Origin of the sequence: Streptomyces sp. NPDC051662, from assembly GCF_040681655.1 — a bacterium.
Taxonomy (GTDB): Bacteria; Actinomycetota; Actinomycetes; order Streptomycetales; family Streptomycetaceae; genus Streptomyces.
Map to the genome: position 1 here is coordinate 402983 of NZ_JBFAZD010000001.1, position 56657 is coordinate 459639.

The window sequence follows — 56657 nt, forward strand, 5'->3', positions numbered from 1 at the left end:
GAGTCTTCACTCCGGATCCTGGCCAGTCAAGACCGGCCCGAGCTTGATTGTTTCCACAGAGTGAAAACTTGATTTCGCCAGATAGAATGAATGAATCGCACACACGTGACCGCGGACAGCCGGACAGAAACGTCCTGACCGGCAGATACGCTCCACGATTGATCAGGTACCCGGTCGCACGGCCCGGTAGGCTGCTTGCCTGCCCCGCCCGCCTCGAAAGGACCGTTGACGTGCCGTCGTCCAGCGCCAGCACCACCGACGCCACCAAATCCGCCCCCGCCAGCGGTGGCGTCCAGTCCCTTGAGCGCGCCTTCGACCTGCTCGAACGAATGGCGGACGCGGGCGGCGAGGTCGGGCTCAGCGAGCTCTCGGCGAGCAGCGGGCTGCCGCTGCCGACCATCCACCGGCTCATGCGCACGCTGGTGGCCTGCGGCTATGTGCGTCAGCAGACCAATCGCCGGTACGCGCTCGGCCCCCGGCTGATCCGGCTCGGTGAGTCGGCGTCACGGCTGCTCGGCACCTGGGCGAGGCCCTATCTGGCCCGGCTGGTCGAGGAGACCGGCGAGACGGCGAACATGGCGCTGCTCGACGGCGACGAGATCGTGTATGTCGCGCAGGTCCCCTCGAAGCACTCGATGCGGATGTTCACCGAGGTCGGCAGACGGGTGCTGCCGCACTCCACGGGCGTGGGCAAGGCGCTGCTCGCGCACACCTCGCCGGAGGAGGTCCGCGCGCTGCTGTCCCGTACGGGGATGCCGGCCGCCACCGAGAAGACGATCACGACACCCGACGGCTTCCTGGACGCCCTGGAGCTGGTGCGCCGAGCGGGGTACGCGGTCGACGACAACGAGCAGGAGATCGGCGTCCGCTGTCTGGCGGTTCCGGTCCCCGACTCCCCCACGGCCGCGGCCATCTCCATCTCGGGTCCGGCGGGCCGGGTGACGGAGGAGGCCACACAGCGGATCGTGCCGGTGCTCCAGGAGGTCGCGCGCGATCTCTCCGAGGCGCTGGCGAACACGGCACAGACGCAGCCACACGCCTGAGCCCGTCAAGGGCGGGGCGCGTCAGGGCGGGGCGTCAGGGGCGGGGCGCGTCCCCGAAGAGGTCGACCGCGGCCCGTACCCCCAGCAGCGCCTGGCCCAGCGCGCTGACCGAACCGATCGAGCCCACGATCAGCAGCAGCGAACGGCGCATACGGGACGCCTCGGGGGCGCCGCTCGCCACCATCTCGGCGAGGGCGGCCAGCTCGTCCTCCGCGATGGCGCGGTCCCTGAACTCGGCCTGATACCCGGCCAGTTCACGCCTGAGCCGGGACACCGCGGCACGCAGCTCCGCGATCCTCGGGTCCTCGCCCTTCTCTGCCACCGGCGTCTGCTCCACGCTCCGCAACAAAGCTGTCCCCCTTGCACCTCGCCCGCACACACCGTTGTGCCGGGCCCATTCCTGTACCGGTATACGCCAAAAGGCCGACTCCTCGGACGGTGGTCAAGCGCCAAGGTTCGCGGGCAAGTTAACGCCATTACGCGCGGTACGCGCCACTCCACGGACCGAAGTGCGACGGAATGAGGTACGCAGTACCCATGCCAGGCACACCGAACGACATGAACCCGCCCGCCCCGCCCCCTCCCGTGATCGCCGGACTGCTGCTCGCCGCGGGTGGCGGGCGCAGACTCGGCGGGCGGCCCAAGGCGTTGCTGACACATCGGGGGCGGCCCCTGGTCGAGCACGGCGCGCGGGCGCTGCGCGAGGGGGGCTGCGGGCCGGTGCGGGTGGTGCTGGGGGCGGCGGCCGGGGAGGTACGGAGCCGGGCCGAGTTGCCGGGCTGTGTGCTGGTCGACAATCCGCGGTGGGCCGAGGGCATGGGGTCCTCGCTGCGCGCGGGGCTCGCCTCGCTGGCGGACACGGACGCGGACGCGGTGGCCGTACTACTGGTGGATCAGCCGGGAATCGGTGCGGCGGCGGTGGCCCGGGTGGTGGGCGCGTACCGCACCCCGGATTCGCTGGTGGCGGCCTCGTACGACGGGACGCGCGGCCATCCCGTGCTGTTCGGCGCCCGCCGATGGGCGGAGATCGCGGCGGACGCGGAGGGCGATCGCGGGGCACGCGCCTATCTGCGGGCACATGAGAGCGAGATCGTGCGGGTGGAGTGCGGGGATGTCGCGCGGGCGTATGACATCGACACGGAGGAAGATCTGTCGCACCTTGAGTGAGGGCGGTGGCACTCGGAGCCACGGTCCCTCGACCCGGAGAATCTCGATATCAACAAACCATTGAACTTCCACCATGAGGAAACTACTATCCACAGGTCAGAAGCGCCCGACCCCCCGAACGGCGCCCGCGACCGTACCCCCTGCCACGGCACTCCGTGCCGTCCCGGGCCGGCCGGCGGTCCCGGGCACCGCCCGTGAAGGAGTGACAGCTCATGTCCGCACCAGCGCCCTCCCCGCTGGCCGTCGTCGACGCCGAACCGCTGCCCCGGCAGGACGAAGTGCTCACCGACGCGGCCCTCACCTTCGTGGCGGAGCTGCACCGGCGCTTCACCCCCCGCCGTGACGAGCTCCTCGCCCGCCGCGCCGAGCGCCGCGCCGAGATCGCCCGTACCTCCAGCCTGGACTTCCTGCCGGAGACCGCGGCGATCCGCGAGGACGACAGCTGGCGGGTCGCGCCGTCGCCGGTCGCGCTGGACGACCGCCGGGTGGAGATCACCGGTCCGACCGACCGGAAGATGACCATCAACGCGCTCAACTCCGGTGCGCGGATCTGGCTCGCCGACTTCGAGGACGCCTCCGCCCCCACCTGGGAGAATGTGATCCTCGGCCAGCTCAATCTGAGCGACGCGTACCAGCGCCGTATCGACTTCACCGACCCGCGCTCCGGCAAGTCGTACGCCCTCAAGGACGCCGGTGAACTCGCGACCGTCGTGATGCGCCCCCGTGGCTGGCATCTGGCGGAGCGTCATCTCCAGCTGAACGGCGAGCAGGTGCCCGGCGCGCTGGTCGACTTCGGGCTGTACTTCTTCCACAACGCCAAGCGCCTGATCGAGCTGGGCAAGGGCCCCTACTTCTACCTCCCGAAGACGGAATCGCATCTGGAGGCCCGCCTCTGGAACGATGTCTTCGTCTTCGCCCAGGACTATCTGGGCATCGAGCAGGGGACCGTCCGCGCGACGGTGCTGATCGAGACGATCACCGCCGCGTACGAGATGGAGGAGATCCTCTACGAGCTGCGCGACCACGCCTCCGGGCTGAACGCGGGCCGCTGGGACTATCTCTTCTCGATCGTCAAGAACTTCCGTGACGGTGGCGCCAAGTTCGTCCTGCCGGACCGCAACGCGGTCACGATGACGGCGCCGTTCATGCGCGCGTACACCGAACTGCTCGTCCGCACCTGCCACAAGCGCGGCGCCCACGCGATCGGTGGCATGGCCGCCTTCATCCCGTCCCGGCACGACGCCGAGGTCAACAAGGTCGCCTTCGAGAAGGTCAAGGCGGACAAGGACCGCGAGGCGCACGACGGCTTCGACGGCTCCTGGGTCGCCCACCCCGACCTGGTCCCGATCGCGATGGCCTCCTTCGACGCGGTCCTCGGCGACCGCCCGAACCAGAAGGACCGGCTGCGCGAGGACGTCTCCGTCGCCGCGGGCGATCTGATCGCCGTCGACTCGCTCGACGCACGGCCCACCTACGAGGGCCTGCGCAACGCCGTCCAGGTCGGCATCCGCTATATCGAGGCGTGGCTGCGCGGGATGGGCGCAGTCGCGATCTTCAATCTGATGGAGGACGCGGCGACCGCGGAGATCTCGCGTTCGCAGATCTGGCAGTGGATCAACGCGGGCGTCGAGTTCGACCACGACGGCCGCACCGTACGCGCCACCCCGGAACTGGCCCGCGGCCTCGCCGCCGACGAACTCGCCGCGATCCGCGCCGAGATCGGCGAGGAGGCCTTCACCGCCGGCCGCTGGCAGCAGGCCCACGATCTGCTGCTGACGGTCGCGCTGGACGACGACTACGCGGACTTCCTCACGCTCCCGGCGTACGAGCAGCTGCGGGGCTGACACCTCCCCGGGCGGGAACCGCCCCCGGCGCCCCGCACGGCGCCGGGGGCTTTCGCGTGCCCGGCGCCCCCGGTCCCGATCGCGGTCTCAGCGGTCCCTGGGTGACGGAAGCCTCGGTACGCTCGCGATCAGCCGTCGTGAGTAGGGGTGCGAGGGCGAGCCCAGGACCGACGCGGTGTCGCCCTGCTCCACGACCCTCCCGTGTTCCAGCACCGCCGTCCGCTCGCACAGCGCCGCCACCACCGACAGGTCGTGCGAGACCATCGCGATGGTCAGCCCCCGCGTCTCCTTCAGCTCGATGAGCAGGTCGACGATCCTGACCCGGGTGGTGACATCGAGCGCGCTGACCGGCTCGTCGGCGAGCAGCACGCGGGGCTCGCACACCGTGGCCCTGGCGATGGCGATGCGCTGGCGCTGGCCGCCGGAGAACTCGTGCGGGTAACGGCGGGCCGCGTCGGCGGGAAGGCCGACCGCCTCCAGCGCGGCGGCGACCCGGGGGTCCTCCTCCCCACGGGCCACCGGCCGGCTCAGACCGAGCGAGCGCAGCGGCTCCGCGACGATGCCGCTGACCCGCTGCCGGGGGTCGAGCGAGGAGTACGGGTCCTGGAACACGCTCTGCACGCCACGCCGGAAGCGGCGCATCAGCGCGCGGTCGCGGAGCCTGAGCTCGTCCCCGTCGAACAGGATCCGCCCGCTGGTGGGGCGGGCGAGGCCGAGCAGCAGCCGCAGCACCGTGGTTTTGCCGGCGCCGGACTCGCCGACCAGCCCGAGGCTGTGGCCCGCGGTGATGTCGAGGGAGACACCGTGCAGTACGGGAGGCGCGCCCCGGTAGGCGAACCCCGCGTCCCGCGCGGCCAGGATCGAGGGGCCCGCGGCCCGGTGGTCCGGGGCGGGTGCCGGGGTGGCCGGGCTCTGAGTGGTCATCGGACGATCCGTTCCAGAGCGCTTTCGAGGTGCCTGGCACTGTCCACCAGGTCCCGGGTGTACGGGTGCCGGGGGCGCCGCACGATGTCGTCCACACTGCCGGACTCGACGGCCGACCCGTCCTTGAGCACCAGGACATGATCGGTCACGGACGAGACCACCGCCAGGTCATGACTGACGAACAGCAGCGCCATGCCGCGCTCGGCGACCAGCCCGTCCAGCAGCGCGAGCACATCGGACTGGACCGTGACATCGAGGGCGGTGGTCGGCTCGTCCGCGATCAGCAGGGCCGGTTCGCAGGCCAGCGCCATGGCTAGGGCGACCCGCTGACGCTGTCCGCCGGAGATCTCGTGCGGATAGGCGCGGGTGATCCGCTCGGGGTCGGGGAGCCGTACCTGATCGAGGGCTTCCGCCACCGCGCGGCGCAGCGCCGGTCCGCGCAGCCCGCGCCACCGGCGCAGCGGTTCGGCGATCTGGCGGCCGACGCGCATCAGCGGGTCGAGTGCGGTGAGGGGTTCCTGGAAGACGACGGTGGCGGCCCGGCCGCGCAGACCGGTCAGCCGCCGCTCGCTCGCGCCGACGACTTCGGTGCCCGGTGCGTCCGGGGCCGTCCTCAGAACGATGCTGCCCGAGGCGTTCATACCGGGCGGCAGCAGGCCGAGCACGGCGAGCGCGGTGAGGGACTTGCCCGAGCCGGACTCGCCGACCAGCCCGAGCCGGGAGCCCGCGTCGATCGAGAAGGACAGGCCGGAGACCAGGGTCCGGCCCTGGTCGGTGCGGATCGTCAGTCCGTTGACATCGAGCACCCGGGGATCGTGCGCGTTCATCGGGTCCTCCGCCGGGTGGGGTCGAGGGTGTCGCGCAGTCCGTCGGCGATCAGATTGACGCCCACGACCAGCATGACCAGCAGTACTCCGGGGGCGATGACCCCGGTGGGTGCGGTGAACACGGTCGCCTGCGCCTCCTGGAGCATGCGCCCCCAGGACGCGTTCGGCGGCGGGGCGCCGAGCCCGAGGAACGACAGACTCGCCTCGGCCATGACGGCGAGGCCGAACTGCTGGGCGAGGTTCACCACCAGGGTGGGCCAGATATTGGGCAGCACATGGCCGGTGATCACCCGGGGCCAGGAGGTGCCCGAGGTGCGCGCCGCCGTGATGTAGTCCTGCGCCAGCACCCGTTTGACCAGGATCCGGGTCAGCCGGGCCACCACGGCCGTCATCGCGAGACCGATGGCGAGGATCGCGGAGCTGAGCGAGGCGGAGCGGGCCGCCACCATCAGCATCGCCAGCAGAAGGGTGGGGAAGGCGATCAGAACGTCCAGCAGGGTGGAGAGGGTGTCGTCGAGCCAGCGGGTGGCGAAGCCCGCGGCGAGACCGAAGCAGACTCCGAGCACCGCCCCGATCGTGATCGCGCCGAGGCCGGCCTCCAGCGCGATGCGCGCGCCCGCCATGAGCTGGGTCAGCAGATCGCGGCCGAGCTTGTCGGTGCCGAGCAGATGCGGCAGTCCGGGCGGCGTGAGCCGGCCGCCCGTGGTGTCCTCGGGGGCGTACGGGACCCAGAACAGCGAGACCAGCGCGGTGACGACGATCAGTCCGAGCAGAACGCAGCCGCTCACCAGGGCCGGGGAGCGACGTCGCCGGGTGGCCGGGGACGACTTCGCGCTCTCGGCGGCGGGGGTGGCCGCCGGGACGGGGTCGGCCGCCTCGCCCGCGCCGGGGTTCAGGTCGGTTCGCTCGCTCATCGTGTGCCTCCCGACAGCCGGCCGCGCAGCCGGGGATCGATCAGCCGCTGCGCGAGGTCACTGAGGAACCCGATGACCAGCACCGCGAAGGTGCTCACGAAGAGGACGCCCTGGACCGTGGGGTAGTCGTGCTGGGCGACGGCCTGGGCGAGCAGGCTGCCGAGGCCCGGCAGCGCGAACACCGTCTCGACCACCACCGCGCCCAGCAGGGTGGTGGCGAGTTCGATTCCGAGGACGGAGACGACCGGTACGGCGCCGTTCCGCATGCCGTGCCGCCACATCGCCCGGTTGAACGACGACCCCAGGGCCCTCGCGGTACGGAGATAGTCGCTGCCGAGGACATCCAGCGCGGCGGACCGTACGTACCGGATGAGGGAGGCGGACATCACCAGCGCCACGGTGATCACCGGCAGGGCCAGTGAGGTGAGCGCCTCCCCCGGCCGCGCCCAGCCGTCCTGCGGAAACCCTCCGGCGGGCAGTACTCCGAGGCGCAGCGCGAAGACGGTGATGAGGATCATCCCGATCCAGAAGACCGGTACGGCGATCCCCAGTTGGGAGATCCCGCTGATCAGCGTCCCGTACCAGGTGGCCGACCGGTGGGCGGCGACAAAGCCGACGGGGACGGCGATCACCACGGCCAGCAGGAAGGAGAGCAGCGTCAGCGGGACGGTGACATCGAGCCGGGAGGTGATCTCCGGGCCGACGGGGAGTGTGCTGACGAACGAGTTCCCCAGATCGAAGGTGGCCAGTTGCTGGAGCCACTGGATGAATTGTTCCGGTACGGGACGGTCCGAGCCGATCTCATGGCGGGCGGCGGCGATCTGCTCCGGGCTCGCGCCGACCGAGAGCAGGGAGTTCGCGGGGTCGCCCGGGAGCAGCCGCAGCAGCAGGAAGAGCACCACGCTGGCCAGGAACAGTGAGCCGGCCAGAAAGGCCAGCCGTCGCAGCAGGTAGGAGATCATCAGGCAGGGGGACCGATCGACGGAAGCGGGGACTGGCCGTGCGGGTCCGGCGAGGATGTGGAGACCGGGCCCGCACGGCGGGGTGAGGCGTCAGCTCGGCTGGAGCTTCGGCCCGGGGTGGGGCGTCAGCTCTTCTTGATGCCGTAGGCGTGGAACTGCGAGTTGAGACCGTTGAGCGGGTAGCCCGACAGCTTGGTGTTGGCCACCACGATCTGCGGGTAGAGGTAGAGCCAGTCGCTCGCCGCGTCCTCGGCGATCTGCCGGTTGACCTTCTTCAGCAGGTCCGTCTGCTGGTCGGTGGTGTCCGACTGCTCGGCCTGCTTCACCCACGCGGTGACCTGCTTGTTGTCATAGCCCCAGTAGAAGTCCGGGTCGCCGTACCAGACGATGTCGCGGTCGTTGACATGCTCCTGGAGCGTCGCTCTGAAGTCGTGGTTCTTGTAGACCTTGGTGTACCACTCGTCCGGCGTGATGACATTGATGTCGACCTTGATTCCGACCTTGGCCAGCTCCGACTTGATGAAGGTGGCGGCCGTCGGGTGCGGGTCGTAGTTGGGGGTGTCGAGCGTGAAGCTGAAGCCCTTGGGGTAGCCGGCCTCGGCGAGCTGCTTCTTGGCGAGCGTCACATCGTACGGATTGACCTTGGTGAGGTCCTCGTACCAGGGATCGGTGGGCGGGACCATCGAGCCGATCAGTGTGCCGTGGTCGCCCCAGACCGACTGGAGCAGCTTCTTGTTGTCGATCGCGGAGCTGACGGCCTTGCGCACCTTGACGTTGTCGAACGGCTTGACCCGGTCGTTGAAGGCCAGCAGCAGCTTGGTGGTCGAGTTCCCGTCGTTGACCTTGTAGTTCGGGTTGTTCTTGAACTGGTCGAGGGCGTCCGGGCTCTGCTCGCTGGTCACCACGTCCACGGCGTTGGTGAGCAGCGCGTTGTTGAGGGCGGTCGCGTCCTTGTAGTAGTGGAAGACGACCTTCGCGTTGGTCGCCGCCGTACCCCAGTACCCGGGGAAGCGTGCCAGGCTGAGCGCGGAGCCCCGGGTCCACTTGTCCAGGGTGTAGGGGCCGGTGCCGTCCTCCGAGGTCTTGAGGTCCTTGGCCGCGGAGTTGACCACCCACACATAACTGAGGTTGTAGACGAACGAGATCGACTTGGACGACAGGGTCACCTTGACGGTGGCCGGGTCCGGGGTCGTGATCGACTTGACCATGTCGAAGCTGCTCTTGCGCGCCGACTGGGAGTTCTCGGCCCGGACCTTCTCGATGCTGTGCTTCACATCCGCGGAGGTGAGCGCCTTGCCCGAGTGGAACGTCACACCGTCGCGCAGGGTGAAGGTGTAGGTGAGGCCGTCCGGGCTGACGGTGTAGTCCTTGGCGAGCTGCTTCTCGACCTTGCCGCTGTCGGTGAGCTTGAACAGCCCCTCGTAGACATTGCCGTTGAGCGCCTCGGTCACGCCCTGCCCGCCGCCTCCGGTGTTGTCCAGATTCTGCGGTTCGTAGAGCGAGCCGATCCCGACGGTCGCGTTCTTGTCGTACGGGCCGGTGGGCGATTTGCTGTTGGTGCCGGTCCCGGAGCCGCAGGCGGTGAGGGCGAGGGACAGGGTGACCACCAGGGTGCCGCCGAGCAGCGGTACGGACTTTCTCATCACTTCTACTCCTGATCGACTGCCGGACGGGCCGCGGGGAGGGGCGGCGGGATCCGGCTGTGGTGCCTTGGGTGTGCTCAGTTGACCGGGTAGCCGTCGCGGAAGACCGGAAGCTTCTCGCCCGCCTCGACGGGGAGGTGCAGCCGGTTCTGCCGCGGCGGCAGTGGACAGTTGTACTGAGCGGAGAATCCGCACGGCGGCACGAACGCGCGGTTGAAGTCCAGTACGACCGTTTCGCCGTCGGCCTCGCGCGGGACGAACAGGAAGCGGCCGGCGCCGTAGGTGTCGCCGCCGTTCGTCGGGTCACCGAAGACCAGGAGGAGTGTCCCGTCGTCGTCGAAGGCCGACAGTGTGTAGTCCACGCCGTCCAGTGTGACGTGAATATCGCCGGGGACAACCAGTTCGCGGCTGCCTCCGCTGTCGCGAATGTGCTCGAACGGCACCCGGCGGTCGGTGGATACCGGCGTGAAGGTGGCCTCGACCACCCAGTCCGGATGGAACGGATATGAAGCGATATGCGAGAAATGCCGGATGGCCGGAGCGTCCGCGTCCCAGAAGCGCAGCGCCTCTTCCGGCTCGCCGGTATGGAGGTTGGTGCGCCGCACGGTGGTGAGGGTCACACCGTCAGGGACCGCGATTCCGGCCTGCTCCTCGGCGGCGTCCACCCCGGGATCCAGCCACCGGGTCTCCACCAGCGCCAAGTTGCCGACGGGGCCGGTCACGGCGGCGTGCCGCGCGGCGTGCCAGGACTCCAGCGCCGCCCGGGCCTCCTCGGCCGGCTGTGTGGTGGCCGCGATCGGCCCGGAAGAACGGGTATGCACGGACATGCGGGACTCGCTCCGGTCTGAGGGAATGGTTCGATCCCGCGCGGCGTCGCAGTGGGGTCTGGAACGACTGGATCGTACATACGTAGGGTTATTTCCAGCCATGATTGACCATCCTTCGAGACAGGTTGTCTCTCGCCCGGGACAACGGGGTGTAACCGCGCGCCCGGTCGATGTGTTCCGGAGCGATGAGTTTTGGTGGCGGGGCCGGTCTCCCCGGTATGGACACAGAGACCGAGACCGAACTCTTCGACCTGGGCCCCGCTTGCCACGAGGTGGCGCGGTTGCTGGACGGAATCAAGGATGATCAGCTCGCCGGCCCGACGCCCTGTCCCGACTACGCGGTACGGGAGGTGCTGGCGCATCTCGTCGGGCTGACGGTGGCGTTCCGCGACGCCGCGGCGAAGAAGTCCGGGCCGACGACGGACACATCACCGGACGCGACCCTCCCCGTACTGCCCGACGACTGGCGTGAGGTGCTCCCCCGGCAGTTGGACGAACTGGCCGAATCCTGGCGCTCGCCCGCCGCCTGGGAGGGCGGCACCCGGGTCGGCGGTATCGATCTGCCGGGCGCGGTGGCCGGGCTGGTGGCTCTCAATGAAGTGCAGATCCACGGCTGGGACCTGGCGCGCGCCACGGGCCAGGCGTACGCCCCCGCCGAGGCGTCGCTCCGGGCGTCGCTCGCGGTGCTGGCACCGCCCCCGGCGGCCGGATCCGGCGGGTCCGGTGATTCTGGCGACTCCGGCCCGGCTCCGGACAGCGTGTTCGGGCCACCGGTCGACGTCCCCGAGGATGCCCCGCTGCTTGACCGGGTCATCGGCCTGAGCGGTCGCCGCCCCGACTGGCGGCCCGGGGAGTGAGCGGGGCCGGCCGCCCGAGGGTCCGGGGGGCTCTGCGGTCGGCCGGCCCGGAACCGACGCCCGGGTCGTCCGCGGGCCTGACCGCACGCGGTCGGTCGGCGGCGGCCGGGGCGTCGGTGCGCGGGGGGGGGCGGTGCGCGGGGCATCGGCGCGCGGGGGGTCGGTGCGCGGGGCGTCGGTGGCCGTACGGCCCGCGGGAGCGGATCCGGGAGACCGCGGGCGGACCCCGTAACCTCTTCCTGTGCCAGCCTCCCGCCCGCATCGCGTCGCCGTCCTTGTGCTTGAGGGTGCGAAACCGCTCGATGTCGGCATTCCCGCGCAGGTCTTCACGACCCGCGCGAGCATGCCGTACGAGGTGCGGGTGTGCGGGGCGACACCCGGTCTCGTGACCGGCGGCGATGGCCTCGCGTACTACGTCGCCCACGGCCTCGACACGCTCGCGTGGGCCGACATCGTCTTCGTCCCCGGCTACCGGTTCCCGGACCGCGACGACCCGCCGCAGGCCGTCGTCGACGCACTGATCGCCGCCCATGCCAGGGGCGCGCGGCTCGCCGCCATCTCGACGGGTGCCTTCGCGCTCGCCGCCACGGGCCTGCTCGACGGCAGGCGCGCCACGACACACTGGCACTACACGCGGGCACTCATGGCCAGGCATCCGCTCGTCCAGGTCGACGAGAACGTGCTGTTCGTCGACGAGGGCAGTGTGCTCACCTCGGCAGGCGCCGCCTCCGGCATCGACCTGTGCCTGCACATCCTGCGCGGCGACCTCGGGGTGGCCGCGTCCAACCACGCGGCGCGGCGTCTCGTTGCCGCCCCCTACCGCAGCGGCGGCCAGGCCCAGTACGTGCCGCGCAGCGTCCCCGAGCCGCTCGGCGAGCGGTTCGCCGCCACCCGCGAGTGGGCGCTGTACCGGCTGGGCGAGCCCCTCACCCTCGACGTACTGGCGCGGCAGGCCGGGGTCTCGCCGCGCACGTTCTCCCGGCGCTTTGTCGAGGAGACCGGTTACACGCCGATGCAATGGGTGATGCGCGCCCGTATCGACCTGGCCCGCGAACTGCTTGAGCGCTCTCAGCGCGGCATCGAACAGATCGCCGCCGACGTCGGGCTCGGCACCGGCGCGAACCTGCGCCTGCACTTCCAGCGCATCCTCGGCACCACACCGAGCGAGTACCGGCGCACCTTCACCCGGGGCGAGTGACCCGCCCCGCGCCGCCTGGCGGGATCTGGCGGGATCCTTTTGAACCATGGCGATCCCGCCACTGTCAGCGGCGGGAGCCACGGGCGAGCCTGGTGCCGAAGGAAAGGGACATTCACTCATGACTCGCATCGCCATCAACGGATTCGGCCGCATCGGACGCAATGTGCTGCGCGCACTGCTGGAGCGCGACAGCGCCCTGGAGATCGTCGCTGTCAACGACCTGACGGAGCCCGCCACTCTCGCCCGGCTGCTCGCCTACGACAGCACGGCCGGCCGGCTCGGGCGCCCGGTGACCGTAGACGGGGACGTCCTCGTCGTCGACGGCCATCGGATCACGGTGCTGGCCGAGCGCGAACCGGCGCGGCTGCCGTGGGCCGAGCTCGGCGTCGACATCGTCCTGGAAGCCACCGGCCGCTTCACCTCGGCCGAGGCAGCCCGCGCCCACCTCGACGCGGGCGCGAGGAAGGTACTCGTCAGCGCGCCGTCGGACGGCGCCGACGTCACGCTCGCGTTCGGGGTCAACACCGACGCCTACGACCCGGCCGCGCACACGATCGTCTCGAACGCCTCCTGCACCACCAACGCGCTCGCGCCGCTGGCCGCGGTCCTCGACGAACTCGCCGGTATCGAGCACGGGTTCATGACGACGGTGCACGCCTACACCCAGGAGCAGAACCTTCAGGACGGTCCGCACCGCGACGCCCGTCGCGCCCGGGCCGCCGGCGTCAATATCGTGCCGACCACGACCGGCGCCGCCAAGGCGATCGGCCTGGTGCTGCCGAACCTCGACGGCAAGCTGTCGGGCGACTCGATCCGGGTACCGGTGCCGGTGGGCTCGATCGTCGAACTCAACACGACCGTCGCCCGCGATGTGACACGCGACGATGTGCTGGCGGCGTACCGCACCGCGGCGGAGGGGCCGCTCGCCGGTGTCCTGGAGTACTCGGAGGACCCGCTCGTGTCGTCCGACATCACGGGCAATCCCGCCTCGTCGATCTTCGACTCGGCCCTCACCCGCGTCGAGGGCCGCCATGTCAAGGTGGTCGCGTGGTACGACAACGAGTGGGGCTTCTCGAACCGCGTGATCGACACGCTTGAGCTCCTCGCCACCGGCTGACCGGACGCCGGGGTGGTACCCCGTCCAAGGAGGCGGGTACGGAACCGGACGTGCCGGCTCCGTACCCGCCGTCCATGTCCGTCCATGTCTATGTCACGGTCCGCGCCGACGCCACCGGCGCCACCGGCTCCGCCTCCGCCCGCCTCTCCTCCGAACTCCGGCTCGCGCCCAGGTGGTTGAAGGCCAGGTTGAGGACGATCGCCACCACACACCCCGTGCTGATGCCCGAGTCGAGCACCACCAGCAGGTCCTTGGGGAAGGCGTGGTAGAAGTCCGGCGCGGCGATCGGAATCAGCCCGACGCCCACGGCCGCCGCGACGATCAGCGCGTTCTCGCCCCTCTCCAGCGCGGCCGTGGCCAGGGTCTGGATTCCGCTCGCGGCGACGGAGCCGAACAGGACGATCCCCGCGCCGCCGAGCACGGGCAGCGGTACGAGCGCGATCACGGACGCCAGCACGGGACAGAGCCCCAGCAGCACCAGAATCCCACCGCCCGTGGCGACGACGAAGCGGCTGCGGACCTTGGTCATCGCGACGAGACCGATGTTCTGCGCGAAGGCGCTGCACATGAAGCCGTTGAAGAGCGGGCTGAGCGCGCTGCCGAGGGTGTCGGCGCGCAGCCCGCCCTCGATGGTCCGCTCGTCCGCGGGCCGGCCCACGATCCTGCCCAGCGCGAGCATGTCGGCCGTGGACTCGGTCATACACACGAGCATCACGAGGCACATGGAGATGATGGCCGCGATCTCGAACTGCGGGGCGCCGAAGTGGAACGGGGTCGGGAAGCCGACGAGACCGGCGCCTTTGATCGCGTCGAAGCCGGTCATGCCCATCGGGACGGCGATGGCCGTACCGATGACCAGACCGATGAGGATCGCGATCTGCTGGAGGAACCCGCGCAGCAGCTTCCGCAGCACCAGCACGATGACCAGGGTGAGGGCGGCCATCCCGATGTTGCGCGTCGAACCGTAGTCGCCGGCCGTGGTGTCGCCGCCCTGGGACCAGGTGAAGGCGACCGGCAGCAGCGAGACACCGATCAGGGTGATGACGGTGCCGGTGACGACGGGCGGGAAGAAGCGGACGAGTTTCGAGAAGTACGGGGTGAGGAGAAAGCCCAGCACACTGGCGACGAGGATCGCGCCGAAGATGACGGCGAGTCCGTCGGCGCCCCGGTCCTTGCCGATGGCGATCATCGGGGTCACACCGGCGAAGGAGACGCCGTTGACGAAGGGGAGCCGGGCGCCGATCCGCCAGAAGCCGAGGGTCTGGAGCAGGGTGGCGATTCCGGCGGTGAAGAGGCTCGCGCCCATCAGGAAGGCGGTCTCTTCGGGGGCGAGGCCCAGCGCGGGCCCCACGATCATGGGCGGGGCCACCACACCCGCGTACATCGCGGCCACATGCTGGAGGCCGCTGGTGAACATCCTGGCGGGCGGGAGCTTTTCGTCGACCGGGTGCTTCCGGTGGGGATCGACGTCAACTTCCCTATCGGGTATGGACGTTGGCGGTGACTCGGGCTCTATGTCGGGTTCGGTCGGCACGGCGGTTCCTCCGGTCGGTTACGCGCCGACGGCGGCGCGGGTGTCAGGGAGGTGTTACGAGGTGGGTACACCTGTCTGCGCGTGCGGGCACGAGACACATGTCGCCGTCCCGGGAGGTGCGGTACCGGCAGCGTGCGGTACGGCACCTCCCGGGCACGGCTGCCACGGACCCGCTCGGGTCCCTGGCCTCCGGTCGTGGGCCGTCCCCCGCGACCGGATGTCCTGGAGTGTGTTCCGGCGGGATCAGCCCTGTTCGGCGATCCGCGCGAGACGCTGGGCCTCGCTCCGTGTGTGGCGGGCGATGGCGTCCTCGTCCACCGTGGTCAGATGGCCGTCCTCCACCACGGGCCGGCCGTTGACGAGGGAGAGTGTGACGGGGGCGGCGGCGCCGAAGATCAGCGCGGTCACCGGGTCCGCGATGGAGGCGTGGGCGAGGGTGTCCAGCTTCCAGAGGACGAGGTCGGCGAGCTTCCCCGGCTCGATGGAGCCGATCTGGTCGGCGCGGCCGAGGACTTGGGCACCGCCGTACGTACCGAGCCGCAGCGCCTGGCGGGCGTTGAGCGCGGACTCGCGGTGTGCGCTCAGACGGTTGATGAGCAGCGCGTTGCGCAGTTCGGTGTGGAGTTCGCCGGACTCGTTGGAGGCGGTGCCGTCGACACCGAGGCCGACCGGTACACCGGCCCTGAGCATGTCCGGGACCCGGGCGATCCCGGCGGCGAGCCGGGCGTTGGACGAGGGGCAGTGGGCGACGCCCGTGCCGGTACGTCCGAAGGCCTCGATGTCGGAGTCGTTCATATGGACGCAGTGGGCCATCCACACATCGGAGCCGAGCCAGCCCGTCGACTCGAAGTAGTCGGTGGGACCCATCCCGAACAGCTCCTTGCAGAACTGTGCCTCCTCCACCGTCTCGCTGCCGTGGGTGTGCAGCCTGACGCCCGTGCGGCGCGCCAACTCGGCGCCCTGCCTGAGCAGTTCGGTGGTGACGGAGAAGGGCGAGCACGGCGCCACGGCGATCTGGGTCATCGCGTCGAAGGAGGCGTCGTGGTGGTTCTCGATGGTTTTCTCGGTGGCGGCGAGGGCGCTGTCGAGGGACTCGACGGCGAAGTCCGGGGGCAGCCCGCCGTCCGATGTGCCGCGGTCCATGGAGCCGCGGGCGAGGGTGAACCGTACGCCCATCTCCGCCGCGGCCCCGATGATCGCACCGGACAGGTCGCCCGTGCCGTGCGGATAGACGTAGTGGTGGTCCATCGCGGTGGTGACACCGCCCCGGACCATCATCGCCAGGGAACCCTGCGCGGCGGCGCGGACCATCGGCTCGTCGAGCCGTGCCCAGGTCGGATAGAGCGCGACCAGCCAGTTGAACAGGTTGTGGTCGGTGGCGAGTCCGCGGGTGAGCCACTGGTAGAAGTGGTGGTGCGTGTTGACCAGGCCGGGGGTGACGAGATGCCCGGTGCCGTCGATACGGCGGACCACGTTCCCGGGCGCCTGGCGGGCCGGGGCCGGGCCCGCGCCGACCGACTCGATCCGGTTGTCCGCGACCACGACATGTCCCGAGGCGTACTCGGTGTCGTGCGCGTCCACCGTCGCGATGGCGCAGTTCTCGATGACGATGCGCGAAGCAGCCATGGCGGTTCCTCTTCCTGGGTTCGGGCCGGCGACGGGTCGGAGGTTGGTCAGAGGTTGGTCAGATCGACCGGGATCTGCGGCTCGGTTCCGTCCCGCAGGACGGTCGCCTCGATCAGCCCGTAGGGGCGGTCCGCCGCGAAGTAGACCTCGTTGTCGTTCTTCAGTCCGAACGGCTCCAGATCCACCAGGAAATGGTGCTTGTTCGGCAGCGAGAACCGGATCTCGTCGATCTCGTCACGGCTGTCGATGATCCTCGAACCCATCTGGTACAGGGTCTGCTGGAGGGAGAGCGAGTGGGTCTCGGCGAAGGCCTGGAGCAGATGCTTCCTGGCCTGCTCATAGGACTGGTCCCAGTCCGGCATCCGGGTGTCGTCGCCCGACCAGCGGTAACGCCACTTGGCGGACACCTCGGTGGCGAGAACACGGTCGTACGCCTCTTTGAGCGTCGTGTACTTGTCCTTGGCGTAACCCCAGAATTCGGAGTCCGTCGAGTTCAGCACGGTCAGATCCGTCAGACCGGAGATGACCTGCCAGCGCTCACCGTCGAAGGTGATCTGGGTGAGCCGGGTCTCCTGGCCCTTGCGGACGAAGGAGTGCTTGACCTCGTCCGCGCCGGTGAACCGGGAGTCGCCGTCCGAGGTCTCGATACGCTCCCAGGCGTACTCCTCGATCCGGATACGCGCCTGCCGGATCGGCTCCTGGCTGGTGACGAAGTGCCGGGCGAGATGGATACCGAACTGCTCGGCCGATTCGACGCCGTGTTCCTTGGCGAACGCGTAGACCGTGTTCTTGGTGGTGTCGGTCGGCAGTACATGTGCGTTGGAGCCCGAGTAGTGGACGTCCTCCATCTCGCCGGAGAGCGCGATGGAGACATTGAGGTCCTTGATGTGGTGGGTGTCGCCGTCCCGCGTGATCCTGACAACGCGGTTCTCCGCCTTGCCGTACTGGTTCTGTCCGAGAATCACAGGGCGGCCCGGGCGGGGCTGATCGGTCATGTCTGCTAGCTCCCTCGGTATACGGAGTAGCCGAACGGGTTGAGCAGCAGCGGTACGTGATAGTGCTCGCCCGGGGTGACGGCGAAGGTGATCGCCACCTCCGGGAAGAACACACCGCTGTCCCTCGCGCGGGGGGCGTCCTGCTGCGCCTCGGCTTCTCGCCTGCTGTTGAAGTACGCCTCTGTCTCGAAGTCGAGACGTACCTGTGTGGTGCCCTCCGGCAGGTCCGGCAGGTCCTCGCAGCGTCCGTCTCCGTCGGTACGCGAACCGCCGAGCGCCGCCCACCGCGCGCCGGGGCCGCCGCGGGCCGCGAGCGAGATGGCGACGCCCTTCGCGGGGCGTCCGATGCTGGTGTCCAGGATGTGCGTGGACACCGAGGCCGTGGTGGCGGTGCTCATGAGTCGTCGTCCTCCGCTACGAGACGGGTCAGCCGGATCCGGTTGATCTTGCCGAGTTCGGTGCGCACGATCGCACGCTCCCGTTCCGGTGTGTGGCCCATCCGGGTCTTCAGCGCGTCGCGCATCCGCTCACCGGTGGCTCCGGTGGCGCAGATCAGGAAGACATGTCCGAACCGCTCCTGGTAGGCCAGATTCAGTTCGAGCAGCTCGGCCTTCAGCTCCTCCGGGGCACCGGCCATCCCCCGCTGTTCACGGGCGGAGACCGGGTCCCCCGGCTTCGGCCGGCCGATCGGCGGGTGTCCCGCCAGCGCCTCGGCCAGCTCCGCGCCGTCCAGCTCGGATGTCGCGGTGTCGCTGGCGGCGAGGAGAGCGTTCAGGTCGGCGTACGGGCGCCGGGCGAGGAGCTTGGTCCCCCACGCCCGGCCGGCGCACACCTCGTGCAGTGCGGCCAGCGCCACACTGTCGGGTGAGGTGTTGAACCGGGTGAGACCCGGTCGCGGTGTCGACGTCACGGGAGCCTCCGTGGCTGTGCTGGGCGGGCTTCGCATAGCTAACGCCCTCGACAACACCGCGTCAACAGTTTGTTGAAATCTCGTATACGGAAACCCGCGGCAGGGGCCTACTCGCCCTTGGCCGCGCTTCCCCGCGTGCTTTCGCGCGCGTTTTCCCTGTTGAGGTAGTTGTAGACGGTGAAGCGGCTGACGCCGAGGGCGCTCGCCACCGTCTCGACGCCGTGCCGCACGGAGAAGGCACCGCGTGCCTCCAGTATCCGGACGACCGACTGCTTGGTCTTGCGGTCCAGTTCGGCGAGCGGCATACCGTGCCGGCGTTCCAGCGCGGCCAGGATGTGGTCCAGCGAGTCGGACAACTGGGGCAGCCGCACGGCGAGCAGCTCCTCACCCTCCCAGGCGAGCACGACATCGTCGGGCTGGGCCTCGCCGGGGGCCATCAGCTCACCGCCCATGGCGTCGACCAGCGGCTTGACCGCCGCGACGAACGGGTGGTCCAGCGGCTCGGCCATCAGCCGTTCCCCCCGTCCCCGGCCGCCCGGCCACCCTCGGTCACAGGACCGTCCTCGACCACATTGACCTGGAGGGAGACCCGGGTCGCCCCGGCGGCCAGCGACCGGCGCAGCAGTATGCCGACCGCGCTCAGCACCGCGTCCGCGCCGCCTTCCGCCGTATTGCCGAACGGGCCGACGTCCACGGCGTCCAGGTCGGCGCCCTGGACGACCTCGCGGGCCACCAGCGCGTGGGCGGGCGCCTTGTCCAGGTCGAAGGGCTCGGTCGTGAACTCCACTCGCAATCGCACTGCGCCCCCACAAAACATCGGCTCCGACCCGCACGTTCCCTCAGACCTCCGGCCGAGAGGGCACATCCGGGGCACACCTGGGGCAGATTCTGCGCGCCGGTGTGCTCCAGTCGACACGACCTTAACGGACCCGCTCCCGCCCACGGAGCCACACGGACACGCCGCCGAAACGAAGCGCGCGGGTGACGAATTACGGGAGCCCCCCTTGACAGCCCCCGAGCCATCCAGGCAGTCTTCCATCAAGCAGAATATGACTTCCGCGATACGGAAGGAGCGCCTGACTCCTCATGGCCCCTCACTTCACGAACGGGCGCGGCACCGAGCAGCGCTTCGATGTGAACCTGTCCATCCTCTTCACCGAGCTCCCGCTGCTGGAGCGCCCCGCCGCCGCGGCCACGGCCGGTTTCGACGCGGTCGAGCTGTGGTGGCCCTGGACCGACACCCCCACCCCGCCACAGGCCGAGCTCGACGCCCTGGGGCAGGCGCTCGACGACGCGGGCACCCAGCTGGTGGGGCTGAACTTCTACGCCGGACAGCTGCCGGGGCCGGACCGCGGGGCGCTCTCCGTGCCCGGTGAGGAGTCCGACCGGTTCGTCGCCAATATCGAGGTCGCGGCCGACTTCGCCGCCGCCACCGGGTGCAAGGCCCTCAACGCGCTGTACGGCAACCGCGTCGAGGGCGTCGATCCCCGGGCACAGGACGAACTGGCCCTGGAGAACCTCGTACAGGCGGCCCACGCGGCCGACCGGATCGGGGCCGTCCTGCTGATCGAGGCGCTCAACAAGCCGGAGTCCCCTCTCTACCCCCTGGTGAGCGCTCCGTCCGCGATCGAGGTCGTGAACAAGGTCAACTCCGCCACCGGTCTCGGCAACGCCTCGTTCCTGCTCGATCTCTACCACCTGTCGATGAACGGCGAGGACCTGAACGAGGTCATCGACCGGTACGCCGACAGGACCGGCCACGTACAGATCGCCGACAACCCGGGCCGTGGCGCGCCGGGTACCGGATCGCTGCCGCTCGAAGACCTCCTCGGCAGGCTGCGGAAGGCCGGCTACACCGGCTGGGTCGGCCTGGAGTACAAGCCGGGCGACCGGCCGAGCGCCGAGTCCTTCGACTGGCTCGCGGGGGCCTGACCGGCCCGACAGGGCCTGGGTCCCCCGACCACCGGCCCGCCAACCGACCGTATTCACGCGCGTGTTGCGATGTGCGCGGGTAGTGAAAGAGGCACCCTGATGAGTAATCTCCCCACGATCGCGTGGATCGGTCTCGGCATCATGGGTTCCCCCATGTCCGAGAATCTGATCAAGGCCGGCTACTCCGTGACCGGCTTCACGCTGGAGCGGGACAAGCTGGACCGGCTGGCCGCGGCCGGTGGTACGGCCGCGGGCTCGATCGCCGAGGCCGTACGGGACGCCGATGTGATCGTCACGATGGTGCCCGCCTCCCCGCAGGTCGAGGCCATCGCGTACGGAGAGAACGGCATCCTCGCGAACGCCCGGTCCGGCGCGCTGCTGATCGATATGTCGTCCATCACCCCGCAGACGTCGGTGGAGCTGGCGAAGAACGCGGCCGAGAAGGGCATCCGCGTCCTGGACGCCCCGGTCTCCGGCGGCGAGGCCGGCGCCATCGAGGCGGTCCTCTCCATCATGGTCGGCGGTGAACAGGCCGACTTCGACGCGGCCAAGCCGCTGCTGGACGCACTCGGCAAGACCATCGTGCTGTGCGGGCCGCACGGCTCGGGGCAGACGGTGAAGGCCGCCAACCAGCTGATCGTGGCGGTGAACATCCAGGCGTGCGCCGAGGCCGTGGTCTTCCTGGAGAAGTCGGGCGTGGACCTCGCCGCGGCGCTGGACGTCCTCAACGGCGGGCTGGCCGGGTCGACCGTGCTGACCCGTAAGAAGGACAACTTCCTCAACCGCGACTTCAAGCCCGGCTTCCGGATCGATCTGCACCACAAGGACATGGGCATCGTCACCGACGCCGCCCGCAATGTGGGCGCCGCGCTCCCCGTGGGCGCCGTTGTCGCCCAACTCGTCGCCTCCCTGCGCGCGCAGGGCGACGGCGGGCTCGACCACTCCGCGCTGCTGCGCTCGGTCGAGCGTCTGTCCGGCAGCGAGGTCTGAGTCCGGCTCCCCCCTGATCTCCGGGCAGCGGTGGCGCTGACACCTGTCCTGTCGCGCCCAGGCGTCGCCGCCGCCCGGAACCCACCAGTGAACCACCCGGCCACGCACGGGAGATGACGGGAGGTCAGCTCCCGTGCGTCGTCCCGCACCACCGGTCCCGTATGAGGGGTGGCCGGCGGTACGGGCAGCGAGAGGACCGCGGCGGCGAGCGCGCCAGTGCGGTGGTGAAGGGAACGGCGGCCTTCCCGACCCGAGGGAAGGCTCCTGTCTCCCGACGCCGCCGCCGCGGTCCCCTCTGCCCCAACACCCCGCGCACGGCGTGGAGTACGGATCATTCCCGTGCTCCACGCTTTTTCGCGTGCCCGGTACCGGGGCAGGCGGTCACCGCTGGTGGGCCGGGGGAGAAGCCGGGGCCGGACCCCGGCGGCCACGGCTGAGGGCCCCGCCCCGGATCGCTCCGGGACGGGGCCCTCGCTGCCGCCGGGTCAGGGTCAGGTCAGCGGCAGGATCTCCGTGGGCGCGTGCCACGGCTCGGTGGCGAGGTCCTCGAACTCGTTCACGCTCGCGATGTCGGTGCCGCTCATCGCGATATTGGTGACACGTTCGAGGATCGCCTCGACGATCACGGGGACACGGAACTCGGCCGCCAGCTTCTTGGCCTGCTCGAAGGCCGGCAGCAGCTGGTCGGGCTCGGTGACCCGGATCGCCTTGCAGCCCAGCCCCTCGGCGACCTTCACATGGTCGACGCCGTAGACGCCCAGCTCGGGTGAGTTGAGGTTCTCGAACTCCAGGTTGACCTGGAAGTCGATGTCGAAATTGCGCTGTGCCTGGCGGATCAGGCCCAGATACGAGTTGTTCACCAGCACATGCACATACGGGATGCGGTGCTGTGCGCCGACCGCCAGCTCTTCGAGCATGAACTGGAAGTCGTAGTCGCCGGAGAGCGCGACGACCGTGGCCTCGGGGTCGGCGGTGGCCACCCCCAGCGCGGCCGGGATGGTCCAGCCGAGCGGGCCCGCCTGGCCGCAGTTGATCCAGTGGCGCGGCTTGTAGACGTGCAGCATCTGCGCACCGGCGATCTGGGAGAGGCCGATGGTGGTGACATACCGGGTCTCGGGACCGAAGGCGCGGTTCATCTCCTCGTAGACGCGTTGCGGCTTGAGCGGTACGTCGTCGAAGTGGGTACGCCGGTGCAGTGTGGCCTTGCGCTCCTGTGCCGAGGCGGCCCAGGCCGCGCGGTCGGGCAGCTCACCCGCGACCTTCAGCTCCTTCGCCACCTCGACGAAGAGCGCGAGCGCGGCTTTGGCGTCCGAGGCGATGCCATAGTCCGGGGGGAAGATCTTGCCGATCTGGGTGGGCTCGATGTCGACATGGACGAAGGTGCGTCCGCGCCGGTAGACATCGAGCTTGCCGGTGTGGCGGTTGGCCCAGCGGTTGCCGATGCCGAGGACGAAGTCGGACTCCAGGAACGTGGCGTTGCCGTAGCGGTGCGAGGTCTGGAGCCCCACCATCCCGGCGTTCAGGGCGTGGTCGTCGGCGATGGCGCCCCAGCCCATCAGGGTCGGTACGACCGGAGTGCCGGTGAGTTCGGCGAACTCGACCAGCAGCTCGGAGGCGTCGGCGTTGATGATGCCGCCGCCGGCGACGATCAGCGGGCGCTCGGACGCGTTCAGCATCCTGACGGCCTTCTCGACCTGGGCGCGGGTGGCGGCCGGCCGGTAGACCGGCAGCGGCTCATAGGTCTCCGGGTCGAACTCGATCTCGGTGAGCTGGACATCGAGCGGCAGGTCGATGAGGACCGGCCCCGGGCGCCCGGAGCGCATGAGGTGGAACGCCTGCTGGAAGACGCCGGGGACCTGCGCGGCCTCCAGGACGGTCGTCGCGGCCTTGGTGACCGGCCGCGCGATGGAGGAGATGTCGACGGCCTGGAAGTCCTCCTTGTGGATCACCGCGGTCGGCGCCTGGCCGGTGATGCAGAGGATCGGAATGGAGTCACCGATCGCGGAGTACAGGCCGGTGATCATGTCCGTGCCCGCGGGCCCGGACGTACCGACACAGACACCGATGTTGCCCGGGTGCGTACGCGTGTATCCCTCGGCCATGTGCGAGGCGCCCTCGACATGGCGGGCGAGCGTGTGATGAACCCCGCCGGCCGCCTTGAGGGCGGCGTAGAAGGGGTTGATCGCGGCGCCGGGCACACCGAACGCGTTGCTGACGCCTTCGCGCTTGAGGATCTCAACTGCCGCTCGGGCAGCGGTCATTCGAGGCATGAAGTGCTCCTGCTTCGGCCGGCGGATCAGGGCTCTGTCGCGCCACCTGAGAGCACTAATTCCGTGATGCGGAAGTGTAATTCTGTTATACGGAATCAATTTAAGGTCCGCGCGGTGTGACGTCAAGGGATGGGCGAAGCCCCTCCCCAACACCCCGCCTTTCGAGGACGATGAAGGGGAGATCGCGATGGGGAGAGGGCGTTGATGGGTGAGGGCGTTTCGGTGTGCTGCCCGTCGTGCGGCAGCCGCCATATGCTGACGGCGTCGGTCTATCCCTGCGTGTGCGGGGCCGCGGTGGCACCGGCACTGTCCGGGGACGCCCGCGTGGAGGCGGTCACCCGGCGCGCCTGGGCGGACGAGTGGGTGACGGTCCGCTGTACGGCCTGCGCGCGCGAGGACCAGTGGCCGCGGCCGGAGCTGGGCTGCCCGTGCGGAGCGATGCTGCGGATCGCGGTGGAGCCGGACCCGTCCGAGCCCCTCACACCCGAGCTCTTCGCACCCGGGCCCTTCCCGCCCGGACCCTTCCCGCCCGGATCGGTGGCGGCCGAGCCGGTGGCGGCCGAGGAACCGGCTCCCGAGCGGCCCTCGCATATCCCACTGCCCCGGACCGCCGCCTCGCCGCGCCCCGGGTTCCGCCCGGTGACGATCCGTACGGCGCGGGACGCGGTGACGACGGCCGCGCTCTATCTGCGCTGGCTCGGTTTCAAGAGCGTCGTCGAGTCCGGGGAGCCGTCGGATTCCGGTATCAGGACGCCCGGTTTCAGTACACCCGGCGTCGGTCTGCGCGGCCCCGATGTGATCGCCCAGGTCGACCCGACCACCAGCCCCGCGTCCCTCCGCTCCGTCGAGTGCCTCTGGCTCAACGGTATGAACGCGTCGGCGACGAGCGTCTACTTCTCCCTCGCGGGGTACGCGGACGACGCCCGCGCCCGCGCGGACGACCTCGGTCTCCCGCTCTTCGTCCTCGACCTCACGGGCGCGCCCCAGCCCGTCAACGGCCCGGCGGACGAACTGGTCTCGTCCGGGGCGTGACACCGGGAGGAGCGGCGAGAACGGCTCACGCCATAATCACTTCATGCGCATCCGTCCCGCCACCCCCGCCGACCTCCCCCTTCTCCAGGACATCGAACGGGCGGCGGGCGAGCCGTTCCGTGGACTGGGGATGGCCGCGATCGCCGATGACGCGCCGCCCGCCCTCGATCTGCTGGAGCGGTACCGGCGGGCGGGCCACGCCTGGGTGACGGACGACGGGACGGGCAGGCCCGTCGCATATCTGCTCCACGACACCGTCGACCACGCGGCCCATGTCGAACAGGTCTCGGTCCATCCGGACGCCGCCCGCCGGGGCGTCGGCCGCGCGCTTCTCGGCCATCTCGGCGAGCGGGCCGTGGACGCGGGACTGCCCGCCCTCACCCTCACGACGTTCGCCGAGGTCGCCTGGAACGCCCCGTACTACGCGCGGCTCGGCTTCCGCACCCTCGCGGAGGACGAACTCACCGACGGGCTGCGGGAGATCCGCCGTACGGAAGCCGAACACGGTCTGGACCGCTGGCCGCGCGTCTGTATGCGGCGCGATCTCTGACGTACCCGCCGGGGGACGGCGGAGACCCTCGGCCCCCGAGGAACCGGTCAGGACCCAGAGGAACCGGTCAGGACCCAGAGGGCCCCGAGAACCGCCGGCGCAGCTCGATCTTCCGCACCTTCCCGCTCACCGTCATCGGGAACTCGGACAGGATCTCCACCCGGCGCGGGATCTTGTAGTGCGCGAGCCGTTCCCGGCAGTACGACACGATGTCCTCCAGGGCCGGTGGCGCGGCCGGGTCGCGCGGGATGACACAGGCCAGGATCTCCTCCCCGTACTTCTCGTCGGGGACACCGACCACCTGCACGTCCGCGACCTCCGGGTGGCCGTACAGGAACTCCTCGATCTCGCGGGGCGAGACATTCTCACCGCCCCTGATGATCATGTCCTTGATCCGGCCGACGATCTGCGCGTAGCCGTCCTCCCGTATCACCGCCAGATCGCCGGTACGCATCCAGCGGCCCGCGTCGATGACCTCGGCCGTGCGCTCGGGTTCGTTCCAGTAGCCGAGCATCACGCTGTAGCCCCGGGTGCACAGCTCGCCCGCGGTGCCGCGCGGCAGCGTCACCCCGCTGACCGGGTCGACCACCTTGACCTCGATATGCGGCAGAGCCCGGCCGACCGTGCCCGTACGGCGTTCCAGATCGTCGTCGCGCCGGGTCTGGGTGGAGACCGGGGACGTTTCGGTCATGCCGTAACAGATGGAGACCTCGGCCATGTTCATCTCGGCGACGACCCGTTTCATCACCTCCACCGGGCAGGGCGAGCCCGCCATGATGCCGGTGCGCAGCGAGGAGAGATCGTACGAGGCGAAGTCGGGGAGGTTCAGCTCCGCGATGAACATCGTCGGGACGCCGTACAGCGAGGTGCAGCGCTCCCGTTCGACCGCGCGCAGTGTGGCCGCCGCCTCGAACGACGGCGCCGGGATGACCACGCACGCGCCGTGGGAGGTGGCGCCGAGATTGCCCATGACCATGCCGAAGCAGTGGTAGAACGGCACCGGCAGACAGACCCGGTCGTGCTCCGTGTAGCCGACCGTCTCGCCCACGAAGTAGCCGTTGTTGAGGATGTTGTGGTGGGAGAGGGTGGCGCCCTTGGGAAAGCCGGTGGTGCCCGAGGTGTACTGGATGTTGATCGGGTCGTCGCAGGACAGCGCGGCCTCGCGCGCGGCGAGCTGATCATCCGTCACCTCGCCTGCCCGGTCCAGGAGTTCGTGCCAGCTCGGGTCACCGATGTAGTGCACGGAGCGCAGTTCGGGGCAGCGCGCGCGGACCTCCTCGACCAGGGCGCGGTAGTCGCTGGTCCGGTGGGTGAGGGAGGCGACGAGCACGGAGATCCCGGACTGGCGGAGCACGAACTCCACCTCGTGCGCGCGATAGGCCGGGTTGACGTTCACCATGATCGCGCCGATCCGGGCGGTGGCGTACTGCACGAGCAGCCACTCGGGGCAGTTGACCGCCCAGATCCCCACCCGGTCGCCCTTCGCCACGCCGTGCCCGAGCAGCGCCCGCGCCAGTTCACCGACCGCCGCGCCGAACTCCGCGTAGGTCCAGCGCCGCCCGGACGGTACGTCGACCAGTGCCTCCCGGTCCGGGAAGGCCGCGATCGCCCGGTCGAGGTTGGCGCCGATCGTGTCGCCGAGGAGCGGGATCGTGCCGGTGCCATGGGTGTACGAGCTCATCGGCGCGGCGGCCTCCGTCGTCATCGCAGGTCCCCCTCGTCGTACTCGGCGTCGGATCCCTCGGCCGTACGCTCCCGCAGTTCGATCCGGCGGATCTTCCCGGACACGGTCTTGGGCAGTTCGGCGAACTCCAGCCGGCGCACCCGCTTGTACGGCGCGAGGACCGCCCGGGAGTGGGCGAAGATGACCTTCGCCGTGTCGGGGCCCGGCTCCCAGCCCTCGGCGAGGACGACATACGCCTTCGGTACGGCGAGCCGCAGGGGATCGGGCGCGGGGACGACCGCGGCCTCGGCGACCGCCTCGTGCTCCAGCAGCGCGCTCTCCAGCTCGAACGGCGAGATCTTGTAGTCGCTCGCCTTGAAGACATCGTCGCTACGGCCGATATAGGTGATGTAGCCGTCGGCGTCGCGCGCGCCGATGTCACCGGTCCGGTAGTAGCCGCCGGCCATCGCCTCCGCCGTACGGTCGGGGTCGCCGTGGTAGCCCGTCATCAGCCCGACCGGACGGGCGGAGAGATCGAGGGCGATCTCGCCCTCCCGCGCGCCGGGCGCTCCGGTGACCGGATCGAGCAGTTCGACCGCGAAACCGGGTGTCGGCCGTCCCATGGACCCGGACTTGAGCAGCTGGCCCGGCGAATTGGCGACCTGTACGGCCGTCTCCGTCTGGCCGAAGCCGTCCCTGATCGTCACACCCCACGCACGCCTGACGGTCTCGATGACCTCGGGGTTGAGCGGTTCGCCCGCCGCGACAGCCTCGCGCGGCGGGGTACGCAGCTGGGACAGATCGGCCTGGATCAGCATCCGCCAGACCGTGGGCGGGGCGCAGAAGCTGGTGACGCCCGCCGTGTCCATCTCCGCCATCAGCCTGGCCGGGTCGAAGCGCGTGTAGTTGTGGAGGAAGACGGTCGCCTCGGCGTTCCAGGGGGCGAAGAGATTGGACCAGGCGTGCTTGGCCCAGCCCGGTGAGGCGATGTTCAGATGGACATCGCCCGGCTTGAGCCCGATCCAGTACATCGTCGCGAGATGGCCGATCGGATACGAGACATGTGTGTGCTCGACCAGCTTGGGGCGGGCGGTCGTGCCGGAGGTGAAGTAGAGCATCAGCGGATCGTCCGCGTGGGTGGCGCCGTCCGGCTCGAAGGCGGCGGACCGGTCGTACGCGTCCTCGTACCGGAGCCAGCCCCCAGGGGCGCCGTCAGGACCGGCGCCCACCACGATCCTGCTGAAGCCGCCCGGGATCCCGTCGAACTTCCCGGTGTCCTCGGCGCGGACGATCACATGCGCGGCCCGGCCGCGCTCGACGCGGTCGCGCAGATCGACGGGGCCGAGGAGCGGGGTCGCGGGGATGACGACGGCCCGCAGCTTCATCGCGGCGAGCGCGGTCTCCCAGAGCTCGACCTGGTTGCCGAGCATGACGACGACACGGTCCTCGGCCCGTACGCCCTGCTCACGAAGCCAGTTGGCGGCGCGGTTGGAGCGGGCGGACATCTCGGCGAAGGTGACGCGGACACGGCTGCCGTCCTCCTCGACGATATGCAGGGCGACCCGGTCGTCGCCCCGCCCGTCCGTGCCCTCGGCGATCCGGTCGAACCAGTCCAGCGCCCAGTTGAAGCGCTCGGGACGCGGCCAGTCGAAGCCCGCGTACGCCGTCGCGTAATCCTCCCGGTGTGCCAGGAGGAAGTCCCGGGCCGCCCTGAACCGCTCGGTCGGACCGGTCGGATCGGTCGGATCGGTCGGGCCGTCGGCCGCCCTCGGCCTGCTTGCCGTCATATGTCCTCCTCATTGCCGGACCGCTCTCTGACATCGTGTAATCAGTGACATGGGTCTCACCACCCCCGGACGGGGGTGCTGGGCGGTGGCGACGGGAGGAAGAGGCGTGGCCGAACCGGTCGAGGCGGTGGAGATACGGGCCGCGCTGCTGCGGCTGCGCAGGACGACCGGGCTTCCGGTGGCGTTCGGCGGGCTGCTGCACGAGGCGGGACGGATGGACATCGCCGAGCTGAACGGCGCGTCGACGGGCGCGCTGCGGGGCCTGGCGATCTCCGCCGGCAATGGTCTGGGCGGCAAATCCATCGCCATGTCGCGGCCGTGCGCGGTGACCGACTACCGGGTGGCACGGCACATCAGCCATGAGTACGACGCGGCGGTGGCGGCGGAGGGCCTGCGCTCGGTGCTCGCGGTGCCGGTGGTCGTACGGCGCAGGGTGCGCGGGGTGCTGTACGGAGCCCTGCGCAGCGCGCTGCCGATCGGTGAGCGCACGTTCGACGCGGCGGTCGCCGCCGCGCGGGACGTGGAACAGGCGCTGGTCGTACGGGACGAGGTACGGCGGCTGCTCACCGTGAGCCGCGAGCCCACGCCCGGCCCGGCGGCCTGGGAGGAGGTCCGCGCGGCCCACGGTGAACTGCGGGCGCTGGCGCCACGTGTCGTCGACGTGGAGTTGCGTGCGGAACTGCTCGGCGTCTGCGGGCGGCTGGCGGGCGCGTCGGACCCGAGGGGCGCGTCCGCACCGGCGGGCACCGCGCCGCGCCAGGCCCCGGTCGCGCTGGCGCCGCGCGAGGTGGATGTCCTGACCTGCGTCGCGTCCGGGGCGACCAACGCGACGGCGGCCGAGCTGCTCGGTCTGCGGCCGGAGACGGTGAAGGGATATCTGCGCTCGGCGATGCGCAAGCTGGGCACGCACACCCGGCTGGAGTCGGTGGTGGCGGCGCGCCGGGCGGGGCTGCTGCCCTGAGCTCCCCCGTGGACACCGCACGGACACGCGCGCCCCGGCCATGCCGGCGCCCGCGGGCCCGGTACGCGGTGATCTCCGTCCGAGCGGGCGCGGGGCCGATCCGCCCCGAGGTGACCCGGGGTGCTGCCAGGATCGCGTCAAAATGGGGTCTCCCCAGGTCAACGCCGCGTTATGGCTCGGCCATCTCGCCCTGTCCTGGGCATAGCTTCCAGGTGTCGGAGCGTATCGACGGCCCCGACGGCTCAGATCAGCGATCGACTCCCCTGGGAGGACACCATGGAGCGCCTCGTAACCGAGGACGCGGGCGACGGTTCCGATACCGCCCCGGCCGCGGACCCCGACGCCGACCCCGACGAACCCGGGACGGCCAGGCCGCTGTACGTACCCGTACGGCTCGGCTCGGCCGGCGGCCGACAGCTGCGGTTCGCGCGCACGCCGCTCGGCGCGCGGACCGCGATCGGCTTCACCAGCAGCCTGCGGCTGACCGCCGTCCTCGGTGAGGGACAGGCGTGGATCAGGCTCGCGGAGCCCGCGCTGCGCGCGCTCGCCGAACCGCTCGGCGCGGTCCTCGTCACCGTGGACCCTCAGCTGACCGCCCCCGCCCCCGCCCTCGGCGGGCGGCCCGCGCCGACCGGGCCCTGTGCCCGGCGCGCCCTGGAGATGCCGGAGGCGATGGCCGTATGACCGCCGAACCTCTGCTGCTGGTCAGCGGGTTGCACACACCGACGGTCTGGCCCGCGTCCGCCGTCCTCGCCCCCGGAGGTGATATCGCGGTGGCCGGAGTCCGTCTCACGGAGCTGGCCGATCGCTACGGCACCCCCGCCTACATCCTGGACGAGGACGAGGTACGGGCCCGTGCGCGGGCCTGGCGGCAGGCGCTGCCCGACGCCGAGGTCGTCTACGCCGCCAAGGCGTTCCTGTGCCGCGCCGTCGTCGACTGGATGGAGCAGGAGGGCCTCGGCCTCGATGTCTGCTCGGCGGGCGAACTGGAGCTGGCCGCCACGCGGGGCTTCCCGCCCGACCGGATCGTGCTGCACGGCAACGCCAAGTCGCCGCAGGACCTGAGCACCGCGCTGCGCCTGGGGGTCGGCCGCGTCGTCATCGACTCGGCCTGCGAGACGGCCCGGCTGGCGGCGCGGGTCCAGGGACCGGACGCGCAGCAGGTGATGGTCCGCGTACTGCCCGGGATCGAGGCGGGCGCGCACCCCAAGATCCGTACGGGAGCGGACGGCCAGAAGTTCGGGCTGTCCCTCGCGGACGGGAGCGCGGAGGACACGATCGCCCGCGTCCTCGGTCAGTCCCGGCTCGAACTCGTGGGCCTGCACTGCCATCTGGGCTCGCAGATCACCGAGCCAGGCCCGTACGCCGAGGCGGTACGGCGGCTGGTGGCGTTCCTGGCGGCCCTCCGTGACCGGTACGGGGTGACTCTGCCGGAACTGGATCTGGGCGGCGGTTTCGCGGTGGCGTATCTGCCGGGCGATCCGGCACCGACCCCCGCGGAGTACGGCGCGCTGATCACCGGCACGCTGGCGAGCGCCTGCGCCGAGCACGGACTGCCGGTCCCGCGGCTGACGGTGGAGCCGGGCCGCTCGATCATCGCCCCGGCCGGGATCGCCCTCTATCACGTGCTGTCGGTGAAACGCACCGCGGGCCGGGTCTTCGTCGCCGTCGACGGCGGAATGAGCGACAACCCGCGGCCCGCCCTGTACGGGGCGCGCTATACGGTCCGCCGGGTGGGCCGCGCCTCCGACGCGCCGATGCGCGCGGCGACGGTGGTCGGCCGACACTGCGAGGCGGGCGATGTGCTCGCGGAGTCGGTGGAGCTGCCGGAGGACATCAGGCCCGGGGACATACTGGCGGTGCCCGCGGCCGGGGCGTACCAGGTGTCGATGGCGTCGGGCTACAACATGACGGGCCGCCCGCCCGTGGTGGCGGTCTCCGGGGGGAGATCGCGGCTGCTGGTGCGCCGGGAGAACTTCGAGGATCTGCGCGCCCGGGATGTCGGCCTCTGACGCGTTGCCCGCCGTACGGGCGGAAAACCCGGCGACACGCGGGCGCCCGGTTTGTTAGCTTCCGGACCATGTAGCCGCTCACCGAGGACGAGATCCGCGGATCGTTCGTCAACTGTTCCAAGGGCGAGGCCCGCAGAATGAATCTCCCCCGCGAGCTGTCCGACCTGCCCTGGGCCGATCTCGACTTTCTGGGCTGGCGCGATCCCGGCGCTCCCGACCGTGGCTATCTCGTGGCGGAGCGCGCGGGCGCGTGGGTGGGCATTACGCTGCGTGCCCCGTCGTCCGGGCGGAAGAGCTTCCTCAAGTCGAGCATCTGCTCGATCTGTGTCACCCCGCACGCCGCCTCCGGGATAGATCTGATGACCGCGCCCAAGGTCGGCGTGGCGGGCCGGCAGGGTAATTCCGTCGGTATGTACATGTGCGCGGACCTGGCGTGTCCGCTGTACGTCCGGGGCAGGAAGAAGTCCCTCGGGCGGCGGCTGGAGGAGTCCCTCACCCAGGAGGAGCGGCTGGACAGGGCGCGGACGAATCTGGACCGCTTCCTGGACAAGCTGTACGAGGGCGCGACGACGGCGCTCTGACGGCGGCGCCCGAGGAGTCGGTACCCGAGGTGTCGTTACGTGGACGGCGGTCCGGGTCTCCCCGGACCGCCGTCCGCTCATGCCGTACGCGCCCCGGCCTTCGGGTGTCGGACGCTCAGACGCCCCGCGGCCCCGCCGGCCGACGGGACGGGCGCGCGAGGGTGTAGCCGGCGATGCCCGCGAGCGCGCCGAGCACACCGCCGGCCGCGGTCCAGATCCAGCGGTCCGTCCACCAGCCCGAGGACCAGCCGTCCTCGGGCTCGATGCCGGAGGCCGCCGGCCGCGCCGCGCCGCCGGGAGCGCTGTCGCCGCCGGTCCGGTCCCCGTCGTCGGCTGCCGCGACGGTGGTACGGCCCGGGGTCAGCGGGACGGTCAGCCGACCGCCGACCGCTGAGGCCCCGCCCTTGTCGGGCGTGGCGGCCTCGATCTCCGCGCGTACCGGCAGCCCGAGGTCCACCTCCTGCGCGTTCAGGACGGTCAGCCGTACGTAGTAGCTGCCCGGCAGCGGATCGTTGGACCACGGCTCCGCCCAGGCCCGTACGGTACGCAGCGTGCAGCGCAGCTCGACCGTGCGCGCGTCGGCCGCGAGCGCCTTGGTCTGGGCGCCGTACACGCACGGCTGGCGGCGGCGCAGTCCGTCGTAGACATCCACCTGCCAGGTCGTGGCGCCCTTCCTGGCAGCGGCGGACTCGGGGAGCGTGACCTTGGCGGTGACGGTCGGGCGCTGCCCGGCGTCCGCGGGAAACACCCAGTACAGGTAGTCGCCCGAGGAGCCGTCCGCCGTGGCCCGCTGGCCCGGCCGGAACGCGGTGGCCGTACGGAACGAGGTGCCCGCCTCGGTCGGCGCCTCCGCGCTGTCGGAGCTGTCGGAACCGTCCGACGAGCTGCCGGTGGTGGTCGGCGTCTCGTCGGCGACAGCGCTGCCCGCCGTACCGAGAAGCAGCACACCGGCCAGCAGGGAACCCGTGAACATACCGGTGATACGCATCAGTTGCTCCTCCAGACGAGACGCAGGCGCGAGAGCCAGCCCCCGAGCAGTCCGGCGACCAGTCCGGTCAGGGCCAGGGTGCCGAGCAGCCACCAGCCGCGGCCGAGACCGAACGCGGCGAGGTCGGACGGCTCGTCGGGCGAGTCGACCAGGTCGATGGTCAGCTCGACGGGCAGGCCGGGGGTGGTCTTGACGGAGGCGGGCGCGGAGAAGGCGTTGCTGACCTGGAGACAGACCGTCTCGGCGGCCGGCTTCACGTCGGTCTCGTCCTCGTCGTCGAGCGGCGGCTTCGGGTAGCGCAGCCCCGACGAGATCACGTCGGTGCGTCCGTCGCCCGCTTCCGAGCCGCGGACGATCTCCCTGCCGTGTACGGTCACGGCGCGCAGCAGCACGCCGTGGTCCGGGTTGACGGCGCGGTCGGCGCCGACGCTGACGGAGGCGCGCAGCTCCTGGCCGGGCAGCACGTCCACGCGGTACCAGCGGTGCTCGGAGAACTTCTCGCGGTCGCTGTACAGGCCGGGCTTGATCCGCGGGGCGTCGGCGCAGCGCGCGGCACCCTCGGTGGCCACCGGGGTGACGACGGGGTCGGCCGCGCGGTCCACCAACTGCTTGACGCGGCGGGAGAGTTCATCGGTGTGCTGGACGGAGGTGAAGGTACCGCCGGTGGCCTCGGCGATACAGGTCAGCTGCCGCCGGGTCTTGTCGTCGGGGACGAGGCCCAGGGTGTCGATGGTGAGATGGATTCCCTTGGCCGCGATCTCGCGCGCGACCTCACAGGGGTCGAGCGGGGCGCAGGTGTCCTCGCCGTCGGTGATGAGGACGATGCGGCGAGTGGCGTCGCCGTCGCCCTCCAGATCGTCGGCGGCGCCGAGGAGCGCGGGGCCGATGGGTGTCCAGCCGGTGGGGGCGAGGGTGGCCACCGCGGTCTTCGCCTCGGTGCGGTCCAGCGGGCCCACCGGGTAGAGCTGCTTGGTGTCCTTGCAGCCGACCTTGGTGTCCTTGCCGGGGTAGTTGGCGCCGAGGGTGCGGATACCCAGCTCCACTTCCCGCGGAACCGCGTCGAGCACCTCGTTGAACGCCTGTTTCGCGGCCGTCATCCGGGACTGGCCGTCGATGTCGCGGGTCCGCATCGAGCCGCTGACATCGAGGACCAGATCGACCTTCGGGGCCGGATTCCCGGTAGGTTCGTCGGCGGCGGCAGCGGCGGGAGGGAAGAGCCCTACGGCCAGGGTGGCCACCAGACCGCACACGGCGGCTGCCGGCCATTTACTTATGATCATCGCCGGATGATAGTGAGATCGGCCCCATGGCATCAAACGGAAACTGATGATCCGTCAGCTTCATAGCCGACCCCCCGAGGTGACGTCATGCACGGGAACACCGAACCGTCCGAGCCAATCACCGGGTCCGCCGGCGGACCGGACCGGCGCCGTCTGAACCGCCGCCGCTTCCTGGGCGCGGGGGCGCTCGCCGCCGCCTCGGTCGTCGCGGCGGCACCCGCCTCTTTCGCCGCCGCCACCGGTCCCGCCTCCGCCTCCGCCCGGCCGCTGTTCCTCGGCACGTACACCTCCGCCGAAGGAGGCGGCACCGGTGTCGGCCTGGCGACGTACGACACGGTGACGGGCACGATCTCGGGCACCGGTACGGTCACCGGCGTCGCGAACCCCTCGTATCTCGCCGTACATCCGGACGGCACCACGCTCTACACCGTCAATGAGCAACAGGACGGCGGCGTCACGGCGATCGCCCTGCCCGGGGCCGGGGGCGGGAACCCGACCGTGCTGGGTACGCGCGCCACGGGCGGCGCCGGGCCCACCCATCTGTCGGTGCACCCCGGCGGGCGCTGGCTGCTGAGCGCCAACTACACCTCGGGCAGTGTCGCCGTGCACCCCATCGGTGCCTCGGGCGCGCTGGGGGAACGTACGGACCTGGTCACCCACTCCGCGCCACCGCCGGGCCCCGGACAGCGGGGGCCGCACGCCCACCAGATCCTCACCTCACCGGACGGCGGCCATGTGCTCGCCGTCGACCTGGGCAATGACACCGTCTATACGTACCGCCTCGACACGTCGGCCGGGACACTGACCCAGGTCTCGTACGCGCGGCTGCGCCCAGGCGCGGGCCCCCGCCATCTCACCTTCCATCCGTCGGGTGCGTTCGCCTATCTGGCGAACGAGCTGGACAACACCGTCGTCGTCTGCGCGTACGACCGCGCCACCGGTGAACTCGCCCCCGGCGAACCGCAGTCCACCGGCGCGGGACAGCCGGGCGGCAACTTCCCAGCCCAGCTGGCCGTCACCGGCGACGGAGCCTTCGCGTATCTCGCCAACCGCGGTCACAACAGTCTGACCCGGTACGCCGTCGAGGCGTCCGGCGCGCGGCTGCGGCTGCTCGACACCGTGCCGGTCGGCGGCGACTTCCCCCGGCAGCTCGCCCTCTCCCCCGCCGGGAACCTGCTGTTCGCCGCGAATCAGCGGTCGAACTCCGTGACGGTCTTCCATGTCGACCCGAGCAGCGGCGAACTGCGCCCGGCGGGCGCGCCGTTCAGGTCGCCGGTGGCGGTCTGCGCGCTTCCGCTCTAGACCGAGAAGGAAAAGCAGCGTCCTCAGCCGTCGGCGGTCACGCGTCGCGCCACCGCGGCCAGATGCTCGCGCATGGCGATGACCGGACGTTCGGGGTCGCCGGACTCGAACGCCGCCAGGATCGCCGCGTGTTCGTCCACGGCCGACGCGATGCCCGCCGTGCCGACGTCGGCGGTCCCCCGCGACCGGTGCAGCCGGACGCTCAGGGACTCGGCGGTCCTGAGGAGGAAGCGGTTGCCCGAGGCCCGGATGATCGTGAGGTGGAACTCCCAGTCCGCCGCGGCGCATTCACGCAGACCGGAGAGGCCGGGCGGTCTGCCCTGGGCGCCCCGTGACGTCCGTACGCGACGGGCGCGGAGCACATGCTGTGCGTGCGCGGCCCGCAACTCGGGCACCAGGGCGTCGGCCCTGGAGACCGCGCGCTCCACGGCCGCGGTCTCCAGGATCGCGCGCATGTCGAACAACTCCGCGAGCTGCTCCGGTGACAGCGGCGGGGCGACGCGGTAGCCCTTGAGCGCCACCCGCGAGATCAGCCCCGTGTGTTCGAGCTGGACGAGCGCCTCGCGCACCGGGGTCGGCGACACCCCCAGCTCCCGGGCGAGGGAGTCGATACCGAGCGAACTCCCTTGCGGGGCCGAGCCGTCGAGCAATCTCTCCAGAATCGCGTCGTACACACCGTCGCGGAGGGACCGGCGAGGCACTACCGGCTTGCGGCCGACGGCCGGGGCGGCCGGAGCGGCCGGGGCACTGCTCTCGTTCCCGTTCATCTCGCTCGCCATCGTAGCCCGCGGTCCTCACCTCACCGGGCCTGCCGGGTGAGGCTTCGGGGCGCCTCCAATTGAAAAGATCCTATAGGGTCTATGATCCACATCCCGGTCCCGGCCACCTCTGACAGACCCGGAGACGACGATGTCCCACACCGCGCAGGACGGGCCCGAGGGGGTCCGGCCGTGACCGTGCTGACGAACGACCCGCGCGCCTTCGCCGACGAGGCCCTGGCCGGATTCGCCGCCGCACACGCCGAGGAGATCCGTACAGTGCACGGCGGCGTCGTCCGCGCCTCGGCCACCCCGCCGGGCCGGGTGGCCGTCGTCATCGGCGGTGGCACCGGCCACTACCCCGCGTTCGCCGGCTGGGTCGGACCCGGCTTCGCGCACGGCGCGGCCTGCGGCCATGTCTTCGCCTCCCCCTCCGCCTCACAGATCTGCTCGGTGGCACGGGCCGCCGACAACGGCGGCGGTGTGATCCTCGGCTTCGGCAACTACGCCGGAGACATCCTGCACTTCGGGCGTGCGGCCGAGCAGCTCCGCGCGGAGGGCATGACGATCAGGACCCTCACGGTCACCGACGACATCGCGTCGGGACCGGCCGACAACACCGCGCCGCGCCGGGGCATCGCGGGCGACTTCTCCGTACTGAAGATCCTCGGTGGCGCGGCCGAGGCCGGTTTCGGCATCGACGCGGCAGTACGGGCCGGCCGCAGGGCCAACGCCGCCACGCGCTCGCTCGGCCTCGCCTTCGGCGGCTGCTCCCTGCCGGGCGCGGACCGGCCGCTGTTCACCGTCCCCGCCGGGCGGATGAGCGTCGGCCTCGGTATCCATGGCGAACCGGGGATCGCGGAACTCCCCCTGCCCACCGCCGACCGGGCCGCCGACCTCCTGGTGGACAGAATCCTGGCGGAGCGGGGGGTGGCAGCCGCCGGTGTGGGCGGATCCGACCGGGTGGCGCTGCTGCTCAACGGTCTGGGCGGGACCAAGTACGAGGAGCTGTACGTCGTCCACCGCCGCGTGGCCGAGCGGCTGGCCGCCGAGGGGCTGACCGTCGTCGCGCCGGTGGTCGGCGAACAGGTCACCAGCCTCGGGATGGCCGGCCTCTCCCTCACCCTGACCTTCCTCGACGACGAACTGGAGGCGCTGTGGACGGCTCCGGCCGCCACCCCCGCCTTCCGCCGGGGCGTCCTGGCGCCCCGGCCACCGCGTACCGACGATCTGACCACCACGCACCGGATGCCACCGGTCGTACCGGGCGGCCCTCGTTCGCGGGCCCTGGGGGCGCGGCTGGCCGAGGCCCTGCTGACGGTGCGTGACACGGTGGTGGCCCATGAGACACGGCTCGGGGACCTCGACGCCGTGGCGGGCGACGGCGACCACGGCATCGGGATGCGGCGCGGGGCAGAGGCCGCCGCGGTCGCCGCGCGGGAGGCGGTCGCCCTCGGCGCCGGCGCCGGTACGGTGCTCGCGCACGCCGGCGCGGCCTGGTCGGAGCGGGCCGGCGGCACCTCCGGCGCGCTCTGGGGCGCGGCACTGACGTCTTTCGGCGCGGTGCTCGGCGACCACGACGGCACCGCGGCCGAACGGGACGCGAGGACGACCGGACGTGGCGCGGGTACGCCCGGACTCAACGGCGGTACGGCCGGACGCGACGGCGGTACGGCGGAGCGTGACGGCGCCCGGCTGACCCGTGCCGTACGGGCCGCCGTGGACGCGGTGCTGCGGATCGGCGGCGCGAGACCCGGCGACAAAACGCTGGTGGACGCGGCCGTGCCGTTCGCCGACCGGCTGGAGGCGGCGCTGCCGACGGCCGGGTTCGCCGCCGCGTGGGCACAGGCCGCGCGAGCCGCGGGTGAGGCCGCGGAGGCGACCGCCGCGATCGCCGCGCGCCTGGGCCGGGCCCGTACCCACGGGGTCCGGGGGCTCGGCTCACCCGACCCGGGGGCGATCTCGTTCGCCCTGATCGTGGCGGCTCTCACCCCCGGCTCCCCCGGCTCCCTCAACTCCCTCGACTCCCCGAACTCCCCCGAGGCCCGCGACTCCCCCGAGCCGACACACTGACGCCAAGGAGGTCCGCACCAGCTGCACCACCGCCCCGTCCCCGGTGATTGGATGGGCGCAGGCCCGCTCCCCGCTCCCGTCGGCGGCCCGGGCCCGGACTGGAGGTCGCACGATGGTGACGAAGGGCCGTACAGGTCAGCCCACCCTGGAAGAGGTCGCCGCGCTCGCGGGGGTCGGCCGGGGCACGGTGTCCCGTGTCGTCAACAACTCACCCGGGGTGAAGGACACCACGCGGCATCTGGTCGAGCAGGCCATCGCCCAGCTCGGCTACATACCCAACCGGGCCGCCCGCGCCCTGGCGGGCAGCCGTACCGACGCCGTGGCCCTGGTGATCCCCGAGACCGAGAAACGCTTCTTCGCCGAGCCGTACTTCTCCGAGGTCGTCCACGGCGTGGGCGACGGTCTCGCCGACACCGATCTCCAGCTGCTGCTGACCCTCGTCCGTACGGAGAAGGAGCGGCAGCGCTTCCTCCAGTACGCCCGCGCCCGCCGGATCGACGGGGTCCTCCTGGTCTCCGTCCACGACAGCGACACACTGCCCGATCTGCTGGCCGAGATGGAGATACCGACGGTCCTCGGCGGACGGAGATCCGGGGAGGAACCGGTGTCGTACGTCGACTCCGACAACGTCGGCGGGGCGCGGACCGCCGTACGCCATCTGGCCTCGTCAGGACGCCGGGCGATCGCCACCATCACCGGCCCGCTCGACATGTATGTGGCGCAGTGCCGCCTGCGCGGATACGAGGAAGGGGTTCGGGACCACGCCACCGGCCCCGCACCCTCCTGGATCGCGCACGGCGACTTCACCGAGGAGAGCGGGCGCCGCGCGATGGCGGAGCTGCTGCGCCTCCACCCGGATCTCGACGCGGTGTTCGCCGCCTCCGACCTGATGGCGGTGGGCGCCCTGCACACCCTGCGGGCGGCGGGCCGCCGGGTCCCGGAGGATGTGGCGGTGGTGGGCTTCGACGACTCCCCCCTCGCCCGCCACACGGACCCTCAACTGACCTCGGTGCGCCAGCCGGTGGAGGAGATGGGGCGCACGATGGCCCGGGTACTGCTGGAGACGATCAACGACTCCTCGGCGGCCTGGCAGCATGTGGTGCTGCGCACGGAACTGGTACGACGCTCCTCGGGGTGAACGGCTCCACGCTGCCGGGTGATGAGGCTCCCGCCCGACGTCGGCCAGAGCGGCGCATGACGGCACACCTAGCCGCGCAATGGCGGGCGTTCCTCCGGCGGGCGTCAGGAAGCGCTGCCGGGCCAGGGGACGTCGGTCTCGACGGGCGCGGTGTAGTCGATGCCCGGCACCGCGAGGCCGTAGAGACGCCGAACCTCGGCGTGGAACCAGTCGAGGTCGGCCAGTTCGGTGATCGTGTCGGTGGTGGCGGTGTTCCATCGCTCGGCGACCGCGGCCTGTACATCCGGGTCGAGTTCCCAGGTGTCGAGGCGTACGCGGCCCTCTCCGTCGAGGTCGAGCGGGCGTACCCCGGTGAGCCGGTCCCACAACTCGGTGAGCTGGGCGACCGGCGGTGTCATGGTGTCGCCGAGAACGCCGCGCAGCAGCCCGACATAGAGCGCGATGCCCGGGATGGCGGTGGAGGACTGGGTGACGGCGGCGCCGTTCACGGACGTCACCGCGCGCCCGCCGACGAGCTTGGCGAGACGGTCGTCGAGGGTGCGAGCGGTCTGTTCGAGGTGGGCCTTGGCGGCGCCGATGGTGCCCTGCCGGTAGATCGCCGCGGTCAGGGGGGAGCCGATATAGGACAGTGCGGCGGTGGTGAAGCCGGCGGCGAGGAGGTCGCGGTCGGCGAGATGATCGATCCACCGCTCCCAGTCGGAGCCGCCCATCACGGCGACTGTCTGGTCGATGTCGTCTCCTTCGGCCGGCTGGGTCTCGACTTCCCTCACCTCGGGGGCGCCCGGGTCGGTGAAGACGAGCGTCTTGGTGCGGTATGCCTCACCGACGGGTTTGAGGACCGACGCGTAGGTGGCTCCGGTGTCGGGGTCGGTACGGCGCGGGGCCGCCACGGAGTAGATGAGGTAGTCCAGGCGCCCGCCGAAACGCTGCCGGACGAGTTCGGAGACCTGCTCCTTCATGGCGTCCGAGAACGCGTCACCGTTGAGGAAGACCATCTCCCGGCCCTGCTCGCGGGCGAGCTCCGCGGTGGCCGCCGTGCGGTACCAGCCGGCCGTCGCGGTGAGCCGGCCCGGGGCCTTCTCGAAGCAGACTCCGATGCCACGGATGCCTGCTCGGGCCAGTCCCGCGATGGTGGCGGCCAGCCCGTACCCGGCGGAGGAACCGATGACGAGCGCCACCGGTGCGCTGTCCGGAGGGGTGATCGGGGCGGCGATCGGGGCGGGGACGGCCCGCCACATGTCCTGCACCAGCCGGGCACAGCCTGCCGGGTGGGAGTCGAGGAAGAGAAAGCCGCGGTTGCGTGGGGTGATGACGCGCTCGGTCATGGAGGCGAGAGCCCTTCAGGTCGTCGTGGCGAGGCGCGACGTCCGTCGGACCGCGCGCCGCGTCCCGCAAGTCTGCGCCGGTACGGACCTCCGGGGTCATCTCATCCGGGACAGTAACGCGCGGGCGATCTTGGAGGGTTTCCCTCAGGCGCACGCCGTCGTGAGTCGGACGCCGCCGCTCCGGACCGTATCCCGTCGGGGGGTACGGCCCGGAGCGGCAATCGTTCGCACTCAGAGCGAGCCGAGCCGCTCCAGGGGGAACGGCGGCTGCGCCAGTGGCCGTACCGCGAGCCGGGTGAGCGGCAGAACGTTGTCGTCGCCCGCCGTGCGGTTGGCGTGCAGTACGTCGCAGTGGACACAGCGGTGGACGAGTACCCATTCGCCGTCCCCGCGTACGGAGATGGCGAGCGGCTCCATCCGGGCACCGCAGTCGGCGGCCCGGTCGCCCGGGGTGTCGTCGACATGACGGCTCCACAGACAGTTCGGGCAGTGGTTGCGGTGGCCGGTGCCGGCCGCGGTCATCGGTACGTCGAGACCGCAGTGGAGACAGCGGAAGGACTCGGCGCGTGCTTCGAGGCGCGCGTCTGGAGGTGTTACGGGAGGTGTGGGACATCGTGAGAACGACTCCTGGTGTGACGCTCGGACGGTCGGGGGTGAACGCCGTCTCGTGCCAAGGGAGTTCGCTCCGGTCAGCGATGCCTGTCGGCCGTGCCTGTCAGCAGCGGTGCCGGGGAGACATCACGGAGCAGGAACTGCCTCGGTCATGAGAACGGTTCCGACCGGCCACAGGCATACAACACCACCTTGGGACATTCGTCAGGAGCGCAGGAGCGCAGGAGCGCGCGGTGAGCGCCCTCCGATGAAACAGGCGGCCGGGGCGGCGCGGCAACCGAATATCCGGATATCCGGAAGTCGGCCCCCGGCGCCGCGGTCAGGCGACGGACCCCATCGCCCGCGTCCTCGGCGCATCGTGGTGGATCGGGGTGTGCGCGCCCGTCAGCGGGACACCGCTGCCGCCCCGCCGGACCGCGACGATCTCCGCCGCGATCGACAGCGCGGTCTCCTCGGGCGTACGGGCCCCGAGGTCGAGCCCTATCGGCGAGTGCAGCCGGGCGAGTTCGCGCTCGGTGACACCGATCTCGCGCAGCCGTCTGTTGCGGTCCTCGTGGGTACGGCGGGAGCCCATCGCGCCGACGAAGGCGACGGGCAGCCTGAGTGCCAGTTCCAGCAGGGGCACATCGAACTTGGCGTCATGGGTGAGTACGCAGAGCGCCGTACGGCTGTCGACCGCCGTCGACGCCAGATAGCGGTGCGGCCAGTCGACCACGATCTCGTCGGCGTCCGGGAAGCGGTCCCGGGTGGCGAAGACGGGGCGCGCGTCGCAGACGGTCACGTGGTAGCCGAGGAACGCGCCGGCCCGCACCAGCGCGGCGGCGAAGTCGACGGCGCCGAAGACGATCATGCGCGGGGGCGGGACGCTCGACTCGACCAGGAGCGTCAGCGGCTGTCCGCACCGTACTCCCCGCTCCCCCAGGACGACCGTGCCGGTACGGCCCGTGTCCAGCAGGGCGCGGGCCTCGGCCGCCGCCGTACGGTCCAGCCGCGGGTGGCCGCCGAGGCCGCCCTCGTACGATCCGTCGGGGCGCACCAGCAGGGCGCGGCCCTTGAGTGCGTCGGGTCCTTCGGTGATCCGGGCGAGCGCCGCCGTCTCCCCCCGGGCGGCGGTGGACAGCGCCGACGCGAGCACCGCGCGCAGGGCGCTGCCCGCGGCGTCGGACCGTACCGGCGTCACCAGGATGTCGATGACACCGCCGCAGGTCAGCCCCACGGCGAAGGCGTCCTCGTCGCTGTAGCCGAACCGCTCCAGGACGGTGGTGCCGTCCTGGAGGGCCTGTTGGCACAGCTCGTACACGGCCCCTTCCACGCAGCCCCCGGAGACCGAGCCGATCGCCGTGCCCGCGCTGTCGACGGCGAGCGCGGCTCCCGGCCGGCGGGGCGCGCTGCCGCTGACCGCGACGACGGTGGCGACGGCGAAGTCGCGCCCCTGCTCGACCCACCGGTTCAGCTCCTCGGCGATGTCCAGCATGTCGGTCTCCTCAGGTCTGGTGGATGCGGTCGGGTGGACGCGGGTCGGATGCGGCCGGGACGTGTCAGGAGACGCCCAGCCAGGATTCGATCGGGTGGAGCGCGTAGAAGACGACGAAGATCACGGTGAGGCCCCACATCAGGGCCCCGATCTCCCGGGCCCTGCCCTGGGCCACCCGGATCGCGACATACGAGATGACGCCCGCCGCGACCCCGGCGGTGATGGAGTAGGTGAACGGCATCAGGATGACGGTCAGGAAGACCGGGATGGCGACGGCGCGGTCGCCCCAGTCCACCTGCCGGGCGTTCTGCGTCATCATCGCGCCGATGACGACCAGGGCCGCCGCCGCGACCTCGCCCGGGACGATCTGGGTGAGGGGGGTGAAGAAGAGACAGACGGCGAAGAGGAGGCCGGTGATGACGGAGGCGAAGCCGGTGCGCGCGCCCTCACCGACGCCCGTCGCGGACTCGACGAAGACGGTCTGGCCCGAGCCACCCGCGACCCCGCCGATGGCACCGCCCGCGCCGTCGATGAACAGCGCCTTGGACAGGCCCGGCATACGGCCCTTGTCGTCGGCGAGTCCGGCTTCCGTACCGACGCCGATGATGGTCGCCATCGCGTCGAAGAAACCCGCGAGTACGAGGGTGAAGACGATCATGCCGACGGTCATCGCGCCGACCTGTCCCCAGCCGCCGAACTCCACCTTTCCGAAGAGCGAGAAGTCGGGCATGGAGACGGCGCTGCCGGTCAGCTCCGGCGGACCGCTGTTCCACGCCTTGGGGCTGATGCCGCCCGCGGCGTTGAGGACGACGGCGATGACCGTGCCGATGACGATGCCGATCAGGATGGCGCCGGGCACTTCGCGGGCCTGAAGCATGAAGATCAGCAGCAGGGTGACGCAGAAGATGAGGACGGGCCAGCCGACGAGTTCACCCGCGGGGCCGAGCGAGACCGGGCCGCCGCCCCGCGAGGCGTGCACGAAACCCGCTTTCACGAGCCCGATCAGCGCGATGAACATACCGATGCCCATGGTGATCGCGTGCTTCAGCGCGAGCGGGATGGCGTTCATGATCATTTCCCGTAGGCCGGTGATCACCAAGAGGCAGATCACCACTCCGTACATCACGCACATGCCCATGGCCTGCGGCCACGTCATCACGGGCACGACCTGGCCGGCCACCACACCGGAGACGGAGAGCCCGGCGGCGAGCGCGAGGGGCACCTTGCCCAGGAAGCCCATCAGCAGGGTGGTCAGGGCGGCGGCGAAGGCGGTCGCGGTGATCAGGGCCTGCCGGCCGAGAGTGTCGCCCGCGGCGTCCCTGCCGGAGAGGATCAGCGGGTTGAGCAGCAGGATGTACGCCATGGCCATAAAGGTCGTGACGCCGCCGCGCAGCTCGCGCGCGACGGTCGAGCCGCGGTGGGATATGTGGAAGTACCGGTCGAGCCAGGACCTGCCGGCCGGGGGACGTGAGCCGGTGCCGGCGTCCTCGGCGGTGGTCCTGGACTCCACTGACGATCGGGTCATGTGTGCCTGCTCCCAAGGTTCAAAGGGGCACCCGCGAAGAGACTGGGACCGCGGGGTTTGGGATGGTGCGGGGGCTGCACGACCCGGGGGACGGCCCGAGACGAATCAAAGGCGCGGTAGCGAGTCGACCGCGCGGGACGGAGTTGACGGGGCGGAGTTGACGGGGCGGGACGGAACTGACGGGGCGTCGGATACGACGGTGTTTCAGGTGCCGGTGCCGGTGCCGGTGAGGTGCTCGGGGCGTACCGGCGTCCTGTTCAGCTCCAGACCCGTCGCGTTCCTGATGGCCGCCAGGACCGCGGGAGTCGACGAGAGGGTCGGAGCCTCGCCGATGCCGCGCAGTCCGTACGGCGCGTGTTCATCGGCCAGTTCGAGTACGTCGACGGGGATGGTCGGCGTATCGAGGATGGTGGGGATCAGATAGTCCGTGAAGGACGGGTTGCGCACCTTCGCGGTCACGGGATCGACGATGATCTCCTCCATCACCGCCACCCCCAGTCCCTGGGTGGTACCGCCCTGGATCTGGCCCAGCACGGAGAGCGGGTTGAGCGCTTTTCCGACATCCTGGGCGACGGCCAGTTCGACGACCTTGACCAGGCCCAGTTCCGTGTCGACCTCGACGACCGCGCGGTGTGCGGCGAACGAGTACTGGACATGGCCGTTGCCCTGTCCCGTCCGGAGATCGAAGGGCTGGGTCGGACGGTGGCGCCACTCCAGTTCCAGCTCCACCACCTCCTCCTCCAGGACATCCGCCAGATCGGCCAGGACCTCGCCGCCGTCGGTGACGACCTTGCCGCCTTCGAGCAGCAACTCGGCGGTGGCCCAGGCCGGGTGGTACGTACCGAACTTGCGCCGGCCGATCTCCAGGACCTTCTCCCGGACGTTCTCGCAGGCGTGCTTCACCGCTCCGCCCGTGACATACGTCTGACGGGACGCGGAGGTGGACCCCGCCGAACCGACCTGGGTGTCGGCCGGCTGGATGGTGACCCGCGTGACACCGAGTTCGGTACGGGCGATCTGGGCGTGTACGGTCACCCCGCCCTGGCCGACCTCCGCCATCGCGGTGTGGACGACGGCCACCGGCACCCCGTTGATCACTTCGAGCCGTACGCGCGCGGTGGAGTAGTCGTCGAAGCCCTCGGAGAAGCCGACGTTCTTGATGCCGACCGCGTAGCCGACACCCCGTACGACCCCTTCGCCGTGGGTGGTGTTGGAGAGCCCGCCTGGCAGTGCCCTCACGTCGGCCGCCTCACCGGCCACGAGCCACTGCTGTTCGGGCGGGAGCGGTCTGGCCTTGACCCGGCGCAGCAGTTCGGCGACGGGCGCCGGGGAGTCGACGCGCTGTCCGGTCGGCAGCAGCGTGCCCTGCTCCATGGCGTTGAGCCGGCGGAACTCCACCGGATCCAGGTCGAGCGCCGCCGCCAGCTTGTCCATCTGCGCCTCGTAGGCGAAGCACGCCTGGACCGCGCCGAAGCCGCGCATCGCGCCGCAGGGCGGGTTGTTGGTGTAGAGCGCGATCGCCTCGATGTCGACGTCCTCGACGACGTACGGGCCGACGGAGAGGGAGGAGGCGTTACCGACGACGGCGGGGGAGGCGGAGGCGTACGCGCCGCCGTCCAGCACGATCCGGCACCTCATATGGGTGATCTTGCCGTCGCGGGTCGCGCCGTGTTCGTACCAGAGCTTCGCGGGGTGCCGGTGCACATGGCCGAAGAAGGACTCGAACCGGTTGTAGACGATTTTCACCGGCTTGCCGGTGCGCAGCGCCAGCAGACAGGCGTGGATCTGCATGGAGAGGTCTTCCCGGCCGCCGAAGGCACCGCCGACGCCGGAGAGCGTCATCCGGACCTTGTCCTCGGGCAGACCGAGTACGGGTGCGATCTGGCGCAGATCGGAGTGGAGCCACTGGGTGGCGACATACAGATCGACGCCGCCGTCCTCGGCGGGCACCGCGAGGCCGGACTCGGGGCCGAGGAACGCCTGGTCCTGCATGCCGAAGACATAGTCGCCCGAGACGATCACATCGGCGCGCGCCGCCGCCGCGTCGGCGTCGCCGCGGACGATCGGCTGGCGGTGGACGATGTTCGGGTGCGGGACATGCCCGATGTGGTGGTCGTCGCGGTTCTCGTGGATCAGCGGGGCGCCGGGGGCGGTCGCGGATGCCTCGTCGGTGACGACCGGCAGTTCGGCGTAGTCGATCCGTATCTTGGCGGCGGCGCGGCGGGCGGTCTCGGGATGGTCGGCGGCCACAAGGGCGACCGGCTCGCCGTGGTGGCGGACCCTGCCATGGGCGAGGACGGGGGTGTCCTGGATCTCCAGACCGTAGTTCTTGACGGCCGTCGGGAGATCGTCATAGGTCAGTACGGCGTAGACACCGGGGGTCGCGAGCGCCTCGGCGGTGTCGATCGATCTGATCTCGGCGTGCGCCACGGTGGAGCGCAATGTATGTCCCCACAACATGTCTTCGTGCCACATGTCGGAGGAGTACGCGAACTCGCCGGTGACCTTGAGTATGCCGTCGGGACGGAGCGTCGACTCGCCTATGCCGCCCCTGGTCCCCGTGCCCTGGCTGATCGTGGTGGGGGCCCCGAGGGGAGCCCCGGCGCCGGAGGCGGCTCCATGGGGGAGGGAAGCTCCGCGGCCGGAGGGTGAACCAGTCGTGGCCATGCTCAGACCCCCTCTTCCTGACGGGCGGCCGCGAGGCGGACCGCGTCGAGGATCTTCTCGTAGCCGGTGCAGCGGCAGAGGTTGCCCGACAGCGCCTCGCGGATGTCCGCGTCGCTCGGGGAGGGGTTGTGCTCCAGCATCTCGTCGGCCGCCACCAGCAGGCCCGGGGTGCAGAAGCCGCACTGTACGGCGCCCGCGTCGATGAACGCCTGCTGGATCGGGGAGAGTTCGCCCGCCTCGCCAGTGCCCGGGTCGGTGCCGGAACCGGTGCCGGAACCGGTGCCCCCGGCCTGCCACTGCCGGGCGCGCTGAAGGCTCGTACCGCACGAGCCCGGGTCACGGCCGTCGCCGGGATGCCCGCCGTCGGCGGAACGCGCCGCGCCGCGGTGCCTGGCGTACTCCGCCAGACCCTCGACGGTGATGATCTCGCGGCCTTCGGCCTGACCGGCCGCCACCAGACAGGAACAGACCGGAACGCCATCGAGCCGTACCGTACAGGAGCCGCATTCACCCTGCTCACAGGCGTTCTTGGAGCCCGGGAGGCCCATGCGCTCGCGCAGTACGTAGAGCAGGCTCTCGCCCTCCCAGACGTCGTCGGCTTCCTGCCTGCGGCCGTTGACCGTGAAATTGACGCGCATGGTTACGCAGCTCCTTCGAGGGTCCGGCCGGTGCCGCCACCGTCCGCGCGGTACTGCTCCCAGGTCCAGCCGAGCTGGCGGCGGGCGAGGATGCCGACCGCGTGGCGGCGGTACTTCGCGGTACCGCGCACATCGTCGATGGGGTTGCAGGCGCCCGCGACGAGATCCGCGAACCGCTTGGCGACGGACGGCGTGATGATCTTGCCGCTGTCCCAGAAGCCGCCCTCGTCGAGCGCCGAGTTCAGAAACGATTCCGCGTCCCGCGCCCTTACGGGGGTGGGCGCCGCCGAGCCGATACCGGTCCGTACCGTCCGGGTCTCGGGATGCAGGGCCAGCCCGAACGCGCAGACCGCGATGACCATCGCGTTGCGGGTGCCGACCTTCGAGTACTGCTGCGGTCCGTCCGCCTTCCTGATGTGCACCGACTTGATCAGCTCGTCGGGTTCGAGTGCGTTGCGCTTCACGCCGGTGTAGAACGCGTCGATCGGGATACGGCGCGAGCCGCGTACCGACTCGACCTCGACCTCGGCCCCCGCCGCGAGCAGCGCCGGGTGCGCGTCACCGGCCGGGGACGCGGTGCCGAGGTTGCCCCCGACGCCTCCGCGGTTGCGTATCTGCGGCGAGGCGACGGTGTGCGAGGCGAGCGCGAGGCCCGGCAGCTCCGTCCGCAGGTGCTCCATGATGTGGGTGTACGGGACGGAGGCGCCCAACTGGACGTTCTCCTCGCCGACCACCCAGTCGCGCAGCTCGCCGATCCGGTTGAGATCGAGCAGGTATTCCGGCCGCCGATGATCGAAGTTGATCTCGACCATGACGTCCGTGCCACCCGCGATGGGCACAGCCGTGGGGTGCTCGGCCTTGGCGGCGAGCGCCTCCTCCCAGCTGGCGGGGCGAAGGAAGTCCATATGCGGCTCTCTTCTTGATCGTCTCGGTGATCGCTGTGATCGTGGTGATCGCTGTGATCGCTGGTGATCGCTGGGCTCCGGGGACGGCCGGTCTCACAAGTACACAAGCAGCGCTTCCGCCTGGTGCAGTCACCGAAACCATGAAGGAATTGGCTGGTCGCCTTCCGAGTCTTGTAGATTCGAACGAAAGGCGAATACCCGGTAACCGAAAGGTCTTCGTACCGAAACGCACGGTACGAAGGGACGAGATCAGAGATCGGCGGCGACGAGATGCGGCTGCGCGCACTGCTGGAAACCGACGCGCTGGGCCTGCGACTGCTCGGCGGCGAGGAAGAGCTCGACCGGACGGTCCGCGGGGTGATGACCACCGACCTGCGGGACCCGAGCCGCTATCTGTCGGGCGGAGAGCTGGTTCTCACCGGCCTCGCCTGGCGGCACTCCGCCGAGGACTCCGAACCGTTCGTCCGTATCCTCGCGGGCGCCGGGGTCGCCGGGCTCGCCGCGGGCGAGGCGGAGTGGGGCGCTGTCCCGAAGGACCTGGTCACGGCGTGTGAGCGGCACCGGCTGCCGCTCTTCACGGTGAACGAGGACGTGGCGTTCGCGACGATCACGGAGTATGTGGTGCGCCAGGTGTCCGGCGAGCGCGCCGGGGATCTGGCGGCGGTGGTCGACCGGCACCGCAGGCTGATGACCTCGGGCCCGGCGGGCGGCGGTCCCGAGGTGGTCCTCGACCTCCTCGGCTCCGACCTCGATCTGCGGGCCTGGGTGCTCTCCCCCACCGGGCGGCGGATCGCGGGCGCCGGTGCCTCGCTGTCACCGGCGAGAGCCGCCGCCCTGGCCGGCGAGCACCTTGCCGCGACCCGCGCGGGCCGCCACAGCCCCTATCGAACGACCGTCGAAGGAACGGCATACTCCCTCTTCCCCGTACGCAATGTGGGGCGTGGGACCACACCCACCGCCTTCCGGGATGTGCGCGAGACCGTGCTCTCCGACTGGCTGCTCGTGGTCGAGGCGGACGCGGGAGACTGGCCCGCGGCCCGGCTCGACCTGCTCCAGGGGGTGACGCAGCTGATCGCGGTGGAACGCGACCGGCGCGACGCGGCCCGTACGGTACGACGCCGACTGGCCCAGGAAGTCCTGGAGCTGGTGCAGACGGGCGCCGCCCCGGCCGAGATCGCCGCCCGGCTGCGTGTGGCCGCCCCGGTGCTGCTGCCGGGACTGGGCACGGCGCCGCACTGGCAGGTCGTGGTGGCCCGGGTGGAGTGGGCACGGAACGGCACGGGCACCGCCGGGAACGGTACGGCCGGCGCGGGCGGCACGGCCGGTACGGGGAGTACGGGCAGTACGGCGAGTACGACCGGCGCGGGCGCGGCGCTGGCCGAGGGCGGTCCGGTGGCCCAGGCACTGCTGGAGGAGATCCTGGTCGACCCCGCGTGGACGGGGGCGGGCACCGGGGCCGGGGCGGGGGCGGACGCCTCCGACCGGATCGCGGTGGCCCATACGGGTGATGAGGCGATCGCGCTGGTACCCCTGCCGTCGGTGTCCGCGGGTCCCCCGGCCGTCCCGGAAGCGGCCGGGGAGGCGTCGCCTGGCGCCGATTCCGGGGCGGAGAAGCCCCTGGACACCCCCGCGGCGGACCCCGGTATCCACGCGGACGCGCTGCTGGCCGCCGTACGGAACCCGCTGTCCGCGGGGCTCGCGGACGACGGCCGGCTGACGCTGGGCGTGAGCGCGGCGGTGCACTCGGCGGAGGGGCTGCGCGGCGCGCTGGAGGAAGCCCGTCACGCCCGTCGCGTGGCGGCGGCCAGACCGGGCCGGGTCTGCGCGGCGGGCCACCATGAACTGGCCTCGCACGTACTGCTGTTGCCGTTCGTCCCGGACGACGTACGGCGCGCCTTCACCGCGCGTCTGCTCGACCCGCTGCGCGACTACGACCGGCGCCACCGCGCGGAGCTGATCCCCACGCTGGAGGCGTTCCTCGACTGCGACGGCTCCTGGACACGGTGTGCGGCCCGATTGCATCTGCATGTCAACACGCTGCGTTACCGGGTGGGCAGGATCGAACAGCTGACGGGCCGTGACCTGGCACGCCTGGAGGACAAGCTGGACTTCTTCCTGGCGCTGCGGATGAGCTGAGACCGCGCTCAGGTCGTCGATGAGCTGAGACCACCCCCAGGTCGTCCGAGACCGCCTTCGGGTCATCGCGGCTTCACCGAGACGTCACCGGGTGCCAGTGGGACCGAGGTTGACGGCCATCACCCGGAACGGTCACCAGAAGATCCGCTCGCGCCGCGAGGTCGGGTCCCGGCGGGCCCGCCACGCCTCCCTCCGTACGAGTCGCCCCAGGTGAGGGGCCTCCTGGTGGTCCCCCGCGCCCCAGTCGGCCCCCTCGGACACCCCCGTCACCCGCGCCTCATCACCACCGCCGATGACCACGTGATTGTGAAATTTTTCACCTGACCTCTTGGCCCGGCGTGCCGATCCATGCTGAGATGCGTCCACACTCAACAGCACAATGGCGCGCTCGGGGAGGGCAATGTGGCGCATACCGCCATGTCTGGTTCCGGAACCACCGCTGGTGACGACCCTCTCCAGACAGCGGTATGGCGGCTGCGCTCGCGCGGCTGTTGGACCGACGCAGCGGCCCTGCTCGCACCGCACGGCTCCGTTCCCGCCCGGACACTCCAGCGGGCCGCGCTCCTCGTGGAGCGCTGTCTGTTCACGGGCGGTGGCTGGCCGGAGGCCGAGGACGCGCTCCGCGCGGCGGAGGCCACCGCGCGCGAGGACCACGAACGGGGCGCCGCCGCATGCGAACGCGGCCATCTCGCCTATGCCTCGACCGTCCTCGGCGTACGCGACCGGGCGGACGAGGCACGGTCGGCGCTGGGCCGGGCGGCGGCGCTGCTGGACCCGACGGCTCCCGGGCGCGCGCTGCTCGACTTCCGGCGCGGTCTGGTCGCCGAACACCTCTCGGACTCCCCGCAGTCGGCCCGCGCCGCCTACCGCCGCGCCCACGCCGCCGCCACCGCGCACGGCGAGACGCTTCTGCTCTCCTTCACCTGGCGCCATCTGGCCGGACTGGCCCTGCGGGAGGGGGAGTTGGCGGAGGCGCGGCACGGCTTCGGCGAGTCCCTGCGGATCCGGGAGGAGTTGGGCTATCTGGTGGGCACGGCCCCGGCCCTCGCGGCCCTGGCCGACGCGGAACCGGAACCGGAGGCGACCCGTCTCCGCGCCGAGGCCGGCCGTCTGTTCAGACTGCTGGGCGGAGTCCCCACCTGGCTCGCGGACCAGCTCGCCCCTCCGGCGACGGCGGCCCCCGCGGTCTGAGCGGTCTCAGCGGGCCCCGCGCTCTCAACGGACTCAGCGGTGAGAACGCCGTCGTGGGGCGTCCGATCGTCTGATCGGCCGTCCCACGGACGGGTGAGGGGGAAACGTTTCCGCAGCGGCTGTTCGAGTGAGACGACGCATACGCGCGTGACGAGGTGGCCAGACTGCCCCCGCTCCACCGCTCCGCCTCCTCTCTCCCCTCTGCTCCCCTTCTCTCCCCTCACACACCGAAAGAGGTTCCCGTGAAGAGTCTCGGAAGGGCGCTGGTCACCGCCGGTGCCGCCGCCGTTCTCTGTATCGGCTTCCCGCTCAACGCCCAAGCGGCCGAGGGGCTTTTCTTCTACACGTCGGAGTACGGCCCGATCGTCCTGGAGAACCCCACGGACGGACTGTGCTACAGCGTCGGACGCGCCCGGGACCCGCAGAACTCCACCGACCGTGTCGCGACCGTCTACAGCGAGAAGCGGTGCGAAGGCCGTGCCACCCGGATCAAACCGGGCGGAGAGGACTTCCTCGCCTTCGCCTCGGTGCAGTTCGGCCGCTGACCGCCGGGGCACGAGCGTTACAGACCGGACGGACCGGTCGGACCGGACGGCGTCGTCGGGGTGTCGCCGTGCCAGGAGTGCCACAGCTCGGCGTACGCGCCGCCCTCGCTGACCAGCGCCTCATGGGTGCCCAGTTCCGTCAGCAGGCCGTCGTCCATCACGGCCACCCGGTCCGCGTCGCGCGCCGTGTGAAGCCGGTGCGCGATGGCGATGACCGTACGGCCTTCGAGTACGGCGGCCAGGGCCCGTTCCGCGTGCCGCGCGGTCGACGGGTCCAGGAGCGCGGTCGCCTCATCGAGGATGACCGTATGCGGATCGGCCAGCACGACTCTGGCCAGGGCGAGTTGCTGCGACCGCGCGCCATCGACGGCGATCTCGCCGGACGTACCACCGGAGCCGGTGCCGGATCCCCCGGTGGGAACACCGAGCACCCCCGAGCCCAGTTCCGTGTCCAGGCCGTGCGGGAGGTCGTCGACCCAGTCCGCGCCGACGGCGTGGAGCGCCGCCCGTATCCGCTCGTCCGTGGCGGTGGGAGCGGCGATCAGCAGATTGTCACGGACGCTGTCGATGAAGACATGGTGTTCCTGGGTCACCAGCACCACCTGGCGGCGCAGTTCGGCGGGGTCGAGTGCGGCGATCGGCGCACCGCCGACCGTCACCGAACCGGTACGGGGCCGGTCGATGCCCGCGAGCAGCCGTCCCAGCGTGGACTTGCCTGCGCCGGAGCGGCCGACGACGGCGAGGCGTTCGCCCGGCCGTATGGACAGATCGACTCCGCGCAGGACATCGCGCCCGCCGTCGTACGCGAACCTCACGCCGGTGACCTCGATCAGGTCGCTGTCCGGGGCGGGCCCGGCCGGTGGCCGTGCCCGCGAGGTGTCCGCGTCGGCGTCCGCCTCGGCACCGGCGTCCGCGTCGGCGCCTGCCAGGCCCTCGATCCTGGCGAAGGAGGCGCCGCTGCTCTGGAGCTGCTCCACCCACTGGAGGATCGTGTCGAGCGGCTGCGCCAACTGCCGCAGATAGAGCGCGCAGGCGACCACCGTACCGAGACTCACCACGCCGTCGCCGGCCAGCGCGTAGCCGACCAGCAGGACCGCCACGACGGGGACGACGTATCCGATCTCGACGGACGGGAAGAGCACGCTGCGCAGGAACAGCGTCCGGTTACGCGTCCGCAGGCACTCCTCGATCGCCGCCTCGGAGGCGGCGACGCGGCGCTCCTGGAGTCCGAACGCCTCGACGGTACGGGCGGCCGAGGCGGTGGACGAAAGGACCTCCGCCACAACGGAGTTGGCCTCGCCCTCCGCCAGATAGTCGGTGTGCGCGTGACGCAGATACCAGCGGGTGACGACCCGGATACCGAGCAGTCCGAGCAGACCGCAGACGCCGAGCAGCGGGTCGAGGATGAAGACCGCGCCGAGGATGAACAGGGCCTGTACCGCCGCGATGAACACATCGGGTCCGGCGTCGCGCAGTGAGGTGCCGACGGCGGTGACATCGGTGGTGCCGCGTGTGGTCAGATCGCCCGTACCGGCGCGTTCGACGGTCGAGGCGGGCAGCGCGAGCGCCCGGCCGACAAGCCGCTCGCGGATACGGGCGGAGGTCCGCTCCCCGAAGCGGTGGCCGATGAGGCGTGCGTACCGCGCGAGCAGGAGCTGGGCCAGCGCGCACCCGAGGATGACGAGCGCGTACCGGTCGACGGCGGACACTCCGCCACCGGCCCGTACGGTGTTGATGATGCGGCCGAGCAGCCAGGGGCCGACGAGCCCGGCCGCCGCGGCCAGCGCGTTGAGGGTGATCGCGGCGGCGAAGGCGCGACCGTCCTGGCGGATCAGTTCGATCGCCGCACGCCGGACGTCGGACGGCTCGGCGACGGGCAGGTGGTGGGCGGGGGTCGCGGATTTCCGGCCGGTGCTGCTCATCGGGCGGCCTCCTCTTCCACACCGCGCGAGACGAGGGCCCGGTAGTCGGCCTGGTCGCGGAGCAGTTCCCGGTGGCTGCCGGTGGCGGCCACCCGCCCGTCGACCAGATAGTGCACGGTGTCGGCGCGCTCCAGTAGGAGCGGCGAGGTGGTGGTGACGAGGGTGGTACGGCCGGACCTGGCGGTACGCAGCCGGGAGGCGAGCGCGGCCTCGGTGTGCGCGTCGACCGCCGAGGTGGGATCGATGGCGATCAGTACCTCGGGATCGGCCAGCAGGGCCCGGATCAGCCGTACGCGCTGCCGCTGGCCACCGGAGAGATCGCGGCCCCCGGCGAGGACGCGCGAGTCGATGCCGTGCCGCCTGCCGTCCACGATGTCCTGCGCGGCGGCGGCCCTGACCGCCATGGTGATGGTTTCCTCGTCGCGCTCGCGGCGGCCCGAGACGGCGTCGCGCAGGGTCCCGGCGAAGAGGTCGGCCTCGTTGTCCGCGACCAGTACGCGCTCGCGGATCCGGGACAGGGCGATCGCGTCGAGACGTAGGGAGCCCCAGGTCGCGTCCGAGGGAACGAACCGGCCCAGCCGGTCGGCCACTTCCGTGGCGTCCGAGGGCCGGGCGCAGACGAGCGCGGTCAGCGTCCCCGGCGCTACGGAGACGCCGGAGGCCGGATCATTCAGCGGGGCGGGGTACGCGGGCGCGTCCCCGTCGGCCGGCTCCGTCTCCGGGCCGGCGAGTTCGGGTTCCAGATCGAGGAAGCGGATGACCCGGCGGGCGCTGACCAGGCCGCGGCTCAGGTCGTACCCGCCCTCGATGAAGAACGCCACGGGCACGACGAGGACCGCCACATACCCGTATACCGCCACCAACTCGCCCACGGTGATGGACCCTTGCGCGGCCAACCGGGCGGCGAGCCAGGTCACGGCGGCCAGGAACAGCGCGGGAAGTCCCAGGCCGAGAGCGTCGATCCAGCTGGTGACGGAGCCGACCCGGTATCCCTCTTCCTTGAGCCTCGCCGAATCGCGCCGGTAGCGCGCCGCGTACACGTCCTTGCCGCCGAGCCCGCTCAGCACGCGCAGCCCGCCGACGATGTCGACGAAGCGCGCGGTGAGGGCGCCCTGCCGCTCCCGGTACGCCGTCTCCACCCGCTGCAACCGGCCGAGCAGCGGACCGACCAGCACCGCGAGCAGCGGCACACCCAGCAGGACGACGGCGCCGAGGAGCGCGGAGACGGACAACAGGAGGACGGCCACGACGAGATACGCGACCACCGCGCCGACCCCGGGGCCGGTGATGGTCAGCGTCCGGCTCAGGGCACTGACATCGGCGATGCCGATCGTGACGACCTCCCCCGCCGTGACGCGTCGGGGGAGGGTGGCGCCCAGCCGGGTCGCCTGGCGGATCACGACGCGTACCGTACGGAAGGAGGCGTCCTGCCGGACCCTGGTCATGGTCCGGTGCCGCGCCATCCCGACCAGGGCGTTCGCCACCCCCACCGCGAACAGCGCCCCGACCCAGCCGAGGAACGCCGCCCGGTCGCCCGGCTCCAGACCGTCGTCGATCGCGCGCGAGAGCAGATACGGCGGCAGGGTCAGTCCGATCATCCAGACGCTGCCCCAGGTCGCCCCGGCGGCCACCCGCCCACGCTGGCTGGTGACGAGCCACCACAAGTACCGTCCGGCGCCGCGTCGGTCCGGAGTGCCGGGATGTACGTAAGAGTCCCCCATGCTTCGCACCCTAAGGGGCTGTCCCGTCCAGCGGATTCCGGCCCCTGCCCGGGCCCCTGTCCGGGCCGCGCCCGGACGCCGCCCCGGCCACTCCCGGGCCGCGCCGTACGGAGCCCACGGCCGCACGCCGCCGCGCGTACCGTCACGTCCTCCGCACGAGCTCACCACCGGCTCACCACGAACTACCCGGGTTGACGCCTCCGGTACACCCTCACCGGACGAGCAAAAGGAACACATCGCCCGCAATCCGGGCAATAATTCCCGCCCCGAGCCCCCTCGGGCGGACGAGGA

Annotated in this window: 49 protein-coding genes and 1 pseudogene; 20 read left to right on the plus strand and 30 right to left on the minus strand. The window is 71.1% G+C overall.

Annotation, left to right across the window (positions count from 1 at the left end; all coding sequences use genetic code 11):
- Positions 1-230 precede the first annotated feature (230 nt).
- The gene (locus tag AB0M67_RS01735; RefSeq protein WP_365741460.1) at positions 231-1043 is read left to right on the plus strand and encodes an IclR family transcriptional regulator; all 813 of its coding nucleotides are present in this window, start codon (positions 231-233) and stop codon (positions 1041-1043) included.
- A 34-nt stretch (positions 1044-1077) separates the two neighbouring features.
- Here the strand turns inward: AB0M67_RS01735 and AB0M67_RS01740 are convergent, their stop codons facing one another.
- Positions 1078-1392 carry a DUF5955 family protein gene (locus AB0M67_RS01740; protein ID WP_365741462.1) on the minus strand — a complete coding sequence of 105 codons (315 nt, stop codon included), beginning with the start codon at positions 1390-1392 and terminating at the stop codon, positions 1078-1080.
- A 188-nt stretch (positions 1393-1580) separates the two neighbouring features.
- On the opposite strand from AB0M67_RS01740, the gene AB0M67_RS01745 reads away from it, so the two are divergent.
- Positions 1581-2210, plus strand: coding sequence for a nucleotidyltransferase family protein (locus AB0M67_RS01745; protein ID WP_365741464.1), 630 nt, complete (start codon positions 1581-1583; stop codon positions 2208-2210).
- 212 nt (positions 2211-2422) lie between these two features.
- Positions 2423-4054 carry a malate synthase A gene (gene aceB / locus AB0M67_RS01750; RefSeq protein ID WP_365741466.1) on the plus strand — a complete coding sequence of 544 codons (1632 nt, stop codon included), beginning with the start codon at positions 2423-2425 and terminating at the stop codon, positions 4052-4054.
- A gap of 87 nt (positions 4055-4141) precedes the next feature.
- Here aceB and AB0M67_RS01755 read toward each other — a convergent pair whose 3' ends face one another.
- The 6 genes from AB0M67_RS01755 to AB0M67_RS01780 all read right to left on the minus strand — a co-directional run bounded on the left by AB0M67_RS01755 (position 4142) and on the right by AB0M67_RS01780 (position 10151).
- Positions 4142-4978, minus strand: coding sequence for an ABC transporter ATP-binding protein (locus AB0M67_RS01755; protein WP_365741468.1), 837 nt, complete (start codon positions 4976-4978; stop codon positions 4142-4144).
- Complete coding sequence (locus AB0M67_RS01760) at positions 4975-5805, minus strand: ABC transporter ATP-binding protein (protein WP_365741470.1); 831 nt, start codon at positions 5803-5805, stop codon at positions 4975-4977. The genes AB0M67_RS01755 and AB0M67_RS01760 overlap by 4 nt, the downstream gene beginning before the upstream one ends.
- On the minus strand, positions 5802-6719 hold the full coding sequence (locus AB0M67_RS01765; RefSeq protein ID WP_365741472.1) for an ABC transporter permease: 918 nt from the start codon (positions 6717-6719) through the stop codon (positions 5802-5804). Before AB0M67_RS01765 ends, AB0M67_RS01760 begins: the two co-directional genes overlap by 4 nt.
- On the minus strand, positions 6716-7681 hold the full coding sequence (locus AB0M67_RS01770; protein WP_365741474.1) for an ABC transporter permease: 966 nt from the start codon (positions 7679-7681) through the stop codon (positions 6716-6718). The genes AB0M67_RS01765 and AB0M67_RS01770 overlap by 4 nt, the downstream gene beginning before the upstream one ends.
- A gap of 125 nt (positions 7682-7806) precedes the next feature.
- Complete coding sequence (locus AB0M67_RS01775) at positions 7807-9324, minus strand: ABC transporter substrate-binding protein (protein WP_365741476.1); 1518 nt, start codon at positions 9322-9324, stop codon at positions 7807-7809.
- Between the two features lie 77 nt (positions 9325-9401).
- Positions 9402-10151, minus strand: a complete 750-nt coding sequence (locus AB0M67_RS01780; protein ID WP_365741478.1) for a DUF1684 domain-containing protein — start codon at positions 10149-10151, stop codon at positions 9402-9404.
- 218 nt (positions 10152-10369) lie between these two features.
- On the opposite strand from AB0M67_RS01780, the gene AB0M67_RS01785 reads away from it, so the two are divergent.
- The 3 genes from AB0M67_RS01785 to gap all read left to right on the plus strand — a co-directional run bounded on the left by AB0M67_RS01785 (position 10370) and on the right by gap (position 13323).
- On the plus strand, positions 10370-11008 hold the full coding sequence (locus tag AB0M67_RS01785; protein ID WP_365741480.1) for a TIGR03086 family metal-binding protein: 639 nt from the start codon (positions 10370-10372) through the stop codon (positions 11006-11008).
- A gap of 241 nt (positions 11009-11249) precedes the next feature.
- On the plus strand, positions 11250-12206 hold the full coding sequence (locus AB0M67_RS01790; protein WP_365741482.1) for a helix-turn-helix domain-containing protein: 957 nt from the start codon (positions 11250-11252) through the stop codon (positions 12204-12206).
- A gap of 118 nt (positions 12207-12324) precedes the next feature.
- The gene (gene gap, locus AB0M67_RS01795; RefSeq protein WP_365741485.1) at positions 12325-13323 is read left to right on the plus strand and encodes a type I glyceraldehyde-3-phosphate dehydrogenase; all 999 of its coding nucleotides are present in this window, start codon (positions 12325-12327) and stop codon (positions 13321-13323) included.
- Between the two features lie 88 nt (positions 13324-13411).
- Here gap and AB0M67_RS01800 read toward each other — a convergent pair whose 3' ends face one another.
- From AB0M67_RS01800 to AB0M67_RS01830, 7 genes are all read right to left on the minus strand, one after another.
- Complete coding sequence (locus tag AB0M67_RS01800) at positions 13412-14812, minus strand: nucleobase:cation symporter-2 family protein (protein WP_365741840.1); 1401 nt, start codon at positions 14810-14812, stop codon at positions 13412-13414.
- 288 nt (positions 14813-15100) lie between these two features.
- Positions 15101-16483 (minus strand): 8-oxoguanine deaminase, encoded by a 1383-nt coding sequence (locus AB0M67_RS01805; RefSeq protein WP_365741487.1) that lies wholly within the window; start codon positions 16481-16483, stop codon positions 15101-15103.
- Between the two features lie 47 nt (positions 16484-16530).
- The gene (gene pucL, locus AB0M67_RS01810; RefSeq protein WP_365741489.1) at positions 16531-17478 is read right to left on the minus strand and encodes a factor-independent urate hydroxylase; all 948 of its coding nucleotides are present in this window, start codon (positions 17476-17478) and stop codon (positions 16531-16533) included.
- A 5-nt stretch (positions 17479-17483) separates the two neighbouring features.
- Positions 17484-17876 carry a hydroxyisourate hydrolase gene (uraH, locus tag AB0M67_RS01815; protein ID WP_365741491.1) on the minus strand — a complete coding sequence of 131 codons (393 nt, stop codon included), beginning with the start codon at positions 17874-17876 and terminating at the stop codon, positions 17484-17486.
- Positions 17873-18388, minus strand: a complete 516-nt coding sequence (gene uraD / locus AB0M67_RS01820) for a 2-oxo-4-hydroxy-4-carboxy-5-ureidoimidazoline decarboxylase (RefSeq protein ID WP_365741493.1) — start codon at positions 18386-18388, stop codon at positions 17873-17875. Before uraD ends, uraH begins: the two co-directional genes overlap by 4 nt.
- A 107-nt stretch (positions 18389-18495) precedes the next feature.
- Entirely contained in the window at positions 18496-18897 is a 402-nt protein-coding gene (locus AB0M67_RS01825) for a helix-turn-helix domain-containing protein (protein WP_365741495.1), read from the minus strand.
- Positions 18897-19187, minus strand: coding sequence for a hypothetical protein (locus AB0M67_RS01830; RefSeq protein ID WP_365741497.1), 291 nt, complete (start codon positions 19185-19187; stop codon positions 18897-18899). Before AB0M67_RS01830 ends, AB0M67_RS01825 begins: the two co-directional genes overlap by 1 nt.
- 287 nt (positions 19188-19474) lie before the next feature.
- Between AB0M67_RS01830 and AB0M67_RS01835 the strand changes: the two genes are divergently transcribed.
- Both AB0M67_RS01835 and AB0M67_RS01840 read left to right on the plus strand, forming a co-directional pair.
- Positions 19475-20320: a TIM barrel protein gene (locus tag AB0M67_RS01835; protein WP_365741499.1), complete on the plus strand. Its 846-nt coding sequence runs from the start codon at positions 19475-19477 to the stop codon at positions 20318-20320.
- A gap of 99 nt (positions 20321-20419) precedes the next feature.
- Positions 20420-21310, plus strand: coding sequence for a 2-hydroxy-3-oxopropionate reductase (locus AB0M67_RS01840; RefSeq protein WP_365741501.1), 891 nt, complete (start codon positions 20420-20422; stop codon positions 21308-21310).
- 491 nt (positions 21311-21801) lie between these two features.
- Here AB0M67_RS01840 and gcl read toward each other — a convergent pair whose 3' ends face one another.
- Positions 21802-23580 carry a glyoxylate carboligase gene (gene gcl / locus AB0M67_RS01845; protein WP_365741503.1) on the minus strand — a complete coding sequence of 593 codons (1779 nt, stop codon included), beginning with the start codon at positions 23578-23580 and terminating at the stop codon, positions 21802-21804.
- Positions 23581-23784: 204 nt separating this feature from the next.
- On the opposite strand from gcl, the gene AB0M67_RS01850 reads away from it, so the two are divergent.
- Positions 23785-24612: a hypothetical protein gene (locus AB0M67_RS01850; RefSeq protein ID WP_365741505.1), complete on the plus strand. Its 828-nt coding sequence runs from the start codon at positions 23785-23787 to the stop codon at positions 24610-24612.
- A gap of 43 nt (positions 24613-24655) precedes the next feature.
- On the plus strand, positions 24656-25162 hold the full coding sequence (locus AB0M67_RS01855; protein ID WP_365741507.1) for a GNAT family N-acetyltransferase: 507 nt from the start codon (positions 24656-24658) through the stop codon (positions 25160-25162).
- Positions 25163-25229: 67 nt separating this feature from the next.
- Here the strand turns inward: AB0M67_RS01855 and AB0M67_RS01860 are convergent, their stop codons facing one another.
- Positions 25230-26843: an AMP-binding protein gene (locus AB0M67_RS01860; RefSeq protein WP_365741842.1), complete on the minus strand. Its 1614-nt coding sequence runs from the start codon at positions 26841-26843 to the stop codon at positions 25230-25232.
- A gap of 20 nt (positions 26844-26863) precedes the next feature.
- Positions 26864-28612 carry an AMP-binding protein gene (locus tag AB0M67_RS01865; protein WP_365741509.1) on the minus strand — a complete coding sequence of 583 codons (1749 nt, stop codon included), beginning with the start codon at positions 28610-28612 and terminating at the stop codon, positions 26864-26866.
- Between the two features lie 106 nt (positions 28613-28718).
- Here AB0M67_RS01865 and AB0M67_RS01870 point away from each other — a divergent pair, with 106 nt between their 5' ends.
- The 4 genes from AB0M67_RS01870 (at position 28719) to AB0M67_RS01885 (ending at position 32166) form a co-directional block, all read left to right on the plus strand.
- Positions 28719-29573: a helix-turn-helix transcriptional regulator gene (locus tag AB0M67_RS01870; protein WP_365741510.1), complete on the plus strand. Its 855-nt coding sequence runs from the start codon at positions 28719-28721 to the stop codon at positions 29571-29573.
- A gap of 276 nt (positions 29574-29849) precedes the next feature.
- A complete protein-coding gene (locus tag AB0M67_RS01875) occupies positions 29850-30257 on the plus strand; it encodes an SAV_915 family protein (RefSeq protein ID WP_365741512.1) in 408 nt (135 codons plus the stop codon).
- Positions 30254-31585 carry a diaminopimelate decarboxylase gene (lysA, locus tag AB0M67_RS01880; RefSeq protein ID WP_365741514.1) on the plus strand — a complete coding sequence of 444 codons (1332 nt, stop codon included), beginning with the start codon at positions 30254-30256 and terminating at the stop codon, positions 31583-31585. The genes AB0M67_RS01875 and lysA overlap by 4 nt, the downstream gene beginning before the upstream one ends.
- A 92-nt stretch (positions 31586-31677) precedes the next feature.
- The gene (locus AB0M67_RS01885) at positions 31678-32166 is read left to right on the plus strand and encodes an FBP domain-containing protein (protein ID WP_365741844.1); all 489 of its coding nucleotides are present in this window, start codon (positions 31678-31680) and stop codon (positions 32164-32166) included.
- A gap of 115 nt (positions 32167-32281) precedes the next feature.
- Here the strand turns inward: AB0M67_RS01885 and AB0M67_RS01890 are convergent, their stop codons facing one another.
- Positions 32282-33154, minus strand: a complete 873-nt coding sequence (locus AB0M67_RS01890) for a hypothetical protein (RefSeq protein ID WP_365741516.1) — start codon at positions 33152-33154, stop codon at positions 32282-32284.
- Positions 33154-34434 (minus strand): VWA domain-containing protein, encoded by a 1281-nt coding sequence (locus tag AB0M67_RS01895; RefSeq protein WP_365741519.1) that lies wholly within the window; start codon positions 34432-34434, stop codon positions 33154-33156. The genes AB0M67_RS01890 and AB0M67_RS01895 overlap by 1 nt, the downstream gene beginning before the upstream one ends.
- 87 nt (positions 34435-34521) lie before the next feature.
- Between AB0M67_RS01895 and AB0M67_RS01900 the strand changes: the two genes are divergently transcribed.
- Complete coding sequence (locus AB0M67_RS01900) at positions 34522-35736, plus strand: lactonase family protein (RefSeq protein ID WP_365741521.1); 1215 nt, start codon at positions 34522-34524, stop codon at positions 35734-35736.
- 23 nt (positions 35737-35759) lie between these two features.
- On the opposite strand, the gene AB0M67_RS01905 is transcribed toward AB0M67_RS01900, so the two are convergent.
- Positions 35760-36515 (minus strand): GntR family transcriptional regulator, encoded by a 756-nt coding sequence (locus AB0M67_RS01905; protein WP_365741523.1) that lies wholly within the window; start codon positions 36513-36515, stop codon positions 35760-35762.
- Between the two features lie 171 nt (positions 36516-36686).
- Here AB0M67_RS01905 and AB0M67_RS01910 point away from each other — a divergent pair, with 171 nt between their 5' ends.
- On the plus strand, positions 36687-38567 hold the full coding sequence (locus tag AB0M67_RS01910) for a dihydroxyacetone kinase family protein (protein WP_365741525.1): 1881 nt from the start codon (positions 36687-36689) through the stop codon (positions 38565-38567).
- A gap of 112 nt (positions 38568-38679) precedes the next feature.
- Positions 38680-39705: a LacI family DNA-binding transcriptional regulator gene (locus AB0M67_RS01915; protein ID WP_365741527.1), complete on the plus strand. Its 1026-nt coding sequence runs from the start codon at positions 38680-38682 to the stop codon at positions 39703-39705.
- A 104-nt stretch (positions 39706-39809) separates the two neighbouring features.
- On the opposite strand, the gene fabV is transcribed toward AB0M67_RS01915, so the two are convergent.
- The 7 genes and pseudogenes from fabV to AB0M67_RS01950 all read right to left on the minus strand — a co-directional run bounded on the left by fabV (position 39810) and on the right by AB0M67_RS01950 (position 48851).
- Entirely contained in the window at positions 39810-41030 is a 1221-nt protein-coding gene (gene fabV, locus AB0M67_RS01920; protein WP_365741530.1) for an enoyl-[acyl-carrier-protein] reductase FabV, read from the minus strand.
- Positions 41031-41261: 231 nt separating this feature from the next.
- Positions 41262-41597 (minus strand): annotated as a pseudogene (locus AB0M67_RS01925) (RNHCP domain-containing protein); the annotation flags it as partial.
- Positions 41598-41961: 364 nt separating this feature from the next.
- Entirely contained in the window at positions 41962-43116 is a 1155-nt protein-coding gene (locus tag AB0M67_RS01930) for an XdhC/CoxI family protein (RefSeq protein WP_365741532.1), read from the minus strand.
- A 64-nt stretch (positions 43117-43180) separates the two neighbouring features.
- On the minus strand, positions 43181-44641 hold the full coding sequence (locus tag AB0M67_RS01935) for an NCS2 family permease (RefSeq protein WP_365741534.1): 1461 nt from the start codon (positions 44639-44641) through the stop codon (positions 43181-43183).
- Positions 44642-44845: 204 nt separating this feature from the next.
- Positions 44846-47308: a molybdopterin cofactor-binding domain-containing protein gene (locus AB0M67_RS01940; RefSeq protein WP_365741536.1), complete on the minus strand. Its 2463-nt coding sequence runs from the start codon at positions 47306-47308 to the stop codon at positions 44846-44848.
- Between the two features lie 2 nt (positions 47309-47310).
- The gene (locus AB0M67_RS01945) at positions 47311-47946 is read right to left on the minus strand and encodes a (2Fe-2S)-binding protein (RefSeq protein ID WP_365741538.1); all 636 of its coding nucleotides are present in this window, start codon (positions 47944-47946) and stop codon (positions 47311-47313) included.
- Positions 47947-47948: 2 nt separating this feature from the next.
- Entirely contained in the window at positions 47949-48851 is a 903-nt protein-coding gene (locus AB0M67_RS01950) for a xanthine dehydrogenase family protein subunit M (protein WP_365741540.1), read from the minus strand.
- Between the two features lie 270 nt (positions 48852-49121).
- On the opposite strand from AB0M67_RS01950, the gene AB0M67_RS01955 reads away from it, so the two are divergent.
- On the plus strand, positions 49122-50987 hold the full coding sequence (locus AB0M67_RS01955; RefSeq protein ID WP_365741542.1) for a PucR family transcriptional regulator ligand-binding domain-containing protein: 1866 nt from the start codon (positions 49122-49124) through the stop codon (positions 50985-50987).
- A gap of 132 nt (positions 50988-51119) precedes the next feature.
- Here the strand turns inward: AB0M67_RS01955 and AB0M67_RS01960 are convergent, their stop codons facing one another.
- The gene (locus AB0M67_RS01960) at positions 51120-51257 is read right to left on the minus strand and encodes a hypothetical protein (protein ID WP_365741544.1); all 138 of its coding nucleotides are present in this window, start codon (positions 51255-51257) and stop codon (positions 51120-51122) included.
- A gap of 132 nt (positions 51258-51389) precedes the next feature.
- Here AB0M67_RS01960 and AB0M67_RS01965 point away from each other — a divergent pair, with 132 nt between their 5' ends.
- Positions 51390-52178 (plus strand): hypothetical protein, encoded by a 789-nt coding sequence (locus tag AB0M67_RS01965; RefSeq protein WP_365741546.1) that lies wholly within the window; start codon positions 51390-51392, stop codon positions 52176-52178.
- Positions 52179-52420: 242 nt separating this feature from the next.
- Complete coding sequence (locus AB0M67_RS01970; protein WP_365741548.1) at positions 52421-52723, plus strand: hypothetical protein; 303 nt, start codon at positions 52421-52423, stop codon at positions 52721-52723.
- A gap of 17 nt (positions 52724-52740) precedes the next feature.
- On the opposite strand, the gene AB0M67_RS01975 is transcribed toward AB0M67_RS01970, so the two are convergent.
- Positions 52741-54645 (minus strand): ABC transporter ATP-binding protein, encoded by a 1905-nt coding sequence (locus AB0M67_RS01975; protein WP_365741550.1) that lies wholly within the window; start codon positions 54643-54645, stop codon positions 52741-52743.
- Positions 54642-56366 (minus strand): ABC transporter ATP-binding protein, encoded by a 1725-nt coding sequence (locus tag AB0M67_RS01980; protein ID WP_365741552.1) that lies wholly within the window; start codon positions 56364-56366, stop codon positions 54642-54644. Before AB0M67_RS01980 ends, AB0M67_RS01975 begins: the two co-directional genes overlap by 4 nt.
- Positions 56367-56657: the final 291 nt, after the last annotated feature.

What these genes read in the sequence shown, in the direction of transcription:
- AB0M67_RS01745 (WP_365741464.1), top strand. Translation starts at nt 1,581, where the DNA reads ATGCCAGGCACACCGAACGACATGAACCCGCCCGCCCCGCCCCCTCCC.
- aceB (WP_365741466.1), top strand. Translation starts at nt 2,423, where the DNA reads ATGTCCGCACCAGCGCCCTCCCCGCTGGCCGTCGTCGACGCCGAACCG.
- AB0M67_RS01755 (WP_365741468.1), bottom strand. Translation starts at nt 4,978, where the DNA reads ATGACCACTCAGAGCCCGGCCACCCCGGCACCCGCCCCGGACCACCGG.
- AB0M67_RS01760 (WP_365741470.1), bottom strand. Translation starts at nt 5,805, where the DNA reads ATGAACGCGCACGATCCCCGGGTGCTCGATGTCAACGGACTGACGATC.
- AB0M67_RS01765 (WP_365741472.1), bottom strand. Translation starts at nt 6,719, where the DNA reads ATGAGCGAGCGAACCGACCTGAACCCCGGCGCGGGCGAGGCGGCCGAC.
- AB0M67_RS01770 (WP_365741474.1), bottom strand. Translation starts at nt 7,681, where the DNA reads ATGATCTCCTACCTGCTGCGACGGCTGGCCTTTCTGGCCGGCTCACTG.
- AB0M67_RS01775 (WP_365741476.1), bottom strand. Translation starts at nt 9,324, where the DNA reads ATGAGAAAGTCCGTACCGCTGCTCGGCGGCACCCTGGTGGTCACCCTG.
- AB0M67_RS01780 (WP_365741478.1), bottom strand. Translation starts at nt 10,151, where the DNA reads ATGTCCGTGCATACCCGTTCTTCCGGGCCGATCGCGGCCACCACACAG.
- AB0M67_RS01785 (WP_365741480.1), top strand. Translation starts at nt 10,370, where the DNA reads ATGGACACAGAGACCGAGACCGAACTCTTCGACCTGGGCCCCGCTTGC.
- gap (WP_365741485.1), top strand. Translation starts at nt 12,325, where the DNA reads ATGACTCGCATCGCCATCAACGGATTCGGCCGCATCGGACGCAATGTG.
- AB0M67_RS01805 (WP_365741487.1), bottom strand. Translation starts at nt 16,483, where the DNA reads ATGGCTGCTTCGCGCATCGTCATCGAGAACTGCGCCATCGCGACGGTG.
- pucL (WP_365741489.1), bottom strand. Translation starts at nt 17,478, where the DNA reads ATGACCGATCAGCCCCGCCCGGGCCGCCCTGTGATTCTCGGACAGAAC.
- uraH (WP_365741491.1), bottom strand. Translation starts at nt 17,876, where the DNA reads ATGAGCACCGCCACCACGGCCTCGGTGTCCACGCACATCCTGGACACC.
- AB0M67_RS01825 (WP_365741495.1), bottom strand. Translation starts at nt 18,897, where the DNA reads ATGGCCGAGCCGCTGGACCACCCGTTCGTCGCGGCGGTCAAGCCGCTG.
- AB0M67_RS01835 (WP_365741499.1), top strand. Translation starts at nt 19,475, where the DNA reads ATGGCCCCTCACTTCACGAACGGGCGCGGCACCGAGCAGCGCTTCGAT.
- AB0M67_RS01840 (WP_365741501.1), top strand. Translation starts at nt 20,420, where the DNA reads ATGAGTAATCTCCCCACGATCGCGTGGATCGGTCTCGGCATCATGGGT.
- gcl (WP_365741503.1), bottom strand. Translation starts at nt 23,580, where the DNA reads ATGCCTCGAATGACCGCTGCCCGAGCGGCAGTTGAGATCCTCAAGCGC.
- AB0M67_RS01850 (WP_365741505.1), top strand. Translation starts at nt 23,785, where the DNA reads ATGGGTGAGGGCGTTTCGGTGTGCTGCCCGTCGTGCGGCAGCCGCCAT.
- AB0M67_RS01855 (WP_365741507.1), top strand. Translation starts at nt 24,656, where the DNA reads ATGCGCATCCGTCCCGCCACCCCCGCCGACCTCCCCCTTCTCCAGGAC.
- AB0M67_RS01860 (WP_365741842.1), bottom strand. Translation starts at nt 26,843, where the DNA reads ATGAGCTCGTACACCCATGGCACCGGCACGATCCCGCTCCTCGGCGAC.
- AB0M67_RS01865 (WP_365741509.1), bottom strand. Translation starts at nt 28,612, where the DNA reads ATGACGGCAAGCAGGCCGAGGGCGGCCGACGGCCCGACCGATCCGACC.
- AB0M67_RS01875 (WP_365741512.1), top strand. Translation starts at nt 29,850, where the DNA reads ATGGAGCGCCTCGTAACCGAGGACGCGGGCGACGGTTCCGATACCGCC.
- lysA (WP_365741514.1), top strand. Translation starts at nt 30,254, where the DNA reads ATGACCGCCGAACCTCTGCTGCTGGTCAGCGGGTTGCACACACCGACG.
- AB0M67_RS01890 (WP_365741516.1), bottom strand. Translation starts at nt 33,154, where the DNA reads ATGCGTATCACCGGTATGTTCACGGGTTCCCTGCTGGCCGGTGTGCTG.
- AB0M67_RS01895 (WP_365741519.1), bottom strand. Translation starts at nt 34,434, where the DNA reads ATGATCATAAGTAAATGGCCGGCAGCCGCCGTGTGCGGTCTGGTGGCC.
- AB0M67_RS01900 (WP_365741521.1), top strand. Translation starts at nt 34,522, where the DNA reads ATGCACGGGAACACCGAACCGTCCGAGCCAATCACCGGGTCCGCCGGC.
- AB0M67_RS01905 (WP_365741523.1), bottom strand. Translation starts at nt 36,515, where the DNA reads ATGGCGAGCGAGATGAACGGGAACGAGAGCAGTGCCCCGGCCGCTCCG.
- AB0M67_RS01915 (WP_365741527.1), top strand. Translation starts at nt 38,680, where the DNA reads ATGGTGACGAAGGGCCGTACAGGTCAGCCCACCCTGGAAGAGGTCGCC.
- fabV (WP_365741530.1), bottom strand. Translation starts at nt 41,030, where the DNA reads ATGACCGAGCGCGTCATCACCCCACGCAACCGCGGCTTTCTCTTCCTC.
- AB0M67_RS01930 (WP_365741532.1), bottom strand. Translation starts at nt 43,116, where the DNA reads ATGCTGGACATCGCCGAGGAGCTGAACCGGTGGGTCGAGCAGGGGCGC.
- AB0M67_RS01935 (WP_365741534.1), bottom strand. Translation starts at nt 44,641, where the DNA reads ATGACCCGATCGTCAGTGGAGTCCAGGACCACCGCCGAGGACGCCGGC.
- AB0M67_RS01940 (WP_365741536.1), bottom strand. Translation starts at nt 47,308, where the DNA reads ATGGCCACGACTGGTTCACCCTCCGGCCGCGGAGCTTCCCTCCCCCAT.
- AB0M67_RS01945 (WP_365741538.1), bottom strand. Translation starts at nt 47,946, where the DNA reads ATGCGCGTCAATTTCACGGTCAACGGCCGCAGGCAGGAAGCCGACGAC.
- AB0M67_RS01950 (WP_365741540.1), bottom strand. Translation starts at nt 48,851, where the DNA reads ATGGACTTCCTTCGCCCCGCCAGCTGGGAGGAGGCGCTCGCCGCCAAG.
- AB0M67_RS01955 (WP_365741542.1), top strand. Translation starts at nt 49,122, where the DNA reads ATGCGGCTGCGCGCACTGCTGGAAACCGACGCGCTGGGCCTGCGACTG.
- AB0M67_RS01975 (WP_365741550.1), bottom strand. Translation starts at nt 54,645, where the DNA reads ATGAGCAGCACCGGCCGGAAATCCGCGACCCCCGCCCACCACCTGCCC.
- AB0M67_RS01980 (WP_365741552.1), bottom strand. Translation starts at nt 56,366, where the DNA reads ATGGGGGACTCTTACGTACATCCCGGCACTCCGGACCGACGCGGCGCC.